Here is a 55,150-nt window from a genome sequence, read left to right as displayed (position 1 = left end):
GACAGAAGCCGGGATTGGAGCTTGTCGGTGGCTGCGGCCGAGGACGGGGTCCGCCTCGAATTCGGCCTGAACGACCTCGACGGCCGGCCTCTGACCGCCATCCTAGATCTCGACCGGGGCGAGGCGCGCAACCTCGCCCGGGCGCTCATGGCCGCCGCCGGCGACGCGATGGAGCGGACCTTCCCGCACCCGCCGAGCGGGGAATAGGACGCTCAGCGCACGCCGACGTCGTGGCGGCCGGGCAGGCGCGGCACCCGGGTGCCGCGGGGCTCGACCGGGCCCGCGCAGGTGTAGGCGAACTCGGTCTGCAGGTCCGTGAAGATGGTCTCGCCGGTGATGCGGCAATCCTCCCGCACGGTCTCGTCGAGGTAGGTGCGGGCCGCGAGGCGGAAGCGCTCGGTGCGGGTCGCTGCGGGGTCGCGCCCGGCGTAGCGGTCGCCGATGCCGCAGCCCGCCACCTCCCGCAGGGCGTTCGAGACGATCAACATCCGGCGTTGCTGGCGCTGGTCGTAGACCTCGTAGGGATCGTTGCAGCCGATCGTGACGACCTGGGGCGTCAGGCTCACATAGGTCTTCGAGATGTAGGAGAAGCCGGTGCAGCCCGCGACCGACAGGCCGAGGGCGAGAACCGGTATGAGCCGCAAGCCTGTCATCGCCATCCCGCACCCGCTTCGCCCGCGCATTGAAGCGGGGCCGTGGGCGCGGTCAAGCGCAGGCCGGCCACACGCCGCACCCGTGCGCACCTATCCCGTGCGCACCGAGCGCACATGCACCTATTCTGCAGCCGCCGCGAGGTAGCGGGCCGGGTCGTAGTTGAGGATCGGCCCGAGCCAGCGCTCGATCTCGGTCACGTCCATCCCCTTGCGGGCGGCGTAATCCTCGACCTGATCGCGCTCGACCTTCGCGACGCCGAAATAATGCGCCTCCGGATGGGCGATGTAGAGGCCCGAGACCGAGGAGCCCGGCCACATGGCGTAGGATTCGGTGAGCTTGACGCCCGCCTGCGCCTCGGCCCGCAGCAACTCGAACAGGGTCACCTTCTCGGTGTGGTCGGGCTGGGCCGGGTAGCCCGGGGCGGGGCGGATGCCGTCGTATTCCTCGCGCACCAGATCGTCGGGCGTGAAGCTCTCCTGCATGGCGTAGCCCCACAGCTCCTTGCGCACGCGTTCGTGCATGCGCTCGGCGAAGGCCTCGGCGATGCGGTCGGCGAGCGCCTTGACGAGGATCGAGCGGTAATCGTCGTTCGCCCGCTCGAAGCGCTCGGCGATGCGCACCTCCTCCAGGCCCGCGGTGACGACGAAGCCGCCGACGTAATCCGCGATGCCCGTCCCGGCGGGCGCCACGAAATCGGACAGGCAGGTATTCGAACGCCCGTCGCGCTTCGACAGCTGCTGGCGCAGGCCGTGGAAGGTGGCGAGTCGCTCCTGCCGGCTCTCGCCGGTGTAGAGTGCGATGTCGTCGCCGACGCTGTTGGCCGGCCAGAAGCCCACCACTGCCTTCGGGTTGAACCAGCGCTCCTCTACGATCTGCTTCAACATCGCCTGCGCGTCCTCGAACAGGGCCCGGGCCGCCGGGCCCTGTTCGGGGTCGTCGAGGATCGCGGGGTAGCGGCCCTTGAACTCGTAGGTCTGGAGGAAGGGCGTCCAGTCGATGTAGGGAACGAGTTCGGAAACCTCGTAGCTGCGGAAGACGCGGGTGCCAGTGAAGCTCGGCTTCCGCGGCTCGTAGCCCGACCAGTCGATCCGGAAGGGGTTGGCGCGGGCCTTCGCGAGCGGCAAGCGCTGCTTCTCGGCCTCGGAGCGGGCGTGCGCGTCGGCGACCTTGCGGTACTCGGCCCGCACCGTCTCGATCGTCGCCGCGCGCGTCTCCTTCGAGATCAGGCTCGATACGACGCCGACGGCGCGGCTCGCATCCGTCACGTAGACGGCCTGGCCGCGCTCGTAGGCCGGGTGGATCTTCACCGCCGTGTGGACGCGGCTCGTGGTGGCGCCGCCGATGAGGAGCGGCACGTCGAAACCCTCGCGCTCCATCTCGCCCGCCACGTGCACCATCTCGTCGAGGGACGGCGTGATGAGACCCGACAGGCCGACGATGTCGACGTTCTCGCGCTTGGCCGTGTCGAGGATCTTGGCGGCCGGCACCATCACGCCGAGATCGATGATCTCGTAATTGTTGCAGGCGAGCACGACGCCGACGATGTTCTTGCCGATGTCGTGGACGTCGCCCTTCACGGTCGCCATCAGCACCTTGCCAGCGGCCCGGCGCACCCCGTCGCCACCGTTCAGCCTCTTCTCCTCCTCCATGAAGGGCTCGAGATAGGCCACCGCCTGCTTCATCACGCGGGCCGATTTCACCACCTGCGGCAGGAACATCTTGCCCGATCCGAACAGGTCGCCGACCACGTTCATGCCGGCCATCAGCGGCCCCTCGATGACGTGGAGCGGTCGCTCGGCCTTTCCGCGGGCCTCCTCGGTGTCGGCCACGATGTACTCGGTGATGCCGTTGACGAGCGCGTGCTCAAGCCGCTTCTCGACGCTCGCCTCGCGCCAGGAGAGGTCGGCGGCCTTGGCCTGCGCGCCCCCGCCGGACTTGAAGCGCTCGGCCGCCTCCAGCAGGCGGTCGGTGGAATCGTCCCGGCGGTTCAGCACCACGTCCTCGCAGAGGTCGCGGAGCTCGGCCGGGATCTCGTCGTAGACCGCGAGCTGGCCGGCATTCACGATGCCCATATCCATGCCGGCATGGATCGCGTGGTAGAGGAAGACCGCGTGCATCGCCTCGCGCACGGGCTCGTTGCCGCGGAAGGCGAAGGAGAGGTTCGAGACGCCGCCGGAGATGTGGGCGTGGGGCAGCGTCTCGCGGATCTGCCGCGTCGCCTCGATGAAGGCCACGCCGTAGGGGTTGTGCTCCTCGATCCCGGTGGCCACCGCGAAGATGTTCGGGTCGAAGATGATGTCCTCAGGGGGAAAGCCGACCTCCTCGGTGAGGATGCGGTAGGCGCGGGTGCAGATCTCGACCTTGCGCTCCAGACTGTCGGCTTGGCCCTGCTCGTCGAAGGCCATCACCACCACCGCCGCGCCGTAGGCGCGGCAGACGCGCGCGTCGTGGATGAACTTCTCCTCGCCCTCCTTCATGGAGATCGAGTTCACGATGGCCTTGCCCTGGAGGCATTTGAGGCCGGCCTCGATCACCTCGAACTTCGAGGAATCGACCATCACCGGCACGCGGGCGATGTCGGGCTCGGCGGCGACGAGGTTCAGGAACTCGACCATCGCCTTCTTCGAGTCGAGCAGGCCCTCGTCCATGTTGACGTCGATCACCTGCGCGCCCGCCGCCACCTGATCGCGGGCGACGTCGAGGGCCGCGGCGTAGTCGCCGTTGGTGACGAGCTTGCGGAACTTGGCCGAGCCCGTGACGTTCGTGCGCTCGCCCACGTTCACGAAGGGAATCTCCTTCGTCAGCGTGAAGGGCTCGAGCCCGGACAGCCGCATCAGCGGCGCAATCTCGGGGACCTTGCGGGGCGCCTTGCCCGCCACCGCCTCCGCGATGGCGCGGATGTGGTCGGGCGTCGTGCCGCAGCAGCCGCCGACCATGTTGACGAGGCCGCTCTCGGCGAACTCGCCGACCAGCGCGCCCATTGCCTCCGGGCTCTCGTCGTAGAGGCCGAACTCGTTCGGCAGGCCGGCATTCGGGTAGGCGCAGACCAGGGTGTCGCAGACGCGGGACAGCTCGCTGATGTGGCCGCGCATCTCGCGGGCACCCAGCGCGCAGTTGAGCCCGAAGGTGAGCGGGCTGGAATGGCGGAGCGCGTGCCAGAAGGCGGTCGGCGTCTGGCCGGACAGGGTGCGGCCGGACAAATCGGTGATCGTGCCCGAGATCTGGATCGGCAGGCGGATGCCGGTCTCCTCGAACACGGCCCAAGCGGCGGCGATCGCGGCCTTGGCGTTCAGCGTGTCGAAGATCGTCTCGATGAGGATGAGTTCGGCCCCGCCCGCGATGAGGCCGCGGACCTGCTCGGCGTAAGCCGCGCGCACCTGATCGAAGGTGACCGCGCGGTAACCCGGGTTGTTCACGTCGGGAGAGATCGAGAGCGTTCGGTTCGTCGGGCCGATGGCGCCGGCCACGAACCGGCGGCGCCCGTCCTGCTGCTCGGCGAGCCGGGCGGCCTCGCGGGCGAGACGCGCGCCCTCCGCATTCAGCTCGTGGATGATCGGCTCCATGCCGTAATCGGCTTGCGCGATCGTGGTGCCGGAGAAGGTGTTCGTCTCGCAGACATCGGCGCCGGCGAGGAAGTAGTCGAGGTGAATCTGCCGGATCGCGTCGGGCTGGGTCAGGATCAAGAGGTCGTTGTTGCCGCGCTGGTCGTGCCCGTGATCCTTGAAGCGCTCGCCCCGGAAGTCCTCTTCCGTGAACTTGAGGCGCTGGATCACGGTGCCCATCGCGCCGTCGAGCACGAGGATCTTCTCCGACGCGCGCTGGCGCAGGGCCTTTTCGATCTCACGGCCGTCGACGGGAGGGAAAGCGCTCATCGGGTCTCTCGGGCTGTCATCTCGTGCGGGTACTCACCTCCCCCTTGCGGGGAGGGTTAGAGGCGCGGGTCGTGCACACGGCACCGCCGCGCCATACGCGGCACCACCCTCACCTCCGGCTCCTCCCCACAAGGGGCGGAACGAATGTTGCGGGCTTTAAGCCGCCGCGCGCTCCGCCGCCACCGGGCGCTCGGCCCGCAGGCCCAGCAGGTGGCAGATGGCGTAGACGAGGTCGGCGCGGTTCATCGAGTAGAAGTGGAAGTCGTGGATGCCGCGGTCCACGAGGTCGAGCACCTGCTCGGCAGCCACCGCGCCCGCGATCAGGCGGCGGGTGTCCACGTCGTCGTCGAGCCCCTCGAAACGGTGGGCGAGCCATTCCGGCACCGAGGCGCCCGTGCGGCGGGCGAAGTTCGCGGCCTGCTTGAAGTTCTGCACCGGCAGGATGCCCGGCACGATCGGGATGTCGATGCCGCGCGCCCGCACCCGGTCGACGTAGCGCAGGTACACGTCGTTCTCGAAGAAGAACTGCGTGATGGCGCGGTCCGCGCCTGCATCGACCTTCGCCTTCAATGCGTCGATGTCGGCATCGAGCGAGGCGGCCTCGGGGTGCTTCTCCGGGTAGCCCGAGACCGAGACCTGGAAGTCGCCGATGCGCTTGATGCCCGCCACGAGGTCGCAGGTGTGCTGGTAGCCGCCGGGATGGGGCGCGTAGGCCGTGCCGACGCCCTCGGCCGGGTCGCCGCGGAGCGCCACGATGTGGCGCACGCCGACATCCCAGTAGGAGCGCACCACCTCGTCCACCTCGTCCTTGGTCGCGTTGACGCAGGTGAGGTGGGCGGCTGGCTTCAGGCTCGTCTCGCGCACCATGCGGGCGACCGTGTTGTGGGTGCGCTCGCGGGTCGAGCCGCCGGCGCCGTAGGTCACCGACACGAAGCTCGGGTGGAGCGGGGCGAGGCGCTCGATCGAGGACCAGAGCGTCCGCTCCATCTCCTCGGTCTTCGGCGGGAAGAACTCGAAGGAGACCCGGATCGGGCGGCAGCCCTCGCGGCTCGCGCGGTAGGTGGAGGCTGGCATGGCAATCCTCTCGTGTTGTCCTGTCGGCCCGCCCTGAGGCGGCGCCCGATCTCTCTTGGGGCGGTCAGGCGACCGCCCGGTCGTCGGCGAGCCCGTCGAGCGCCGCCCGGCGCTCCTCGGCGAGCCAGAGGGTGACGGTGAGTTGGTGCGCGGCCAGCGCGGTCGGGGCGAGGTCGCGGGTCTCGACGGCGTCGAGCCCGGCCTCGGCGAGCCAGCCGGAGACCTGCTCGGCGGCGAAGCCGAGGCGGCGATGGGCCTGCGATTCGCGCAGGAATTCGAGATCGTGGGGCGCGAAATCGACCACCAGGAGGCGCCCCCCCGGCGCGACGAGGCGGGCCGCCTCCCGCAGCGCCCGGGCCGGGTCGTCGAGGTAATGCAACACCTGATGGACGATGACGAGGTCGAAGCTGGCGCGGCCGAACGGCGGCGCGTGGATGTCGCCCTGGCGCAGATCGACCCGCGACAGGCCCGTCCGCTCCAGGTTCGCCCGCGCGACCGAGAGCATGGCGTGGCTCGAGTCGAGGCCGGTGGCGCGGCCCGCCCGCGGGGCGAGGAGGCCGAGCATCCGGCCCGTGCCGGTGCCGAGGTCGATCAGGCTCTGGATCGGGCGCGGGCCCAGCACGTCGAGCACCGCCGCCTCGACGGTGGCCTCCGGCACGTGGAGCGAGCGAAGCTGGTCCCATTTCGGGGCGAGCCGCGCGAAGAAGCTCTGCGCGGCCTCGGCGCGTTGCGCCCGCACCGCCTCGCGGCGGGCCTGATCCTCCGAGAGCGGGGGCGCCTCCCGGTCGAGCCCGGCGATCAGTGGATCGACGAGGCCGGCGGAGGTCTCGCACAGGCGGAAGAAGGCCCAGGCCCCCTCACGGTGCCGCTCGATCAGCCCCGCCTCGACGAGGAGCTTGAGGTGGCGCGAGATGCGCGGCTGCGACTGGCCGAGGATGTCGGTGAGGTCCGAGACCGAGAGTTCGCCCTCGGACAGGAGCGCCAGGATGCGCAGGCGCGTCTCCTCGGCCGCCGCCCGCAGGACGCCGAGGGCGTCCGCGAAGGGGACCGGAGCTGCCGCGATGGTGCGCTCGTTAGACATAAAGATATCTTTATGTGCGCTGAGCAGCGTTGGCAAGGATTAATCGCGAGGCCCGTTTCCGTCGGCTGTCCGCAAGCGCCGTTCCCGATGGCGTCTCGCGAGGCCGGTCACGGCGCGTTCCAGAGCCAGGCCGCGCCCCGCACCCCCGAGGCGTCCCCGTGCAGGCTCGGGTGGATCGGCGTGTCGAAAGCGTCGGAGAAGACGTGCGGCGCGGTCGCCGCCGGCAGGCGGGCGAGCAGTTCCGGCACCCGCGAGAGGCCGCCGCCGATGACGATGATGTCGGGGTCGAGGATGTTGACGACGTGGGCGACCGACCGCCCCAACCGATCGAGATAGGCGGCGAAGGTGGCCTGCGCTCCCGCATCGCCCGCGCGCAACGCCGCGACGACGCCCTCGCCGGTCAGCGCCTCGCCGGTGCGGCGGGCGTGGTCGGCGGCGAGCCCCGGCCCGGACAGGAAGGTCTCGATGCAGCCGTGCCGGCCGCAATAGCAGGCAGGGCCCGGCCGCTCGTCGTCGCGAGGCGCCGGGAGGGGGTTGTGCCCCCATTCCCCGGCGATGCGGTCGCGCCCCGAGAGCACCCGCCCCCGGATCGCGAGGCCGGAGCCGACCCCGGTGCCCAGGATGATGGCCCAGACGACCTCCGCGCCGGCGCCCGCGCCGTCGACCGCCTCCGAGACGGCGAGGCAATTGGCGTCGTTCTCGACCCGGACCGGGCGCCCCAGAGCGGCGACGAGGTCGGCCGCGAAGGGCCGGCCGTTGAGCCAGGTCGAGTTCGCGTTCTTGATGAGACCCGTGCGGGCCGAGACGGCGCCGGGCATGCCGATGCCGATGCTGCAGGGGCCGTCCGCCTCAGTCTCCAGGCGGTGGACGAGGCCCGCGACCGCCCGGACCGTCGCCGCGTAGTCGCCCCGCGGCGCGGGCATCCGGCTCTCGGCTCGCGTCCGACCGGCACGGTCGAGAACGATGCCCGCGATCTTGGTGCCGCCGAGATCGATGCCGAGGCGGAAGGGCTCCGCGCTCATGCGGGCCTACTGCGCGGCGGCGACCTTCGGGGCGTGCTCGCTCGTGTCCATCGGCTCGGGCGACTCGTCGGAGATGTGGGTCCCGATCGAGACCGGATGCGCCATCACCTCCCGGAGCTTGTCGGCGTCGAGTTCGCCCTCCCAGCGGCTGACGACGACGCAGGCGACGCCGTTGCCGATGAGGTTCGTGAGCGCCCGGCACTCCGACATGAACTTGTCGATGCCGAGAACCAGGGTCATCGCGGCGACCGGCACCGGGTTGTTCGGGATCGCTGCCAGCGTCGCGGCGAGCGTGATGAAGCCTGCCCCCGTCACGCCCGAGGCCCCCTTCGAGGTCAGCATCGCCACGACGATGATCGTCGCGTACTGGCCGAACGAGAGGTCCGCGCCGACGGCCTGCGCCAGGAACAGCGTCGCCAGCGTCATGTAGATGTTGGTGCCGTCGAGGTTGAACGAGTAGCCGGTCGGGATGACGAGGCCGACGACGGAATCCGAGCAGCCGAGGCGGCGCATCTTCGTCATCATGTGGGGCAGCACGGTCTCGGAGGACGAGGTGCCGAGCACGATGAGCAACTCGTCCTTGATGTAGGCGAGGAAGCGGAAGATCGAGAAGCCGGCGAACCGCGCGATGCCGCCGAGCACCACGATCACGAAGAGGAGAGCCGTGACGTAGAAGGTGCCGACGAGCCAGGCGAGGTCGACGACCTTCTGGATGCCGTACTCGCCGATGGTGAAGGCCATGGCGCCGAAGGCGCCGAGCGGCGCGAGCTTCACGATCAGGCCGATGATCCGGAAGAAGACCTGGCCGGCCGTGTCGATGGCGTGGGAGATGCCCTCCGCCCGCGCGCCCATGCCGGTGACGACGACGCCGGTGAGGATCGAGATCAGCAGCACCTGCAGCAGGTCGCCGGTAGCGAAGGCGTCGAAGAAGCTCTTCGGGATCAGCGCCATGATGTGGGCGACGGTCGAATCGGCCGCCGCCTTGCTCGCGTAGGTCGCGACCTTGCTGGCGTCGAGCTTCGAGGGGTCGGCATGGAAGTCGGCGCCGGGCCGGATGACCTCGCCGACGAGGACGCCGATCAGGAGCGCGATGGTCGAGACCACCTCGAAGTAGATCAGGGCCTTCAGGCCGACGCGGCCGACCTTCTTCAGGTCTCCGATCGAGGCGATGCCGTGGACGATGGTGCAGAAGATGATCGGCGCGATCATCATCTTGATCAGCGCCACGAAGGCGTCGCCGAGCCACTTCAGCGACTTGCCGAATTCCGGGTAGAAATAGCCCACCGCGATGCCGAGAGCGATCGCGATCAGGACCTGGATGTAGAGGACCTTGTACCAGGGCTCGCCCGCGGTTGCGGGCGCAGCCGTCGTCGGTGCAGCGGAGGTCGTCGCCTGGGCCATGTCCCTCACCCGTGCGCGCCGCGGGCGGCGCCCTTCCTGATCGTTATCGATTTTCCGAGACGCTAGCGAAGTTGCGCTGGGCGCTCAACTCGCACTCGGTAGTCCAGCCCGGTCCGGACGTTACAAAATCTGTCGATCCGGGCGAAGACGATCTTCCCAATGGTCGGGGGACAGTCCCATTCTCGATCGGCGCGGCAGGGATCCGGCCGCCGCGAGCCGACGAGCCGAGCCGTGTCGATCCTGCCAATCCTGCGGAACGCCGCTCTCGCGGCTCTCGTCCTCGTGGGGACGGGCGGGCCGGCGGCTGCCGGGATCGTCGCCCGCATCGATCAGTCGAGCCAGCGTATGCGGGTCTACGTGGACGGGATGCTCGCCTACGACTGGCCGGTCTCGACCGCGCGGCGCGGCTTCGTCACGCCGAACGGGAGCTATCGGGTCGGGCTGATGGCGCCGATGTGGCGCTCGCGCAAGTATCACGGCTCGCCGATGCCGCACGCGATGTTCTTCCGCGGCGGCTACGCCATCCACGGCACCTACGCGGTGGGCCATCTCGGACGCCGCGCAAGCCACGGCTGCGTCCGCCTGAGTCCGGCCAATGCCCGCACGCTCTACCGCCTCACGCAGATCTACGGCGGCGCGCGGGTCCTGGTCCGGAACTGAGCGCCGCCGGTCGCCCGGCGGCGCGAGTCCTCAGTTCTGCTGCTGGGTCCGCCGGGGCCGCACGGTCCAGCGCTCGAAGGCGGAGGCGGAATCGTCCTCGCGGGACGCCTCGTTCTGCGCCTCATGCGGCTGGTGGATCGCCGCGCCGAGAGCGGCCGACAAGCTCTCGATGACGTCGTCGATCCGGGCATCGCCCTGCGCGGTCTCGGGCTCCTCGGACGCCACGGCCTGCGGCTCGGCCTCGGGGGCCGGCTCCGGCTCGCGCGCCTCGGGCGCGGGCGCCACGACGGCGGCTGCGGCGGGCACAACGGCGGCGGGCACGGCGGCGGCGGCCGGAGCGCCGGTGCCGGCGATACGGCGCAGCGCGTTCACCACGCCGTCCTCCTCACCGGACTTTCCCTCGGCGGGGCGGCCCTCCGCGGCCTTCGGGGCGTTGTAGCGGCCGAAGCCGAAGCGGGGCTCGATCAGGTCGAGCACGGCGTCGAGGGCGGCGTTGTTGATGCTGACCTCGCCGGCCTGCGGCGGGCCTTGCAGCGCCACCGTGTGCCGCTCGTAGGCCCCGTCCTGCGAGACCTCCCGGCCGAACCAGACCGGGGCGACGAAGCCGTTGGCCTCGTTCTCGCTGTCGAAGGCGACGCTGATCAGGTCGAGGCTGCCGGGGCTGACGTAGCGGTCGATCCGGACCTCGCGACCGTTCACGTTGAGGGTGGTGCGGTCGTAGGCGGCCTTGCCGGTGCAGACGTCGAGGAGGGCGTCGCCGTGGGCGCGCGGCACATCCGTGCGCTCCTCGCTGGGGGCGCCGTCCTGGCCCGTCGTGACGAGGATCAGGTGGCATTGCTGCCCGTCGACGCGCACGAAGGAGGTGCGGCCGGTCTGGGGGCGAAATAGCCCTCGGTGATGCGGGATCCGCCGCGTTCCTTGCGGATCAGACGCACCAGGGACGGTGCCACGAGAAACCGCCGAACGACACTCATACTCAGCCTCCGCACATTCGCCACCCGCCGGCGACGGGTGGACGCTCGTACCGTCGTGTCCCGGAGGGCCGGGGCTTGGCGCGAAAACTTTCGGTTGCCTCGCCAACAGCTTTGCCGCAGGGTCCGAGGATCTTCGCCCCGCCCCGCCTATTCCTCGGTCTCACGAGACATGTCGGTTTTGGGTTCACCAGGGACTAAGGAAAAAGGCGCCGAAATCAAGACCACGGGCCGACCGACATCTACCGTACGAAACCTTTCCCCATCAAAGGGATGTCGCGCCGCCGGCCGCCGGCTCGAACGTCAGGGCCGCCCCGTTCATGCAGTAGCGCAGGCCCGTGGGGGGCGGTCCGTCGTTGAAGACGTGGCCGAGATGGCCCTTGCAGCGGGCACAGTGAGCCTCGGTGCGCACCATCCAGTGGCTGCGGTCGGTCTGGGTCTCGACCGCGTCGGGCAGCGGCTCGAAGAAGCTCGGCCAGCCGGTGCCGGACTCGAACTTGGTGCCGGTGACGAAGAGCGGCGTGCCGCAGCCTGCGCAGGCGAAGGTGCCGGGCCGCTTCTCGGCGAGCAGGCAGCTCGTGCCGGCGCGCTCGGTGCCGTGCTCGCGCAGCACCCGGTACTGCTCGGGCGTCAGCGCGGCGCGCCACTCGGCCTCGGAGCGGGTCTCGGGAGCGTCCGCGATGGGATCGGCCATGATGTCCTCCTGATGGTCTCGGGGGTCAGGCCCGATATGGTGCGGCCCCGGCCCGGCCGGGAGGCGGCGTCAGGCCGCTGCCCCCACCGAATCCGCCATCCGCGCCTCGCGGGCGCCGAGCGGCAGTTCCGGGCCCGTGGTCGTGTCCCGGACCGTCTGGTGCTCCATCTCGGCGTTGATCTCGCCGCCGAGCAGCACGATCGTCGCCGAGATCCAGATCCAGGTCATGAAGCCGATGACCGCCCCGAGCGACCCGTACGTCTCGTTGTAATTGCCGAAGTTCGTCACGTACCACGAGAAGAGCAGCGAGGCGACGAGCCAGAGGATGCAGGCCACGACGCTGCCGGTGCCGACCCAGCGCCAGCGCGCCTCCTCGCGGCTCGGCCCGTAGCGGTAGAGCACGGAGAGGCCGGCGAGCAGCACGACGAGGAGCGCGGGCCATCGCAGGAGCGCGATGAACCACGCCGCGTCGCTGATCCCGACGAAGGCGAAGATGACCGGCAGGACGACGATCGAGGCCAGCGCGAAGATGATGAACAGGAGCGCGCCGCCCGTGAAGGCCAGCGAGCGCAGGTTCAGCATCACGAAGGAGCGCTTCTCGTCCTCCTCGTAGACGACGTTGAGGGCGTCGAACATCGCCTTCATGGCGGCGTTGGCGCTCCACAGCGAGATCAGGAGGCTGGTGAAGAAGGTCACGCCGAGGGCGCCGCCCCCCTTCGAGGCGATGCGCTTGACCTGATCGCCCACGACCTCGATGGCGCCCTGCGGCAGCACGCCCTGCAGGCTCGCGAGGTGCTCGTTGATCACGCGCACGTCCGCGAACAGCCCGTAGCAGGTGACGAGGGCGGCGATCGCCGGGAACAGGGAGAGCAGCGAGTAGAAGGTGACGCCTGCGGCCACCGACAGGACGCGATCCTTGTTGAACTCGAGGTAGACGCGGACCGCGATGTCATTCCAGCCGGCCCCCGTGATCTCGGTGGGATTGCGGGCCTTGCGGCCGCGCTCGGGTTGGGTCGCGCCGACGAGCTCGGCCGAGCGGCCGGTGTAGGAGCGGGCGCCGCCGTCGCCGGCGCGGACGGGGTCCGGCCCGGACGCCGCGGGAACCCGCCGGCCCTTCGGCGCGGCGGCGAGCGCGATCAGCGCCGTGCCGACGAGGAGCGTCCACAGGATCGATCCGCCCGCGCCGGTCTCGGGCGGGTCGGGCGGGCGGAGCGGCGACGCTGTCATGCGGGGACGGCACTCGAAAGGCTTGCACGGGACCCCGCGCACGGAGCCAAGAACGTCAGCGCAGGTGCGCCGTTCCCCTCAGCATACAGTCCTAACGGCGATCACGGCCGATAAAGCTGTGCATGGGTCTCGCGGAGCACGTTCTTCTGCACCTTGCCCATGGCGTTGCGCGGCAGCTCGTCCGCGAAGAGCACGCGCTTGGGCAGCTTGAACTTGGCGAGCCGCCCCTCGAGCTGGGCGAGCACGGCCGCCTCGTCGGGCGCGCCCTCGCCCGCCACCACGACGGCCGTGACGCCCTCGCCGAAATCGGCGTGGGGCAGGCCGATCACCGCGGATTCGACGATGCCCGGGATCGCGTCGATCTCGGTCTCGATCTCCTTCGGATAGACGTTGAAGCCGCCCGAGATGATGAGGTCCTTGCCGCGGCCGACGATGTGGACGTAGCCGTCCGCATCGACCTTGCCGAGATCGCCCGTGATGAAGAACCCGTCCGCCCGGAACTCGGCGGCGGTCTTCTCGGGCATGCGCCAGTAGCCCTTGAACACGTTCGGGCCCCGGACCTCGATCATGCCGACCTCGCCGTCAGGCAGATGGGCGCCGGTCTCCGGGTCGACCACCCGGAGCGCAACGTCCGGCAGGGGAAAGCCCACCGTGCCGGCGATGCGCCGCCCCTCGTAGGGGTTCGAGGTGCTCATGTTGGTCTCGGTCATGCCGTAGCGCTCGAGGATGGCGTGGCCGGTGCGGGCCTGCCACTCCCGGTGCGTCTCGGCGAGGAGCGGCGCCGAGCCCGAGATGAAGAGGCGCATCGGCGCTGCGACCTCCCGCGTGAGGCCGGGCTCCCTGAGGAGGCGGGTGTAGAAGGTCGGCACGCCCATCATCGCGCTCGCCCGCGGCATCAGCTCCAGGATCCGCTTCGCGTCGAGCCGGGGCAGGAACAGCATGGTGCCGCCGGTGGCGAGCACGATGTTCGTCGCCACGAACAGGCCGTGGGTGTGGAAGACGGGCAGCGCGTGGATCAGCACGTCCTCAGCCGTGAAGCGCCAGAGGTCGACGAGGGTCCGGGTGTTCGAGGCGAGGTTCTCATGGGTCAGCATGGCGCCCTTCGAGCGCCCGGTCGTGCCCGAGGTGTAGAGGATCGCCGCGAGATCGTCGGGGCCGCGCGCCACGTCGGCGAAGTCGGGGGCCGCGGCATCCGCCGCCTCCGCCATGCTGCCGCGCCCATCGCCGCCCAGGGTGCGGAGCGCCGCGACGCCGGCCTTCTCCGCGACGGATTCGAGCGCCTCGCGCTTGCCCGGGTCGCAGACGAACAGAGCCGGCTCGGCATCCGACAGGAAATACGCGATCTCCGCGCCCGTATAGGCGGTGTTGAGCGGCAGGAAGACGGCGCCGGCCCGCACCGCGCCGAGATAGAGGAAGATCACCTCGGGGCTCTTGTCGACCTGCACGGCGACCCGGTCGCCGACCTTCACGCCGAGTTCCGTCAGCGCGTTCGCGTAGGCCGCGGAGCGCGCGAGGAGATCGGCGTAGCTGAGCACCGCGCCGTCCGGCGACTCGATGAAGGTCTTGGCCGCGGGATCGGCGGGCAGGCCCGACCGCACGAGATCGAAGAGGTGGTTCGTCATGCGCGCGTGCCTAGCACATCGCGCGAATTCTTGGGGAGTGCCGACCGGGAAGAAGGTCCCCGCAGGCGCCTCCCCTCCCCCGCGGGGAGGAAAGCCGCCCGCCTCAGGCGTCGGCGAGCGCCACTGCGCGCGGGGGCGGCAGGTTCGCGCGCAATTCCCGGCTCACCGTGCCGGAGGCCGCCACCGTGCCGAGATTGGCGTAGGTCTCGTGGTTCTTCTCGATGGCCGAGAGGTCGTAGAGGTAGTTCACCATCAGCCCGTAGGATTGCTTCACGCCCTTCGGCGAGGTGTCGCCGAGGAAATTGAGCCGCTCCAGCCGCGCCCCGTTGCCGAGATGGAAGCGGGCGACCGGGTCGAGGGGCCGGCCCCGGTCGTTCTTGGCGCGCAGGAAATAGGCGGCGGCCGCGGGCAGCATCGCCTTGCGCACCGCCTCGCAGGTCGCCTTGTCGCTCTGCCAGTCCGACCGTTCGAGGAGGCGCAGGGCCTCGATATCCTCCTTCGTCAGGCCCTGCGACGCGTCGGCGCGCCGCTCCCGGTCGAGCCAGCGGGCGAAGCCCGGCACCGGCGAGAGGGTGACGAAGGTCTTGAGCGAGGGGATCTCGCGGGCGAGGTCCTCCACCACCTGCTTGATCAGGAAATTGCCGAAGGTGACGCCGGCCAGACCCCGCTGGCAGTTCGAGATCGAGTAGAACACCGCCGTCGTGGCCGCGCGCATAGGCAGGAGGTCGCGCTCGTTGGCGAGGATCGGGGCGATCGCGGCGGCGATGCCGCCGGTCAGCGCCACCTCGACGAAGATCAGCGGCTCGTCGACGAGAGCCGGGTGGAAGAAGGCGAAGCAGCGCCGGTCGGAGGGCTCGATCCGGCGGCGCAGGTCGTCCCAGCCCTGGATCTCGTGCACCGCCTCGTAGCGGATGATCTTCTCCAGGATGTGGGCGGGCGTCGTCCAGTCGATGTGGCGCAGCACCAGGAAGCCCCGGTTGAACCAGGAGGCGAACAGGTGCTCGAAATCGCAATCGAGGCTGTCGGCCGCATCGATCAGGTCCGCATCCGCCCCTTCCTCGGCGCGCAGGGCCGCGCGCAGGTCCATCAGGTCCTCGCGCATGCGCACGAGGGCCCGCGTGCCGTCACGGGCGAGGTTGAGGCGGCGGATCAGCTCCTGGCTGCGCGGCTCGGCCGCCTCGTGCAGGCGCCCGAGGCGGGCGCGGGTCGGGTCGGCCCGGTAGGAGGCGATCGCCGCGTCGACCGCGGCGTGGTCCGCATCGAATTCCTGGGCGATGAGGCGCAGGAAGGCGAGGCGCTCGGGCTTCGCGAAGCTCGCGTAGCGGTCGAGGATGAGGCGGGCGAGCGCCACGCCGGACGCCTCGCCGCGGCGGGAGATCAGATCCTCGCAGAGCTTGACGAGTTCGGGGGCGCTCGCCTTCGCGGCGATGTCGCCCCGTCCGAAGCTGATGAGGTCGCGGCCACGGTCGCTGATCGTCTGGAGCAGGTCGCCGAAGAAAGAGGTCGCCGCCATGAAACGCCGTTCGCTCCGTCGCCACCCGCTGTCACGATGTGCGGCCGCCCGGAGGGACCGGCCGCCAGCGGCCTCGTTCTAGGCCGGGTACGCCGAGAGGGCCAGGGGCCGGGACGCGGCCCAGGGCCTCTCCGGCGGCCGGGCTCAGGCGCGTTGCGTTTCGGCCGCAGCGATCTCGCAGCGATCGGCCCGCTCGCGCCAATCCTCGACCCCGTGCTGGCGCGCGAAGCGCAATTCGGCGGCGCGGCGCGCCCGCTCCGGATCGCGCGCCCGGGCGATCTCCACGGAGCCGACGGTGAAGGGCACCCCCAGGATCTGCTTGGCGAAACTGACGCGGTAGTTCGGCATACGGAACTCCCTGTTGTCCGGCGAAAGCCTGTCGTGGGCGCGAATCAGCACATCGTGACCGTCGCACCCGAAATGAGAGCCCGAAACGGTCGCGTTTCCAAGGGCACCCAGCGCGGCAGCAGAGCATAAGTCCTTCTGCCGCAACGATTGTGATATGGTGGTGAAGGGAGCGTGATGGAAGGGCCGGACCCTTCTCACCGTTTCGCGAGTGGCGGGAGGCGATGCCGGCCGGGGCGGTTGCCAGCGGCGGCCCGGCCGGCCTACGGCGTTGGGCCTCCCTGCCCCACACCCCAGACCTGCCCTTGCTGACACCGCATCTCACGACCCGCGCCCGCCTCGGCCTCACCCTGATCGCAGGGGGCGCGGTCGCCAACATCTATTACAACCAGCCCCTCCTCGCCCTCCTCGTCTCGGAATTCGGGGCGCGGGCGGCCATCTGGATCCCGACCGCCTGCCTGGTCGGCTACGGGCTCGGCATCCTCGGGCTCGTGCCGCTGGGCGACAGCCTGCCCCGGCGCAGCCTGATCATGGGTCAGCTCGCGGCGCTGAGCCTCGCCCTGCTGCTCGCCGGCGCGGCACCGAACCTCCCCGTCCTGGCGCTGGCGAGCCTCCTGATCGGCTTCCTCGCATCGGCCGCGCAGCAGGCCGTGCCCTTCGCGGCCGAGCTCGCGCCCGACGCGAGCCGCGGGCGCATCGTCGGGCAGGTGATGACCGGGCTCCTCACCGGCATCCTGCTCGCGCGCACGGCGAGCGGGCTGTTCGGTGCCGAGTTCGGCTGGCGGGCGGTGTTCGTCGCGGCGGCGGGCGTGGCGCTCGCCATGGCGGGAATCGCGGCCGCGACCCTGCCGAGGACGCCGAAGACGAAGCCCCTGCGCTACCGGGCGCTGATGCTCTCGATCCTCTACCTCGTGCGCACCCAGCCGACCCTGCGCACCGCGACCCTGTCGCAGGCGCTGCTCTTCGCGAGCTTCAACGCCTTCTGGGCGACCCTCGCCCTTCTCGTCGAGGCGCCGCCCTTCGACCTGACGGCGGCCGGCGCCGGATTGTTCGGGGTGATCGGCGTCGCGGGCGCGCTCATCGCGCCGATGTCGGGGCGCTTCACGGACCGGCGCGGGGCGCGGCCCGTCGTGGTGGCGGGCAGCGCCTGCGTCCTCGCGGCCTTCGCCGTGCTGTGGCTCTGGGGCGGCAGGTCGCTCGTCGGCGTCGCGGCCGGCGTGCTGCTCATCGATATCGGCCTGAACGGGGCACTGATCGCGAACCAGACCCGGGCCTACGCGCTGGTGCCCGGCGCCGGGGGCGGATCAACACCGTGCTGTTCACCGCGATGTTCGTGTTCGGGGCGCTCGGGGCCTATGCGGGCTCGCGGGCCTTCCTCGCCGCCGGCTGGCCGGGGGTCTGCACGGTGGGGATCGTCCTCGCCGGCCTCGCCCTCCTCGTCGCCGTGCTCGACCGGCACCGGCCGCGGGCTACCTGAGGATCCGCGAGAGCCGGCACCACGCCCCCTTGTCCGGCGGCAAGCCGAAGCGCAGGCGGCTCGGTGCCGCCTCGAACCGGCGCACGTAGATCCCGGCCTCGCCGAGGCGCCGGAACAGGCCGGGGCCGTCCTCGAAATCGGCGGTGCGGAACAGGGCGGTGCCACCGACGACCCGGCCGCCGCCGCGGGCGATCATCCGGTCGAGACGATCCGCGTCCGCCCGGCGCGCCAGGGCCGCCTCCCCCCGCCAGCCGGCATCGGCGAGGGCAACGCGCCCGATGGCCAGCGCCGGCCCGGAGACCGCCCAGGGCCCGAGGGCGGCGGCGATCCGCGCCGCGAAGACGGGCTCCGCGACCGCGAAGCCGAGTCGGATGCCGGCGAGCCCGTAGGTCTTGCCGAACGAGCGCAGCACCACGAGGCCGGGCCCCGCGAAGGGGCAGAGGCTCTCGACGGGCTCCAGGTCGGCGAAGGCTTCATCCGTGACGATGAGGCCGCCCCGCGCGCGCAGGCGCTCCGCCAGCTCCCGCAGCGCGGCCGCGGGGAAGACGCGCCCGTCCGGATTGTTCGGGTTGACGATGACGGCCACCGCCGCCTCGCCGATCGCGGCGAGATCGGGCACGCCCACGACGGCGTGGCCGCCGCGCGCCCAGGCGGCCTCGTGCTCGGCATAGGTCGGCGAGATCACCGCCACCCGCGTCGGCGGCAGGAGCCGCGGCAGGATCTCGATCAGGATCTGCGTGCCGGGCGCCGGCACGATTCCCGCCGGATCGGCGCCGTAGGCCGCGGCGGCGGTCGCCCGCAGCGCCGCGAGGTCGCCGGGCGCGGGCAGGCGCCGGAACAGGCTGGCCTCCAGCGGCGGACAGGGATAGGGGACCGGGTTGATCCCCGTCGAGAGATCGATCCAAGGCTCGGGCGCATCCGGGAACAGCCTGCGCGCGGCGTCGAGGTCGCCGCCGTGGCTCATTACCGGCGCGCCGGCCTTCCCTGCCGAGACCCGATGTCCTGGACCGTCCTCGCCCATCCGCCCGATACGCTCATCATCCTCGCCCTCGCCCTCTTGATCGAGGCCGCGGCCGGCTATCCGGACGCGCTCTACAGGGCGCTCGGCCACCCTGTCACCTGGATCGGCCGACTGATCGCGGCGCTCGACCGGGGGCTGAACCGGGGCGAGCCCGGCACGCGGCGCCTCAAGGGCGTGCTCGCCCTCCTCATTCTCCTTGCCGCAGCGGTCGGCAGCGGGCTCGCCCTGACGGCGCTCGCCGGGCTCGGCGGCCCGGTACTCGGGCTCGTCCTCGCCGCGCTCCTGTGCGCGACGCTTCCGGCGCAGAGAAGCCTCGACCAGCACGTGATCCGCGTCGCCGCCGCGCTCCGGCGGGAGGGGCTGCCCGGCGGGCGCCGCGCCGTCTCGATGATCGTCGGGCGCGACCCCGAGACCCTCGACGAGGCGGCCGTGTGCCGGGCCGCGATCGAGAGCCTCGCCGAGAACTTTTCGGACGGGATCGTGGCGCCGGCCTTCTGGATCGGGCTCGGCGGGCTGCCCGGCGGCCTCCTCTACAAGGCCGCCAACACCGCCGACAGCATGATCGGGCACCGCACGCCCCGCCACGCCGCGTTCGGCTGGGCCGCGGCCCGTTTCGACGACCTGATCAACCTGCCGGCCTCGCGCCTGACCGCGCTCCTCATCGTGGCGGCGGCGCGCCTGACGAAGGGCGCCTCGGCCCGCGGCGCCTGGACGGCCGTGCGGCGCGATGCCGGGCGGCACCGCTCGCCGAACGCCGGCTGGCCGGAAGCCGCGATGGCCGGGGCGCTGGGCCTGCGTCTCGCGGGGCCAAGGGTCTACGGGGGCGAGCGCGTGACGGATTCCTGGATGGGCGACGGCCGCGCCGAGGCGGGACCCGAGGACATCGAGCGGGCGATCCGGATCTACCGCGCGGCCTGCGCCCTGCTGTTCGGGCTGGCGGCCATCCTCGCGACGCTTCTCGCGGGCTGAGGGGCGATCATCCGGCCAGCGCGAGGAGCCGGTCGCAATCCACGTGCGCCTCGATGTGGCGGGCGAGGCCATCGAGCACCGCCTCGATGCCGGCCTCGTACGCCGCGCCGCTCGCCGCGGCGCCGAGGCGCGCGAGCCACGCCGCCCGCTGCCGGTCGTCGGCGAAGAGCCCGTGCACGTAGGTCCCCGCCACGCGCCCATCCGCCGAGACGGCCCCGTCCGTCCTCCCGTCGGCGAGGCGCAGGAGCGGGCGCGCGGCGTCGGGTCCTGCGGTATCGCCGATATGCATCTCGTAGCCGGCGAACGGCACTGCGTCGGACAGGCTCTCGCCCGTCACCGCCTCCAGGCGCTTCAGGGGCGTCATCACCGTCTCGACGTCGAGGAGACCGAGGCCGGGCACGGAGCGCGCCTCGCCCTCGATGCCGTGCGGGTCGCTGATCCTGCGGCCGAGCATCTGGTAGCCGCCGCAGAGGCCGAGCACGCGCCCGCCCCGGCGCAGATGCGCCCGGATGTCGACGTCCCAGCCCTGCGCGCGAAGATCGGCGAGGTCGTCGATCGTCGTCTTCGAGCCCGGCAGCAGCACGAGGTCGGCGTTGCCGGGGATCGCCTCGCCCGGCCGGACCAGCACCACGGCGATTCCGGGCTCGGCGCGGAGCGGGTCGAGATCGTCGAAATTGGCGATCCGGGACAGGACTGGCACCGCGACGACGCGCGCGCCCGGCCCCGCCTCGGATCCCCTCAGGCCGAGCACGTCCTCGGCGGGCAGGCGGGCGGCGTCGGGGAAGTGCGGCACGAGGCCGAGGCTCTCCCAGCCCGTGCGCTCGGCGATGATCCGCATCCCGTCCGCGAACAGGCTGGAGTCGCCGCGGAAGCGGTTGACGAGGAAGCCGCGCACCATCGCGGCGTCGGCCGGGTCGAGCACGGCCTTCGTGCCGACGAGGCTCGCGATGACGCCGCCCCGGTCGATGTCGCCGAGGAGGATCACCGGCGTATCGGTCGCGCGCGCAAAGCCCATATTGGCGATGTCGCCGGCCCGCAGATTCACCTCGGAGGCCGAGCCCGCCCCCTCGACGACGACGAGATCGGCCTCTGCCCGCAGGTGCGCGAAGCTCTCGAGCACCGAGGCGAGAAGGCGCGGCTTCCAGCCCTGGTAGTCGCGCGCCTTGGCGGTGCCGACCATGCGCCCCTGCACCACGACCTGCGAGCCGACCTCGCTCTGGGGCTTCAGGAGGACTGGATTCATGTGGACCGAGGGCGGGACGCCGGCCGCCCGCGCCTGCAGCGCCTGCGCCCGCCCGATCTCGCCGCCATCGGCCGTGACGGCGGCGTTGTTCGACATGTTCTGCGGCTTGAACGGGCGCACGCGCAGGCCCCGCTGCGCGAAGGCGCGGGCGAGCCCGGCCACGATCAGCGACTTGCCGACATCCGAGCCCGTGCCCTGGATCATGATGGCGCGGGTCATGGGCGGATCCGAGCGCCGGGACGAGGCGGGCTCATCAGAACTCGATCCCCTCCTGCGCCTTCACGCCCGCCGAGAAATGGTGCTTCACGTTGCCCATCTCGGTCACGAGGTCGGCCGCCTCGATCAGCGCGGGCTTCGCGTTGCGGCCGGTCACCACCACGTGCAGGTCCGGGCGGCGCGCCCGCAGCACGGCCACCACCGCGTCGATGTCGAGGTAGTCGTAGCGGAGCGCGATGTTCATCTCGTCGAGGACGAGGAGGCGGATCGTCGGATCCGCCATCAGGGACTGCGCCGTCGCCCAGGCCCGCGCGCAGGCGGCGATATCGCGGGCCTTGTCCTGCGTCTCCCAGGTGAAGCCCTCGCCCAGCGCGTGCCAGGCGACCCGGTCGCCGAAAGCCTCCAGCGCCCGCTTCTCGCCCGTGTCCCAGGCCCCCTTGATGAACTGCACCACGCCGACCCGCCAGCCGCGCCCCAGCGCCCGCAGCACGAGCCCGAGCGCGGCCGTCGTCTTGCCCTTGCCGGGGCCGGTGTTGACGATGAGGAGGCCCTTCTCGACGGTCTTCGAGGCGACCTCGGCATCCTGCGCCGCCTTGCGCTTCCGCATCTTCTCGCGGTGGCGCGCGTCCTCGTCGCTCATGCGTGTCCTCCAGCGGGTTTGACGACCATCGGCAGCCCGGCCACCAGGAACACGACCCGGTCGGCCTCCCGCGCGAGGCGCTGGTGGAGCCGTCCGGCCGCGTCGCGGAACGCGCGGGCCAGGGCGTTGTCGGGCACGATGCCGAGCCCGACCTCGTTCGAGACGAGGACGAGCGGGCCGGCCGCATCCGCGCAGGCCGAGGCGAGATCCTCGGACGCGGCCGCGAGATCGGCCCCGCCCAGCATCAGGTTGGTGAGCCAGAGCGTCAGGCAATCGACGAGGACGGGGCCGCGCACCTCCCGGATCGCGGCGGCGAGTTCCGTCGGCACGTCCCGCGTCACCCAGCCCTCTCCCCGGCGGGCGCGGTGGAGGGCGATGCGCTCCCGCATCTCGTCGTCCCAGGCCTGCGCGGTGGCGAGGTAGGTCCAGGGCGCCGGGGAGGTCTCGACCAGCGCCTCCGCGTGGGCGCTCTTGCCCGAGCGCGCGCCGCCGAGCACCAGGGTCATGCGGGGGGCGGCCTGAAGCATCGGGCTCCTTTGCCCCAAGCGCAGCCCTCCGGTCAAAGATCGCCTTCGCCTTCGATCAAAGAATCGCGGGACTCGGGGTGCGGCCCGCGTTGTGCCGGCCCGCGCGACAGGCTAGAAGCCGGTGAGACGGTGCCCCGGCGACGGGGTGAAAAGGGAATGCGGTGAGGGGCTCGGGCTCCGATTCCGCGGCTGCCCCCGCAACTGTGAGCGGCTAGCTCCTGCCACCACGCCACCGGATCTCCGGGAAGGCGGCAGGCGCGAGGATCCGCGAGCCAGGAGACCTGCCGTCCCCCGCTATCCTCGAACGCCGCCGGCGGGGCGGCCGGAGACCTGACCCGATGACGACGAACGTCCAGACCCTCGGCACCACCGGCACCCGCGCGAGCGAGGGCGCCGCCGCCATCGCGATCGCCGCCCTGCTGGGGCTCGGCCTCGTCTTCCTCGCGGGCTTCGCGCCGGCCTCGGCGCTGCACAACGCGGCGCACGATTTCCGGCACACGCAGAACTTCCCCTGCCACTGACCGCTCTGCCGCAGCCCGCAGAGATCCCATGATCATCCGGCTCCTGTCGGCGGCCCTCGTCGCCGGCTTCCTCGCGGCCGTCGTCGCGACGGGCCTGCAGCTCGCCCTCACCTCGCCGCTCATCATCGCGGCCGAGCGCTACGAGACGCACGCCGCCCTCGATGCGGACGAGACTCGCCTGCCCATCGTCCTGGCCCACGCGCCGGCGCAGGGCCAGGCGCCTGCCCAAGGTCACGACCACGGCAACACTGGGCCTGGCGCGGAGTGGCAGCCCGGCCCCGGCCTGCCGCGCATGGCCTTCACTGGCCTCGCGACGCTGATCGGCGGCATCGGCTACGCGCTCCTCCTCGGCGCCGTGATGCTCGCCTGCGGCCGCGCGCCGACGCCGGAGCGGGCGCTCGCCTTCGGGCTCGCGGGCTTCGCCGCGGTCGCGCTCGCCCCCGCCCTCGGCCTGCCGCCGGAGCTGCCGGGCAGCGAGGCGGCGCCCCTCGCCACGCGCCAGGCATGGTGGCTGATGACCGCCGCAGCGACCGCGATGGGCCTCTACCTAATCCTGATCCGGCGGGCGGCCGTCACCATCCTCGGCGGGCTCGTGCTCATCGTGGCGCCGCACCTCGCCGGCGCCCCGGTGCCGCCCGAGGGGAATTCGGCCGTGCCCGCCCTCCTCGCCGCGCAATTTGCCGCCCGCTCGCTGGGCATCGCCTTCGTGTTCTGGGCGGTGATCGGGCTCGCCTTCGGCTGGGCCTGGCAGGTGTTCGGGCGCGCGGCAGAGGCGCCGGCCCATGCCTGAGGGCCAGCCCGAACCTGTGGTGCTCTACGTCTGCACCACCTGCCGCGCCGAGGGGGACGGGGATGGCCCGCGCGCCGGGGCGCGCCTCCTCGCCTCCATCGAGAAGGCGCTCGCCGAGACGCCCGTGCCGGGGCTGCGCGTCGAGCCGGTCGAGTGCCTCTCGGTCTGCAAGCGCCCGTGCACGGTGGCGGTCGCGGGCGCCGACCGCTGGACCTACGTCTACGGCGACCTCGACCCCGAGGCATCCGCGCCCACGATCATCGAGGGCATCCGGCTCTACGCCGGCACCGCCGACGGCCTCGTGCCCTGGCGGGCGCGGCCGGAAGCCTTCCGCAAGGGCGTGATCGCCCGCATCCCGCCCCGCGCCTCCGCCTAAGCGGGCGCCCCGCCATCACGAGTGCCCCCATGAGCATCGTCGAGAAGATTCCCTGCACCATCGTCACCGGCTTCCTCGGCGCCGGCAAGACGACCCTCGTGCGCCACGTGATGGAGCATGCGGGCGGCCGCCGCCTCGCCATCCTCGTCAACGAGTTCGGCGATGTCGGCTTCGACGGTTCGTTCCTCGCCGCCTGCGGCGTCCCCGGCTGCAGCGAGGACGCGATCGTCGAATTGCCGAACGGCTGCATCTGCTGCACCGTCGCCGACGATTTCGTGCCGGCCCTCAATACCCTCCTGGAACGGGCGGACCCGCCGGAGCACATCCTGATCGAGACTTCGGGCCTCGCCCTGCCGAAGCCCCTCGTCCAGGCCTTCCAGTGGCCGGCGATCCGCTCGCGAGTGACGGTCGACGGCGTCGTCGCGGTGGTCGACGGCCCGGCGGTGGCCTCCGGCGCCTTCGCGGAGGATCCGGACGCGCTCGCCGCCCAGCGCGCGGCCGATGCGAGCGTCGAGCACGAGAACCCGCTGGAGGAGGTGTTCGAGGACCAGCTCCTCTGCGCCGACCTCGTGGTGCTGAACAAGGCGGACCTCCTCGGCGAGGCCGAGCGGGCAAGCGTCCGCGCCGAGGTCGAGCGCCAGCTGCCGCGGGCCGTGAAGGTGGTGGAGACCTCGCATGGCGCGATCGACGCGCGGGTGCTCCTCGGCCTCAACGCGGCCGCCGAGGACGACCTCGACGCCCGACCCTCCCACCACGGCGAGGGTGAGGACCACGACCACGACGATTTCGAGACGGTGGCCCTGCCGGTCCGCGCCGCCGCGAGTCCGACCGACCTCGCCGCGCGCGTCGAGCGGGCCGCCGAGACGGCGGGCGTGCTCCGCATCAAGGGCTTCGCCGAGATCGAGGGCAAGCCGATGCGCCTCGTCGTGCAGGGCGTCGGACGGCGCGTCGCGCACCATTTCGACCGGCCCTGGCGCGCGTCCGAATCCCGCGACGGCCGCCTCGTCGTGATCGGCCTCAAGGGGTTCGACCGGGACGCCGTCGCGGCGGCGCTGGCGGGATGATATAAGGCGCCATGCACCTCGTCCGCATCGATACGGTCTCCCTCGACGAGGGCGAGGCGGCGGTCGATCTCGGGCAGGCGCCGGGCGACATCGTCTTCCTCTCCTTCACCGATTCCGACCTCGCGGGCGTCGCGGCCGCCCACGCGGCGGGCGAGCCCGGCCTGCCCTCGCTGCGGCTCGCCAAGCTCGCGCGCCTGCGGCACCCGATGTCGGTGGATCTCTACGTCGACGGCGTGATCGCCCGCGCCAGGATCGTGGTGATCCGCTGCCTCGGCGGCCTCGATTACTGGCGCTACGGCGTGGAGCGGGCCCACGCGGCGGCCCGTGCCCACGGGGTCAAGCTCGCGGTGCTGCCCGGCGACGACCGGCCGGACCCGCGCCTCGATTCCTACTCCACGGTGCCGGGCCTCGCGGCCGAGCTCGACGCCTATTTCCGGGCGGGCGGTCCGCAGAACCTGCGCCGGATGCTCGGGCGGCTCGCGGCCGAGATCGGCGAGCCCGTCGCGGTCGAGCCGCCGGAGCCGTTGCCGCGGGGCTTCGCGTGGTGCCCCGGCTGCGGTCCGGTCTCCGTCGAGACGGCCCTCGCCGCGGCCGGGGCGCCGCTGGCGCTCGTCCTCGTCTACCGCTCCGCCGTGCTCGGCGGCGACACGGCCCCGGTCGCGGCGTTCACGGCAGCGCTCCGGATGCGGGGCATCGGAAGCGCCATCGTCGCTGTGTCGAGCCTCAAGGATCCGGCGGCCCTGGAGCCGCTGCGGGCGCTCGTCGCCGCCCGCCGCCCCGACATCGTGGTGGCGGCCACTGCCTTCTCGGCGCGGGAGGACGCGGCCTTCCCGCTCGATGCGGCCGATTGCCCGGTCCTCCAGGCCGTCACGGTCGGCAGCCCCCGCGCCGCGTGGGCCGCCTCGGCGCGCGGCCTGAACGCGGCCGACCTCGCCATGCAGGTGGCTCTGCCCGAATTCGACGGGCGGCTCTCCGGCTTTCCGATCTCGTTCAAGGAGGAATCGCCCGAGGTCGAGGGCTACGCCGAGCGCCGCGCGATCCCCGATCCGGAGGGCATCGCGGCCTTGGCCGACCGGGCCGCGGCCTGGATCCGCCTCGCGCGAACGCCGCGCCACGCGCGGCGTCTCGCGATGGTGCTCTCGGACTATCCCGCCCGCGGCGGCCGGGCGGGCTTCGCGGTGGGCCTCGATACGGAGGCGAGCGCCCGCGCCATCGCGGCGGATCTGGCGGAGGCCGGCTACGCCCTGGGCCCGATGCCGGAGGGGGACGCCCTGATGCGGGCCCTGACCGAGGGCGACGTCGGGTTCGCGGTGCCGCTCGACGATTACCGGGCGTGGCTCGCGACCCTGCCGGCAGAGGCGCGCGACGTCCTGAACGCCCACTGGGGGCCGCCGGAGAGCGACCCCGCGCTGACAGACGACGCCTTCCGCTTCCGGTCGATCTCCGGTCCCCTCTCCCGTTCGGGAGCGGTCGAGTGCGCGGGACGCGGACCGGGTGAGGAGTGCGACCTATCCGGAGAGACCTGTCCCCCTCACCCCGACCCTCTCCCGGATGGGAGAGGGGGCGCGTCGCGCCGGGCGGCCGGCACCCTCGCGATCTTCCTCCAGCCGGATCGCGGCCGGGGCGAGGACCGCAAGGCCGGCTATCACGACCCCGACGCGCCGCCGACCCACGCCTACCTCGCCTTCCATCTCGGCCTGCGAGCCCGCTTCGACGCGCTGATCCATCTCGGCACGCACGGCACCACCGAGTGGCTGCCCGGCAAGGCCGTCGCGCTCTCGCCCACGTGCTGGCCGGCGCTCGCAATCGGCGCGCTGCCCGTGATCTACCCGTTCATCGTGGACGATCCGGGCGAGGCCGCGCCGCTGAAGCGGCGCCTCGGCGGCATCGCCCTCGGCCACCTGACACCGCGCGTGGAGCGGGCGGAGCTCTCGCCCGAGGCGGCGCGCCTGCGCGAGCTCGTGGAGGAATATTCCTCGGCCAGCGTCCTCGATCCCCGCCGCGCCGCCCTCATCGCGCGGGCGATCCTGGACGACGCCGCGGCGGCGGGCCTCCTTGAGGGGCCGGGATCGCGGCCAACGCGCCGATGGAGGACGCGCTCACCGCCCTCGACGCACATCTCTGCGACCTCGCCGAGACCGCCTTCCGCGACGGGTTCCACGTCTTCGGCCGCGCGCCCGCCGACGCCGATCCGGCGCGCCGCGCCTGTGCGGACGCCGAGCGGGACGGTCTTCTGGCCGCCCTCGACAGCCGCTTCGTACCGCCGGGCCCCGCCGGCTCGCCAGCGCGCGGCCGCACCGACGTGCTGCCGACGGGGCGCAACCTCACCACCCTCGACCCCCGCGCCCTGCCCACCCGGGCCGCCGCGACCCTCGGCGCCAGGGCGGCCGAGGCCGTGGTGCGCCGCTACCTGCAGGACGAAGGCGAGTACCCGGCCCGCATCGTCATGGACCTCTGGGCCTCGCCGACCCTGCGCACCGGCGGCGAGGACGTCGCCCACGCCCTGGCGCTGATGGGCGTCCGCCCGGTCTGGGACAACGCCACCACCCGCGTCACCGGCTTCGAGGTGCTGCCGCTCGCCCTGCTCGACCGGCCGCGCATCGACGTGACGCTGCGCGTCTCCGGCGCCTTCCGCGACACCTTTCCCGAGACGCTGGCGCTCCTCGACCGCGCCGCCCGCGCGGTGGCCGCCCGCGACGAGGAAGAGGATGCGGAGAACCCGCTCGCGGCCGCCCGCCGCCGCGGCGAGGCGCCTTCCCGCGTCTTCGGGGCGGCCCCCGGCCGCTACGGGGCCGGCGCGGCCGGCACCGCCCTCGAAGACGCCTGGGAGACCCGGGCCGATCTCGCCGCCGCCTACCTCGCGGCGTCCTCGCACGCCTACGGCGACGCGGAGGGCGCGGATGCGAGCTTCGCCGAGCGCGTGGCGCGGGCCGACGCCTACGTCCACGCCTTCGACGTCGCCGAGCGCGACCTCCTCGACGGGGACGCGGGCGCGGACGCGATGGGCGGCTTCGCGGCCGCCGCCGAGGCGTCCGGCGCGCGGCCCGCCCTCTACAGCCTCGACGTCGCCGACCCCGAGGCGCCCAAGGCCCGCACCGCCCGCGAGGACGTGGCCCGCCTGATCCGCGGGCGCCTCGCCAATCCGCGCTGGATCGCCGCCCAGCTCCGCCACGGCTACCGGGGCGTGCAGGAACTGGCGCAGGGGATCGACGCCCTGTTCGTGCTCGCGGCCACGACCGACGCGGTGCGCGGCGGCGACCTCGACCATCTCTACGGCGCCTGGATCGCCGACCCCGAGACCTTCGAGCGGATCGCGGCGGCAAACCCCGCGGCGACGCGGGCGATCCTGGAGCGGTTCGAGGAGGCGCGCCGCCGCGGGCTCTGGGTGAGCCGCCGTAACGCGATGCCGCCCGACGCGCTGAGGCCGGAGGCCGCCGAATGAGCGTTGCCCGGCGCGTCCTCCCCGCCCTCCCCTCCCGCCGCGGCTGGTGCCCCGGCCTCGCCCGGCCGATGCCGACCGGGGACGGCCTCCTCGCCCGCATCCACCCGGCGAGCGGTGTCCTGAGCCTCGCGCAGGCGAAAGACCTCGCCGAGGCCGCCCGCCGCTTCGGCAACGGCCATATCGACGTGACGGCCCGCGCGAACCTCCAGGTCCGCGGCGTGACGGAGGAGACCCGCGGCCCCCTCGCGGCCTTCCTCGACGCCGCCGGCCTCGGCGACGCGCGCCACGACGGCGGTCCGCAGCGGCTGACGCTGGCGAGCCCGCTCGCCGGCCTCGACCCGGCGGAGCGCATCGACGTGCCGGCGCTGGCGCGCGCCGTCGAGGCGGCGGGGCTCGCGATCCCCGGCGTGCCGGCCAAGACCCTGGTGAGCCTGTACGGCGGCGGCTGCTTCGGGCCGGGGGAGGCCGAGGCCGACATCGTCCTGCGGGCGGCCGAAGCCGGCCGCGTCGCACTGGCCCTCGCGGCCGAGGACGGGCCGGATCGGATCGGCGAGGTCGCCGAGGCGGAGGTGGCCGGGACGGTCGCGGCTCTCCTCGACGCCTTCGCCCGAACGGGCCGACGCAGGGTGCGCGACCTCGGCCAGGACGAGCGCCACGCCCTCACCCGCGCCGCGGCGCGCCTCACCTCTCCCGAACGGGAGAGGGGGTCCGTCGCGCCGAACGGTGCCTGGGCCGGGCAGCGCGGAATGCCGCCCCCGGCGGGCCTTCACGTCCTGTCCCCTTCTCTCACCATCCTCGCCGTCGAGGCGCCCTTCGGCCGCTGCGATGCGGACGCCCTCGACGCGCTCACGCGGATCGCCGCAACCCTCGGCGCCACCGAGATCCGCCTGTCCTCAACCCGCGGCTTCGTGCTCCCCGCCACCGCCCCCGCCTCCGCCGAATCTGCCCTGGCGGACCTTGCCGCCGCCGGCTTCGTCGTCGCGCCCGAGGATCCGCGCCGGGCGGTCGCCGCCTGCCCCGGCGCACCGGCCTGCGCCTCCGGCTCGACGCCGACGCAGGTCGACGCCGCCCGGCTCGCGGAGGCTTTCCAGCCCTTCGCGGCGCGGGGACTTACCGCCCATGTCTCCGGCTGCGCCAAGGGCTGCGCCCGACCCGCCCCCGCGGACCTCACCCTCGCCGGGCATGACGGCCGCTACGGCGTCGTCCTCGACGGCGGCCCCGGCGATGAGCCGGCGACGCAACTGACTTTCGAGGCGGCGCTCGAACGCGTAAGGAGGGCGGATTCCACAGAAACCCTCCACCGCGCCTTCGACACCCGACCCATAAAGTCCGACCCATAAATTCCGACCGATGAGTTTCGACCGATGAGTTCGCGCCTCGACTACCTGCGCGACGGGCAGGCCATCTACGCCCGCTCCTTCGCGATGATCCGCGCCGAGGCCGACCTCGTCCGCTTTGCCGGCGCGGCCGAGCGCGTCGTCGTGCGCATGATCCACGCCTGCGGCATGACCGACCTGCCCGCCGACGTGGAGATGTCGGCGGATTTCGCGGCCGCCGGCGAGGCAGCGCTCAAGGCCGGCGCCCCGATCCTGTGCGACGTGCGCATGGTCGCCGACGGCGTCACCCGCGCCCGGCTGCCCGCGGGCAACCCGGTGATCTGCACCCTCGGCGACCCGCGCGTGCCGGGCCTCGCCGCGGCGGCCGGCACCACCCGCTCGGCCGCCGCCATGGAATTGTGGCGCGAGCACCTGCCCGGCAGCGTCGTCGCGGTCGGCAACGCGCCGACATCCCTGTTCCGGCTGCTCGAACTGCTCGACGAGGGGGTGGAACCCCCGGCCGCGGTGATCGGCATCCCGGTCGGCTTCGTCGGCGCCGCCGAGTCGAAGGAGGCGCTGGCCCGGGACGGGCGTGTGCCCTTCGTGGTCGTGCATGGCCGCCGCGGCGGCAGCGCCATGACGGCAGCGGCGGTGAACGCCCTCGCCAGCGAGGTCGAGTGATGGACGCGCGCGAGAGCCTGTTCGCCGACGAGCCCGCCCCCGAGGCGCCGGCCGTGGTGACGACCGGCACCCTCTTCGGCGTCGGCATGGGTCCGGGCGACCCGGACTACCTGACGGTGCGCGCCGTGCGCGTGCTGGAGAGGGCGCCCATCCTCGTCCATTTCTGCAAGAAGGGCCGCCGCGGCAACGCCCGCACCATCGCGGACGCGGTGCTGCGCGATCCGGCCCGCGAATTCCCCCTCGTCTACCCCTACACGACGGAGCTCGCCCCCGACGACGCCACCTACGTCTCGGCGCTGGCGGGCTTCTACGACGACGCGGCCGCCCGGCTCGCCGACCATCTTGGCGCAGGCCGCGACGTGGCGATCCTGTCCGAGGGCGACCCGTTCTTCTACGGCTCCTTCATGCACCTGTGGCGGCGCCTGAAGGACCGCTTCCCCGTCGAGGTGGTGCCGGGCGTGACTGGCATGTCCGGCTGCTGGACCCGAGCCGGCACGCCGATCACCTGGGGCGACGACGTGCTCACCGTGCTGCCCGCGACCCTGCCGCACGCGGCGCTGGCCGAGCGCCTGCGCGGCACCGACGCGGCGGTGGTGATGAAGCTCGGCCGCCACCTGCCGAAGGTGCGCGCGGCCCTGTCCGAGGCCGGCCTCCTCGACCGGGCGGTCTATGTCGAGCGCGGCACCATGGCGGGCGAGAAGGTGATCCCCCTCGCGGGGAAGCCCGACGACGAGGCGCCCTACTTCTCGATGGTCCTCGTTCCCGGCGAGGGCCGGCGGCCGTGAGCGGCAGCGTCGCGATCGTCGGCCTCGGACCCGGAGATCGGAGCCTCGTCACCCCTGCCGCCACCGCCGCCCTGGACCGGGCGACGGACCTGATCGGCTACATCCCCTACGTCGCCCGCGTGCCCGAGCGGCCGGGCCTGACCCGCCACCCGAGCGACAACCGCGTCGAGGTGGACCGCGCCCGCCACGCGCTGACGCTGGCCTCGGAAGGGCGGCACGTCGCGATCGTGTCGGGGGGTGATCCCGGCGTCTTCGCGATGGCGGCAGCCGTGTTCGAGGCGGTCGAGCACGGCGACCCGGCCTGGCGGAGCCTCTCCATCACGGTCGAGCCCGGCATCACGGCGATGCTCGCCGCCGCCGCCCGCCTCGGCGCGCCGATGGGCGGGGATTTCTGCGCCCTGTCGCTCTCGGACAACCTGAAGCCCTGGGAGGTCGTGACCGCGCGCCTCGAAGCGGTGCTGCGGGCCGACCTCGTCGTCGCCCTCTACAACCCGATCTCTTCGGCGAGGCCCTGGCAGCTCGGCGCCGCGCTCGGCCTCGCCCTGGAGATCCGCGATGCCACCACGCCCGTCGCCTTCGCCCGCGCGGTGACGCGGCCGGACGAGGCGCTGCGCGTGATGACGCTGGAAGAGGCCCGGCAGGCGCCGGCCGACATGGCGACGCTCGTGATCATCGGCGCCTCGGGCACGCGCCTGATCCCCCGTGGGCCGGGCGAGCGCCCTTTCCTCTACACGCCGCGCAGCGTGCCGGCGGGGCGGTGATGCGATTCCGGCAGGAACCGCGACGCGCGCCCTCTCCCGTTCGAGAGAGGGCTCGGGTGAGGGATGCAGGTCCCTCCGGAGAGGTCGCCCCCCTCACCCGGTCCGCGTGCCGCGGACTCGACCTCTCCCGAGCGGGAGAGGTGAGGCGCGCCTCACGCGTCGCCGAGAAGCGCCGTCAGCGCCGCCTCGGCCTCCGCCACCGCCGGCACGTCGGGCTTGTCCGGGCGGCGGACCATCACCACCGGGATGCCGAGGTCGCGCGCCGCGGCGATCTTGCCGTAGGTGGCGTCCCCGCCCGAATTCTTGCTCACCAGCACGTCGATGCCGGAGCGGCGCAGGAATTCGGCCTCGGCGGATGCGTCGAAGGGCCCGCGCGCGGCGATCGCCGTCAGGTGCGGCACCGGCAGGATGTCGACCACCGGCTCGATCGCGCGGACCACGTAATCGTGCTGGGGCGCCGCCGCGAAGGCGGCGAGTTCCTGGCGACCGACCGTGAGGAAGGCGCGCAGGGGCGCCTCGCCGAGGGCCGCCACCGCCTCGAGCACGCTCTCGACCTCGCGCCAATCGTCGGCCGCCTGCCGCTCCCAGGCCGGACGCCGGATCGCGAGCAGGGGGACCCCGGCCAGCGCCGCGGCCGCCGCGGCGTTGCGGGAGATCCGCGCGGCGAAGGGGTGGGTCGCGTCGACGAGCCGGTCGACGGCGTTCTCCGTCAGGTAGCGGGCGAGCCCCTCCGCGCCGCCGAACCCGCCGGTCCGGGTTGGCACCGGCTCCGGCTTCGGAGCGGCGGTGCGGCCGGCGAGCGACAGGGTGACCGCGTGGCCGGATCCGGCGAGGCCCCGCACCAGGGCGCTCGCCTCGCCGGTGCCACCGAGGATGAGGATGCGCATGGCAGCCTTCTCCGATAGGCCCGGGCCGGAGTCGAGCCGAAAGCCGTGGCTGTCGATCGTCGGGATCGGCGAGGACGGCCGTGCCGGGCTCTCTCCGGCCGCGAGCGCCGCCCTCGATTCGGCTCGCGTGGTCTATGGCGGCCGGCGCCACCTGGCGCTTGCCGCTCCGCTCTCCGCCGAGGCGCAAACCTGGCCGAGCCCCTTCGCGGGGGCCTACGACGCGATCCTGGCGCGGCGGGGCGAGCCGACCTGCATCCTCGCCACCGGCGACCCGTTCCATTTCGGCATCGGCGCCGAGATCGCGCGCCTCGTGCCGCCGGAAGAAATCCGGGCGTTTCCGCAAGCATCCGCCTTCAGCCTCGCCTGCGCCCGCCTCGGCTGGCCGCTCGCCGAATGCGCCTGCCTGACGCTGCACGGCCGCGCCCTGACGCGCATCCTGCCCCACCTCCAGCCGGGGGCGCGCCTCCTCGTCCTGTCCTGGGACGAGACGACGCCGGGCCGCGTCGCGGCCGTGATGGCCGAGCGCGGGCTCGGCGCCTCGCGCCTGACGGTGCTGGAAGCGATGGGCGGCGGGCGCGAGCGGATCCGCAGCGGCGCGGCCGAGGGCTTCGGCCTCGCGGGGATCGACCCGCTCAACACCCTCGCGATCGAGGTGGTGGCGGGCCCGGACGCCCGGCTGCTGCCGCTCGCGACCGGCCTCGACGATGCGCTCTTCGAGAATGACGGGCAGCTCACCAAGGCCGAGATCCGCGCCGTGACGCTCTCGGCGCTCCGGCCCCATCTCGGCGAACGGCTCTGGGATATCGGCGGCGGCGCCGGCTCCGTCGCTATCGAGTGGATGCTGCGCCATCCCGCCATGCGGGCGATCGCCGTCGAGACCCGCCCCGATCGCGCCGCCCGCATCCGCCGCAACGCGGAGGCGCTCGGCGTGCCGGACCTCGCGGTGGTGGAAGGGGCCGCGCCCACCGCCCTCGACGGGTTGCCGGCGCCGGACGCGATCTTCGTCGGCGGCGGCGTCTCGGAGCCGGGCTTGCTGACCCGCGCGGCCGCCGCCCTGCCGCCGGGCGGACGGCTCGTGGCCAACGCCGTGACCCTCGAAGGCGAGGCCGCGCTGCTCGCCGCCTTCGGCGAATGGGGTGGCGCCCTGCGGCGCCTCTCGGTCGCCCGCGCCGACCCGGTCGGCGGGATGCACGGCTGGCGCGCGGCCATGCCGGTCACTCAATGGGTCTGGACGAAGCCGTGAGCGGGCCCCCTCCCCTCGTCGCCGGCATCGGCTTTCGCCGCGGAACGGATTCCGCCGAGATCGTCGCCCTCCTGCGCCGCGCCCTCGACGCGTCCGGGGCGCAGGCACCGCGCCTCGCCGCCATCGCCACCGCCGACGACCGGGCGGGCGAGCCGGCCCTCCGCGAGGCGGCGCGCGCCTTCGCCCTCGCGCCGACGCCGGTGACGCCGGAAGCCCTGGCGGCCGCGGATACCCGGGTGATCACGCGCTCGGCCCGCATCGAACGCGTGCGCGGCGTCGGCTCGCTCGCGGAAGCCGCGGCGCTCGCGGCGGCGGGACCCGCCTCCCGCCTCGTTCTCCCTCGCATTGCCAGCGCCGGGGCCACCTGCGCGCTCGCCGCCCCGAGCCCATCCGCATGACCGTCCGATTCACATGACCGTCCATTTCATCGGCGCCGGCCCCGGCGCCGCCGACCTCATCACGGTGCGCGGGCGCGATCTCATCGCCGCCTGCCCCGTCTGCCTCTACGCGGGCTCGCTCGTCGCGCCCGAAATCCTGCGCTGGTGCCCGCCCGGCGCCCGCATCGTCGACAGCGCCCCCCTCGATCTCGACGCCATCGTCGCCGAGTGCGCCCGCGCCCACGCGGCCGGGCAGGACGTCGCCCGGCTGCATTCCGGCGACCTCTCGATCTGGAGCGCGCTCGCCGAGCAGACGCGCCGCCTCGACGCGGCCGGCATCCCCTACACGGTGACGCCGGGCGTGCCCGCCTTCGCCGCCGCCGCCGCCCTGCTCCGGCGGGAACTCACGGTGCCGGGCCTCGCGCAGTCCGTCGTCCTGACCCGGACCTCAGGCCGCGCCAGCGCCATGCCGGAGCGCGAGACGCTCGCGGCCTTCGCGGCGACGGGGGCGACGCTCGCGCTCCACCTCTCGATCCACGTCACCGAGCAGGTCGTCACCGAGCTGACCCCCTTCTACGGGCCGGATTGCCCCGCCGCGGTGGTGTTCCGCGCCACCTGGCCCGACGAGCGCGTGATCACCGGCCGCCTCGCCACCCTCACCCAGGCGGTCGCCGAGGCGGGGCTGGAGCGCACCGCCCTGATCCTCGTCGGGCCGGCGCTCGCGGCGCGCGATTTCCGCGAGAGCGCCCTCTACGCAAGCGACTACGACCGCCGCTTCCGCCCGACCGGCGCGGGCCGGCCGCCCGCATGAGCGCCCCCGGCCTCCTCGTCGCGGCCCCGCGCTCGGGCTCGGGCAAGACCACGGTCACCCTCGCGCTGATGCGGGCGCTGGCCCGGCGCGGCGTGGCGGTGCGCGGCGCGAAATGCGGGCCGGACTACATCGACCCGGCCTTCCACCAGGCCGCGACCGGCCATCCGAGCTTCAACCTCGACAGCTTCGCGATGGAGGATCGCCTCCTCGACGCGGTCGGGCACCTCGCCACGGCGGGCGCCGACCTCGTGATCGCCGAGGGCTCGATGGGCCTGTTCGACGGGATCGTGGCGGGCGAGGGCCGCACCGGCGCCAACGCCGACATCGCCGCCCGCTACGGCTGGCCCGTCCTCCTCGTCCTCGACGTCTCGGGCGCCGCGCAATCGGCCGCCGCGGTGGCGCTCGGCTGCGCCCGCTACGACGCGCGGGTGCGGGTCGCGGGCGTGGTGCTGAACAAGGTCGCGAGCCCGCGCCACCGCCGCCTCGTCGAGGCGGGCCTCGCCCGGATCGGCATGCCGGTGCTCGGCGCCCTCGCCCGCGACGCGAGCCTCGTCCTGCCCGAGCGCCATCTCGGCCTCGTCCAGGCGCGGGAGACCCAGGATCTCGACGCCCGGCTCGACCGTCTCGCCGACCTCGCGGAAGCCGGGCTCGACCTCGAGGCGATCCGCGCGCTCGCGGGCGGAGCCGGGCCGTCCGGCCGCGCGGGCGCGCTGCCGCGCCCGCCGGGGCAGCGGGTCGCCGTCGCCTCGGACGAGGCCTTCACCTTCCTCTACCCGCACATGGCGGCGGGCTGGCGGGCGATGGGCGCCGAGATCGTGCCCTTCTCGCCGCTCGCCGACGAGGCGCCGCCGGAGCGCTGCGACGCCTGCTGGCTGCCCGGCGGCTACCCGGAGCTCCACGCCGGCCGCCTCGCCGCGGCGACGCGCTTCCGCGACGGCCTGCGCCGGTTCGCGACGGGCAAGCCCGTCCACGGCGAGTGCGGCGGCTACATGGTGCTGGGCGAGAGCCTGGAGGACGCCGCCGGCGAGACCCACGCCATGGCGGGGCTCCTGCCGGTCGCGACCTCCTACCGGGCGCGCCGGCTTCATCTCGGCTACCGGGTGGCGCGCCTGCGCGCGGACGGGATCCTCGGACCGGCCGGGACCTGCCTCGTCGGCCACGAGTTCCACTACGCGAGCGAGCTGACGGAGGCCCCCGACGCGAGCATCGCGCTGGCCGACGTCACCGACGCCGAGGGCAGGCCGCTCGGCTTGGCCGGGCACCGGCTCGGCCACGTCACCGGCAGCTTCTTCCACCTGATCGGGAGCCGCGAGGCGCCCTCTCCCCCGATCGGGTGAGGGCCGCGACCTCGCTGGTCGCGTCCGGGCGGACGGCTCAGGCCGTGCCGTCGACGGGCGGCGTGCCCTGGCCGAGGCGGGAGGCCGTGCGGACGATGGCGAGGATGTCGCGGCGCAGCTGATCGTCCTGGATCGCGGCGTAGGCGCGCAGCACCTCGATCGCGCCGTGGGCGCTCAGGAAGCCGAACACGTCCTCCTGGGGCCGGCCGGCGGCATCGCTTTCCTCGAAGAAGGCGGAGACCGGCACCTCCAGCAGGCGGGCGATCTCGCGCAGGCGGCCCGCACCGACGCGGTTCTGGCCCTTCTCGTATTTCTGGACCTGCTGGAAGGTCACGCCCACCGCGGTGCCCAGCGCCGTCTGGCTCATGCCGCGGGCCTTGCGCAACGCCGTGATGCGGAGACCGACAAGCCGGTCCACGTCGGTGGTCTGCTTAGGCATCATCGTTCAACGCGGTCCTTCTTCCTGATCGCCCGCCCGCCGCCGGACCGCCGGCGGGACGCGCTCGAATCTTGGGGTGGCCTTCCCGGACCCGAGTCCGCGGAATCGCGGCGGCCGCGAGAAACCGGCGACGGTTCACTCTCGGCGCTCGCCGGCCCGTCCTGATCACGGACACGTGACGGTCACGGCGGATCACGGCTCGCACGAAGGTTGCCCCCGCAACAACTTGACCACGAAGCCCGGTCCGAATGCAAGTCGGGGCCCGGCACGGCCAAGCCTTTTCAGGTGCGAGAACTGCTGAGCCGCATGAGTGATGCGGAATTCACGCAGTCGCGGCGATGCGTCGGACTTCGCGAGATCCCGGACAGAGGATAGGGTCCGGCCACCCGGCGGCCGGAGCCCGCGGCCCCATGACGCCGGCAACGAGACGCGCAGACGACAGGAGACCTTCGCATGTTCATCGCCATGAACCGCTTCAAGGTGGTCAAGGACGCGACGCAGGAATTCGAGCAGGTCTGGCTCGGGCGCGACAGCCACCTCGGCGAGATGGCGGGCTTCGTCGAGTTCCAGCTCCTGCGCGGGCCCGAGCACGAGGACCATGTCCTCTACGCCTCGCACACGATCTGGCGCTCGCGGGCCGATTTCGAGGCCTGGACGCGCTCGGAGCAGTTCCGCAAGGCGCACAGCCGGGTCCCGACGACGAAGCCGCTCTATCTCGGGCACCCGCAATTCGAGGGCTTCGAGACGATCCAGACGGTCGCCCGCCCCGGCAAGGCCGACGCCGCCTGAGCGGGCCCGCATCCGAGCCGGGTCACGGGGGACGGGGCCGCGCCCGCGTGTGCATTGCGCGGCGGGCGCGCAACCCGTAAGAGCGATAAAGAGTTGGGCGCAATCGATGCCGCCGGGATGGCGCGAGGTCCGAACGTTGCTCGGATCTCCTCGCGAAACCGGACTGAGCGGAGATCCGTATCGGTCCGGGACAGAGCGTGGCTCAGGACGGAACAGTGCGCCCGATGTTTCAGGATCGCCTTCCCGAGACGTATCAGAGCATCCGCTCGCCCGGCGGACGGCGCCGGAACGTCTGGGCGGCTCTCTTGCCCAAGCGGAGCCGGGCCGCCTTCCGCCTCGGCATCTCGGCCACCGTCGCGGTCGCCGACGTCCTCACGATCTGCGGCCTCGCCCTCGCGATCGAGGCCACCTACTATTACGCCCAGGCGGGCACGCTAATTCCGGGCTCCGAGATCCGCAGCCTGCGCATCGCGGGCCTCGTCGCCCTCATCGTCCTGCTCACCAACCTCGTGCGCGAGGAATACAGCATCGAGACCTCGCTGGCGCGGCGCCCGCACCTGCGCCGCGCCGCGACGCTCTGGCTCGTCGCGTGGTCGGTCGTGCTGGTGTTCGGCTTCGCCACCAAGACCACCACCGACTTCTCCCGCGTCGTCGCCGTCACCCTGTTCGTGCTCGGCCTGCCGGCGATGCTGAGCGTGCGGGCCATGATGATCGCCCTGGTGCGCCGGGGCATCACCCCGGCCTCGGCCTCTGTGAGCCGGGTGCACCTCGTCGGCTTCGAGGAGGACATTGCCCGGTTCTACGCCAGCAACGACGCGGAGGCGCTGGGCCTGCGCGTGATCGGCACGAGCTACCTGCGCCGGGTCGATCCGCACGCGGACGAGGCCGGGCGGCAGGCCCAGCTCTCGGAGGATCTCGACCTCGCCGTCTCGGTGGTGCGCTTCCTGCGGCCCGACGACGTCTTCATCCTCGTGCCCTGGGCCGACAACGCCGAGGTGGAGCGCTGCATCGACGCCTTCCTGCGGGTGCCGGCGGCGCTGCACCTGCGGCCCGGCTCGGTGCTCGACCGCTTCCCCGACCTCGAGATCGCCCGCGTCGGCCGGCTCTCGGGGATCAATATCGGGCGGCGCCCGCTCAATGTCGGCGAGGTGCTGCTGAAGCGCGCCTTCGACCTCGCTCTGTCGCTGACCGCCCTCGTGCTGCTGGCGCCCCTGATGGCGGCGGTCGCGGTGCTGATCAAGCTCGACAGCCCCGGTCCGGTCTTCTTCCGCCAGCGCCGCTACGGCTTCAACCAGCAGCCCTTCGACGTCTTCAAGTTCCGCAGCATGAAGGTGGAGGAGAATGCACGGTTCCGGCAGGCGTCGCGCAACGATTCCCGTATCACCCGCGTCGGCGCCGTGCTGCGCCGCTCGAACATCGACGAATTGCCTCAGCTCTTCAACGTGGTGCTGGGCGAAATGTCCCTCGTCGGGCCCCGCCCGCACGCCCTCGCGCACGACCGCAGCTTCGAGCGGCGGATCGCGCTCTACGCGCGGCGCCACAACGTGAAGCCCGGCATCACGGGCTGGGCGCAGGTCAACGGCCTGCGCGGCGAGACGCTGACCGACCTCGACATGGAGCGGCGCGTCGCGCACGACCTCCACTACATCGACAATTGGTCGATCTGGTTCGACATGCAGATCATCGTCCAGACGGTCATCTCGCCCCGCGCCTACCGGAACGCGTTCTGACCGGCCGAGTGGTCGAAACCTGACGCTTGGTACCCGGTGGCGAGGAACCGCTCCCGAACTGTTGCAGCCATTCCGAACAGAACGGCCGAGCCTTCAGGTGTGACCGTGCTGGTGGTGCAGGTCGGGGTAGTGCGGGTGGGTGTGCCTCAGCGGCTCGTGCCGGTGACGGTGCGAATGCGGCTCCGTCACCGGCCCGTCGTGATGATGTCGATGGTGCTCGTCATGCACATGGACGTGCTCGTGCTCCATGACCTCGTGGACGTGCTCATGCTCGTGCCGCTCCGCGAGATGCAGCCACAGGCCCAGCCCCATCAGCAGACCGGCCACGACAAGCTGCATCGTCACCGGCTCGCGCAGGAGCGCGACGGCGATCACCGCGCCGATGAACGGCGCGAGTGAGAAATAGGCCCCGGTGCGTGCCGCGCCGAGGTGGCGCAGCGCCAGCATGAACAGGACGAGGCTCACCCCGACCCCGAGGAAGCCGACCACGGCCGCCGCCCCGATCGTCGCCGCAGGCGGCACGGCCGCGCCCAGCAGCAGGGCCAGGGCGACGTTGACGCTGCCCGCCGCCAACCCCTTGATCGTGGCTGTGACCACCGGGTCGGCCGAGGACAGCTTGCGCGTCAGGTTGTTGTCGATGCCCCAGGCCAGACAGGCGGCGGCGATCAGGGCTGCGCCCGCATCGAGGCGCACGCCCCCTCCATGCCACGACAGCACGGCCGCGCCTACGAGGATGGCGAACGCGCCGAGGAGCAGTCGCCGGTCGACGTTCTCGCGAAGCACCACCCAGGCGATGAGCATCGTCGCCAGCCCTTCGAGGTTGAGCAGCAGCGACCCGGAGGCGGCGGAGGTGCGCGACAGCCCCAGCATGAGCAGAAGCGGCCCGACCAAGCCGCCGAAGAGCACCACCGCCGCCAGCCACGGCAGATCGTGGCGGCGAAGAGGGGCCTCCGGGGCTGGGATGCGGAGAGCGGCCCGACCGCCATGTACGGCTGCCAGTCCGAGGCCCGCACCGAGGTAGAGCAGCCCGGCGAGGAGTTGCGGCGGCATCGCGCCGAGCAGCAGTTTGGCGAAGGGAGCCGAAGCCCCGAACAGGACGGCAGACACCAGGGCCAGCGGTACGCCCGGCCACAGGTGTGCGTGCAGATGCTTCATGCCCCGAGCCTATCAGGCAGAACCCTGCCTGCCGATCCCAGCGCATTCCGATGTGCATTGGCCGCCGTCCACCGGCAGCGCATCGTCCGTATGGGGACCCCGCGTCGGATCTTGCCCACTAGCGCGAGGCAGGCACGCCCCCGCCCGGGGCCCAGGATTGCCCGCGCGCCTCGTCCCGTGTCCCGGGCTCCTCCGCGACGCTCCGGTAGGAATCGGCCCCCACGATGTGGGTCGGCTGCCCGCCCTGCGGCACCGGGGCGCCGCGCCGGGCAAGCCAGGCCTGCATCTCGGCGATCTCGCGCTGCTGCTCCACGATCACCGCCTCGGCGAGCTGGCGCGTCCAGGGGTCCTTGGCATGGCGCATCGCGACGCGCGCCATGTCGATGGCGCCCTGGTGATGCGGGATCATCTGGATGCGGAAATCCGCATCCGGGTCGCCCGTGTACGGCAGGGCCATGCCGCGCATCATGCCGGCATGGGCGGCCTTGAACTCGGACACCGCCGGCCCGTCCGAGGCGGAGGCGCCGTGCGCGCCGTGGTGCGCGGCGCCCGACCGGCGCCCTCCGGCCGGAGCCGTCTTGGTGGAGACCTGTCTGGCCGAGGCCGGCTTGGCCTGCGGCACCGTCGCGGCGTGCTCCGGGTGGCCGCGATGGCCGCCGTGCCGGGCCGAGGCGTCGCGGAGCGGGATGAGGCTCAATCCGGCCGCAAGGGCCGGAACGAGAAGGCATGGGGACGTGACGATACGCGTCGCGAGGCGACGGCCCGGGATGGGGTGCATGGTTCTCTCCTGAAATGGCGAAGTGCGGCCCCGCTCGCGTGAGCGGGCTGCGCGGCTGCGTCGCAGCCGGCGTTCAGGCCGCTGGCTTCGGGATTCCAGGATCGGGCGCGTCGGCCCGGCCCGACACGGGATGTGCGGCGTCGACGTAGCGGACGGCGCGGAAGCGGACGGCGGCACCGGCCTCCGGCGCGCGCGCCGGCAGCTGCGCGGCCGCGAAGCAGCACGCCGTCTGGCAGCCGTCCCGCGTGTGCACCGGGCTCCGGCTCGCCGGGCCGCCGTGATGGTGGGCGGCCTGTGCGGCCTCGCCCGTCGCGGCGTGATGGTGGTCCGGGCGTTCCTGCGTCGCGCCCGGCACGACGCTGACGACCCGCGCCTGAGCCACGGAGGCCGTCGTCAGCGCGAGCGCGAGAAGGAGGTGGGCCAGGGCGCGAAGGAGCCGCATCGGCCGGAGCCTAATCACGCCGTCCGCCGGCCGCAACCGGGCCGGGGCGCGCCCTGCCCACCCGGGACGGCGAAAGGCCCGCCGGGTTTCCCCGGCGAGCCCCTCCTCTCGGTTCGAGCCGCAGCGATCAGACGAAGGCGATGTGCCCGGTCGGATCCGCACCATCGACGTGGATGTCGTGGTACCCGTCGGCCCCGTGGAAGGACACGGTCCACTCGGAGCCGCTGCCCGTCACGCTGTACTGGCCCACCGCCGCGTTCCCGCCGGCGGCGTAGTCGTAATGGCCTTCCATCTTGATCGTGTCGTTGGACGAGAAGTCGTGGATCGTGTCGGCCTTGCCCTGGTGGGCGTCCCCGGCATCGGTCTTGCCGAAGTAGTAGGTGTCCGACCCGCCACCGCCGTAGAGGTGATCGGCGCCCGAGCCACCCGAGATGACGTCGTTGCCCGACCCGCCCTTGACGGTGTCGTTGCCCGCGCCGCCGTAGAGGTGGTCGCTTCCGCCGTTGCCCTGGATGACGTCGTTCCCGGCGCCGCCGTAGATGGTGTCGTTGCCGTCACCGCCGAACAGCTTGTCATTGCCGGCGCCGCCGTCGATGTAGTCGTTGCCCTTTCCGCCGTGGATCTCGTCGTTGCCGTCGCCGCCGTAGAGCTTGTCGTTGCCGGCGCCGCCGTCGAGGTAATCGTCGCCCTTGCCGCCGGTGAGGGTGTCGTTGCCGTCACCGCCGTACATCTTGTCGTTGCCATTGCCGCCGTCGAGGACGTCGTTGCCCTTGCCGCCGTGCATTTCGTCGTTGCCGTCACCGCCGTTGAGCTTGTCGTTGCCGTCACCGCCGTACATCTTGTCGTTGCCGGGCCCGCCGTTGATCGTGTCGTTGCCGTCCCCGCCGTAGAGCTTGTCGTTTCCGGGTCCGCCGCCGATCAGGTCGTCGCCCTTGCCGCCGTAGACGACGTCGTCGCCGGCCTGGCCGTGCAGGCTGTCGTTGCCGTCACCGCCGCGGATGACGTCGTTGCCGGCGCCGCCGTGGATGGTGTCCTTGCCCGCCCCGCCGTAGAGCGTGTCATTGCCGGCGTCGCCGTTGATCGTGTCGTTGCCGCCTTCGCCGCGGATGGTGTCGTTCCCGGCGCCGCCGTTCAGCACGTCGTTGCCGGCGCCACCCTTGATGACGTCGTTGCCGGCGCCGCCATTGACCGTGTCGTTGCCGCCCTTGGCGTCGATCTGATCGGCGAACTGGGTACCGGTGAGGACCTCAGAAGCATTCGTGCCCGTGATAACAGCCATGGTATGTTTCCTTCGATTGTGTTGGCCCAAAGCCCGGATGATTGAGAACTGGTTCGAGTGCAGATTGAATGCTCAGTGCGCCCGCTGCTTGCTTCAGCTGAACAAACACATTCATTCACCCAGCGATGATGTGTTTAAAGCAGCGCGCGGCCTGAAACTGTGAGCGGCATCACACTCGCTCCCGGGGCTGGCTTGCGGGCTCGGATGCGCCGAGGGGGGAGAGGGCGGATCGCGCGTCTCGCGAGCCTCGACCGGGCGTCGGACGGCTACGGGACGCGGCACGAGCCCGTCAGCGAGGCCGGCGCGCCGGGTTCATCTCAGGGATCGGCCGCGCGCCTGCCTCTCCGCGACCGATCGGATTCCGGGTGCGGACGCGCCTCTCCGGCGAGGCCCCGAACGAAAGGTGGAGATCAGGGGAGCGCGTCGGCGGAGACGGGCTCCGTCCTACGCCATAGCCTCGCGCTGCAGGCAGGCCTCGCACTCGCCCTCGACTTCGAGAATGCGGCTCGCCGGGCGGAAGCCGGCCCGCGCCAGGGTGCGCCCGAGCTGGTCCTCGATCTCGGGCGAGGTGGTCTCGTCGATGCCGCCGCAGCTGCGGCAGATCATGAAGACGAGACCCGCCCCCTCGCCGTGGGTGTGGGCGCAGGGGACGAAGGCGTTGCGGCTCGCGATGCGGTGGACGAGGTCGTGCTCGGTCAGGAAGTCGAGGGCGCGGTAGACCGAGACCGCGGCGACGCGCCGGCCGCCCCCGCTCAGGCGCTCGGCGATGTCGTAGGCGCCGAGCGGGCGCCCGGCCTCGGCCACCGCCTGCAGCACCTCCCGGCGCAGCCGCGTGAATTGCAGGTCGCGCTCGCGGCAGAGGCGCTCGGCCCGCTCCACCACGTCCGCGCCGCCGCAGCAGCCCGACTCGCCGTGCGATCCGCCGTGCCCGGCCCCGTGCTGATGGCTGTGCTCCGTCACGGCGCCCGTCCCGATTGAACTCCGAGGGTGTTACAGTGTATCAGCCGGGACTATAGGGCTCCGGCCCGATCCCGGCAATTCGTCCATCGCGCGAACCGGCGAGCCGGCGAGCGGGACGCCCGCCCCCGGCGCCCGTCGCCGCGCCCCGGAACCGACCCCGACGTGACCCGCACCGACCGGCCCCAACCCCCGTCCCGCTCGGCCTCGTCCCACCTGTCGCTGCCGCGCGCCTCGCTGTTCCGCGCCGGGCTCGGCCTCCGGCTCGCGCTCGCGGCCGCCTGCGCGGGCGGGCTCTGGGGCGTGATCCTGTGGGCGCTCCGGTGAGCGGGCCCGGCGCCGTCGCCTTCGACGGGCTGACCCTCGGCTACGACCGGCACCCGGCCGTGCATCACCTCGACGGCACGATCCCGCGGGGCGACCTCCTCGCCCTCGTCGGGCCGAACGGGGCCGGCAAGTCGACGCTCCTGAAGGGCATCGTCGGCGAGATCGCGAGCCTCGACGGGCGGATCGAGCGCGACCGCGGCGCCATCGCCTACCTGCCGCAGGCGGACGAGATCGACCGCAGCTTCCCCTTGAGCGTCCTCGACCTCGCCAGCATGGGCCTGTGGCGCCGGCTCGGGCCCTGGGCCAGCCTGAAGCGGGCCCGGGGCGAGGTGCGCGCCGCCCTCGCCGCGGTCGGCCTCGACGGTTTCGAGGACCGGGCGATCGGCACGCTGTCGGGCGGGCAGTTCCAGCGGGCCCTGTTCGCCCGCCTCATCCTGCAGGATGCCGGCATCATCCTGCTCGACGAGCCCTTCACCGGCGTCGATGCGCGCACCACCGAGGATCTCGTCGGCCTGATCCGGGGCTGGCACCGCCAGGGGCGGACGATCGTCGCCGCGCTGCACGACCTCGGGCAGGTGCGCGCCCACTTCCCCACGACGCTGCTGCTCGCCCGCGAGCCCGTGGCCTGGGGGCCGACCGCCGCCGTGCTCACGCCCGGAAACCTCGCCCGCGCGACCCGCCTCTCGGAGGCCTGGGACGAGAACGCCGCCATCTGCGCCCGCAGCCATGCGAGCGCGCACGAACACGATCACGCGCATGGTCACGATCACGCGCACGAACACGCGCACGAACACGCGAACGGGCATGATCGCGATCAACGCGGCGATGTCCGCGCCGTGATCGCTCACGACCATCCCGGCGGCGCGCCGGAGCACGATCACGCGCGCCACCGCCACCGGAGCGCCTCGTGATCGACCTCGTCCTCGGCCCGTTCCTCGAGTTCGGCTTCATGCGCCGGGCGCTGGCGGGCTGCCTCGCGCTCTCGCTCTCGGCCCCACCGATCGGCGTCTTCCTGATGCTGCGCCGGATGAGCCTGATGAGCGAGGCGATGAGCCACGCCATCCTGCCGGGCGCCGCGGCCGGCTTCCTCGTCGCCGGCCTGTCGCTGCCGGCGATGACCCTCGGCGGCCTCGCGGCCGGCCTCGCGGTGGCGCTGCTCGCCGGCCTCGTCACACGCTCGACGGTGCTGAAGGAGGATGCGAGCCTCGCCGCCTTCTACCTCATCTCGCTCGCCGCCGGTGTCCTCCTCGTCTCCCTGCGGGGCTCTCAGATCGACCTCCTGCACATCCTGTTCGGCACGGTGCTGGCCCTCGACGACCCGGCCCTGCTCCTCCTCGGCGGCATCGCCACCGTGACGCTCCTGGTGCTCGCCGCCCTCTACCGGCCCCTGGTGATGGAATGCGTCGACCCGCTCTTCCTGCGCACCGTGAGCCGCGCCGGAGGCCCGGTCCACCTCGCCTTCCTCGGCCTCGTGGTGATGAACCTCGTCGGCGGCTTCCAGGCGCTCGGGACGCTGCTCGCGGTCGGCCTGATGCTCCTGCCCGCCGTCACCGCCCGCTTCTGGGCCTCCGACCTCAGCGGCCTGATCCCGGTCTCGATGCTGGTCGCGGTGCTGGCGAGCGTCGTCGGCCTCAGCCTGTCCTACCACGCCGACCTGCCCACCGGCCCCGCCATCGTGCTGGCGGCGGGGGCCCTCTACCTCGTCTCGATGATGGTCGGACCGCGCGGCGGACTCGTCTACCGCCTCGTGCGCCCGCGCCACCTGGAGGCGTAATACCGGTCGACGGTGATAGCGACTCACGAGGTTTCGTATCGGCGGCGGATCTGGTTCGATGAGGCAAACCGGGAGGGTTTGCCATGTCCGCTGCGGTTGCTCTGCGTGAGGATTTCAACGCCGACGATCTTCGACGTCTGGCCAAGGCCAGCCGAGACGCGGGCCAGAGCCGCCGGCTGCTGGCGCTGGCCGAGATCTACGAGGGCGGCAGCCGCACGGATGCGGCTCGGATCGGGGTGGTAGGGTTGCAGACGGTGCGCGATTGGGTGCTCGCCTTCAACGCAGCTGGCCCGGCCGGGCTGATCAACCGCAAGGCCCCGGGCAACCCAGCCAAGTTGAGCGATGCGCAGCGTCAAGCGCTGGCGCAGATCGTCGAGAGCGGGCCGGACCCGGATCGACACGGCGTGGTGCGCTGGCGGCTGAAGGATCTCGCCGCCTGGATCTACGCCAGCTTCGGCGTGAGCCTGGACGAGAGCACGGTGGGCCGCACGGTGAAACAACTCGGCTTCCGCAAGCTGTCGGCACGCCCGCGCCATCATGAGCAGGACCCGGCCGCACTGGCAGCCTTCAAAAAAACTTGCCAGCCGAGGTGAGGGCGATCCGAGCCCGGCTGCCGGCTGGCGCGGCCATCGAGGTGTGGTGGTCAGACGAGGCTCGGGTCGGCCAGAAGAACACGCTGCCCCGCCGCTGGGCGCGCCGCGGCAGCCGGCCCTCGGCGCCCAAGGACCAACGTACGGCCCACGCCTACATCTTCGGAGCGATCTGTCCCGAGAAGGGCAAGGGTGCCGGCCTCATCATGCCGAGATGCGATACCGCGGCGATGAACGAGCACCTCAGGGAGATCAGCTGCAGCGTCGAGGAAGGCGCCCACGCCGTGCTGATCCTCGATGGGGCGGGCTGGCACGTCGCCCACGACCTCGTCGTGCCCGCCAACATCACCCTGCTGCCGCTGCCAGCCTGCGCCCCGGAACTCAACCCGGTCGAGAATGTCTGGCAGTTCCTGCGCGACAACTGGCTCGGCGACCGCGTCTTCTCGTCCTACGAGGACATTGTCGAGCAGTGCTGTCAGGTCTGGAACCGGTTCATCGACCAGCCTTGGAAGATCATGTCCATCGGCCTGCGTGACTGGGCCTATCAGTTATGATCACCACCGATTGGTATAAGACGCCCTTTAGAGGCTGAACAGGCTCATGATGCCGGAGACGATCGCGTAGACGAAGCCGGCATTCAGCGCGACGCCGAGCGTGCCGATGCCGAGCCCGACGAGGACGACGATCCCGTCCCGCTCCACGAGCCCGAGCCCGACGAGGCAGACCGCGAGCCCGAGCGGGATCTGCCCGACCACGGGCGCGGCGACGATCAGCGCCATCGCCAGCGTCAGCAGGATCAGCCCCATCCCGCGCATGCCGATCGCGGTCTCGAACACGGCCATGCGCGGGCGCGACCAGCGCTCCAGCCGCCGCAGCAGGGGCACGGCGCGGTTGACGGCCCGCTCCACGTCGCTGCGCGCGATGGAGCGGCCGAGCAGCGCCCGCGGCAGCCAGGGCGCCGACATGCCGGCGGCGATCTGCACCGCCACGAGGAGCAGCAGCAGACCGCAGATCAGCGGGATCGGCGGCGGCATCGGCAGGCAGTTCGGCAGGCCCAGGATGACGACGAGCAGCGCGAAGGCGCGGTCCCGCAGCACGGCGACGATGTCGCCGACGGTCAGCCTTTCCCCCTCCTGGCTCGCGAGCACGGTGAGGACGTCGGAAGTTCGGGCACCGGAATACAAGGGGTTCGGCCGCTGGCTGCTGTCCCGGGCGCGGCTCTAGCCGAGTTCGGTTCATGCGCCAAGCGCGCCAGCGCACCTGGCGGAACCGCCTCGGCGGTGCCCGCAGAACGTGCGGAAACCCGTGCATCCTCGTCGGAGAACGCGTCGCTGAAGTTATCGACGCCGGAAAAATCCGACTTCAGGTTCTCTTCAATCATGTCGACCGGATGATCTGCCGCCCACTTGAAACAACCAGAAATAATTCCTCGTCCCTGCCCATGAAATGCGTCGCATCTCTGGCGAAATCGAGGCGCGCAAGACTACACTGATCCGAATTCGATCGGTGCGAGTCTCCGGTGACACGGCGTCATCTGTCTGCCGCATACGCCGCCGCGCTTCTCCTCGCCGCCGAGCCCGCGCGCGGCGAGAGCTACCCGCTCGGTACGGTCGTGTTCGGCAGCCTCGACGCGGCGCCCTCCTCCTTCGCGGCGAACGGGGTGAAGGTCAATCTCGACCGGCACGGCGGCTCGGGCGTCGTGATCCTGGCGAGCGGCGGCTTCGGACGCCGATTCGAGACGCTCGTCTGCGCCTGCGGGACGCGGATCTTCGTCGCGCGCCTCGCCCGCTACACCGCCTCGGCCTCGACGCTCGCGGGCTACCAATGGGCGGGCGATCGGGGCATCGTTGCACTCTACTCGGGGCCCGAGGCCGCGCTCGAGGCGCTGATGGACGGAGGCGGCATCGGCCTCCTGCCCGCGCGCTTCGGCCTGCGCCTGCAGGGCGAGATCTGGGCTCACCCAACCGCGGACACCCTCGTCAACGGCACCCTGATCCTCGGCTCGGCCCGGGGCGACCTGTGGAGCCGCCTCGCCGTCGGCTACCGCCTCTGGGGCGCCTTTCTCGGCCCGGAGGCGAGCCTCTACGCGGACCGGTCGGGCTACGGCAAAGCGAATCTCGGCCTCCACGCCACCGACGTTCCGCTCTGGCGCTACAACATGCGGGTCTCGGCCGGTGTGCAGTTCGAGAGCGGGCGGTCGGCCCCGAGCCCCTACCTCTCGCTGACCTTCTGGATGAACCTGCAATAAGCCGGCGCTAGCCGCCGAACCCGAGTTCGAGCTGGCCCTCCGGCGGCGGCGGCTCCGCCGCGAGACCGGACAGGAAGCGGGCGGAATCCGCCGCGATCTCGGCCCGGCGCCGGTCCCCCATCTTCGCCAGCGTCCGGTAGGGCATGGCGAGGCGCGGGTTGCCCGCGAGACGCTCCGCGTTCTCCATCAGGAAGTGCCAGTAGAGGTAGTTGAACGGGCAGGCCCGGGGGCCGGCCTTCCGCTTCACGTCGTAGGCGCAGGGCCCGCAATAATCCGACATCCGGTCGATGTAGGCGCCCGAGGCCGCGTAGGGCTTAGAGCCCATCACGCCCCCGTCCGCCCACAGCACCATGCCGTGGACGTTCGGCAGTTCCACCCACTCGAAGGCGTCGGCGAAGACGATCAGGTACCATTCCTCGACCTGCGCCGGCGCGATCCCGGCGATCAGGGCGAAGTTGCCCGTCACCATCAGGCGCTGGATGTGGTGGGCGTAGGCGTTCGCCCGCGTGTCCCGGACGACCTGCGCGAGGCAGTTCATCGGCGTGTCGCCCGACCAGTAGAACCAGGGCAGGTCGCGCGTGGCGGCAAGCGCGTTGGTGCGGGCGTAGTCCGGCATCCGCGCCCAGTAGAGGCCGCGCACGTATTCCCGCCAGCCGAGGATCTGGCGGATGAACCCCTCCGCGCAGTTCAGCGGCACGTCGCCGGCGCGAAATGCCCGCTCGGCCGCGCGGCAGACCTCCTCGGGCGTGAGGAGGCCGGCATTGAGGGCCGGCGCCAGCAGCGCGTGGTAGAGGAAAGGAGCGCCCGCCTGCATCGCGTCCTGATAGTCGCCGAAGGTCGGCAGGCACTCGGCGACGAAGTGCTTGAGCGCCTGAAGGGCGTCCGACCGCGTCACCGGCCAGGCGAAGCCGTCGAGGTCGCCGAAATGCTCGGGGAAGCGCGCGGCCACGAGGTCGATCACCTCTCGGGTGATCGCGTCCGGCGCGAAGCCGGGGCGGCGCGGCGGGACGTGGCCCTTCGGCAGGCGCCTGCGATTGTCGGCGTCGAAGTTCCACTGGCCCCCGACCGGCTCAGGCCCCTCCATCAGGAGGCCGGTGCGGCGGCGCATGCCCTGGTAAAAGGTCTCCATGCGCAGGCTGCGCCTGTCCCCGGCCCAGGCCGCGAATTCCGCCCGCGGGCAGAGGAATCGGTTGTCGTCGCGGATCTCGACGGGGATGGGAAGATCGTCCCGCCAGCCCCGCATCATTGCGAGGACGCGCCACTCGCCGGGCTCGGTCACCACCACCCGATCGGGCCTGTGGCGGGCGACCGCGCGTTCGAGCTCACCCGTGAAGCTGCCGGTGTTGCCCGCATCGTCGAGGCGGACGTAATCGACCGCGATCCCTTCGGCCGCGAGTTCGGCCGCGAAATGGCGCATCGCCGAGAACAGGAACGCGATCTTCTGCTTGTGGTGGCGAACATAGGTCGCCTCGGCCTCGACCTCGACGATCAGGACCACGTCGCGGTCCGGGTCGAGGTCGGTCAGCGAACTCACCCGCCGGTGGAGCTGGTCGCCGAGGACGAAGCGCAGAATGCGCGGCGCGCGGTGCGCGCTTCCCCCGCCACCGGCTCAGCCCTTGGTGCGCAGCATCGCCCGCCCGCCATCGGCGCCGATGATCTGTCCGGTGATCCAGGCCGCCTCCTCGGAGACGAGGAAGCTCGCCAGTGCCGCGATGTCCTCCGGACGGCCGAGGCGCTGCAGGGCGTGCATCTGGGCAATGCCCTGGGCCAGGGTGTCGTTGCCGGTGATGGCGGCGGCAAGCGGCGTGCGGGTGAGCGAGGGCGCCACCACGTTGACGCGCACCTGCGGCGCGAGCTCGGCCGCGAGGGACAGGGCGAGCCCCTCGACGGCGCCCTTCGCCATCGCGACCGAGGCGTGCGAGGGAAGCCCTGCGCCACGGCAACCGTCGAGAACAGGACGACGCCCGCCCCCGCCTCGCCCGCTCCGGCCTTCAGGGCGGGCGCCGCCGCTTGAAGCGCCAGGAAGGCGCCGAGCGCGTTGATGCGGAAATCGGCCTCGACATCCTCGGCCGTCAGCCGCGCGAGATGGCGGAGGTTGATGGTGCCGACCGCGTAGACGAGGCCGCCGAGGCGGGAGCCCGCCTCGCGCGTCACCTGATCGAAGAAGGCGGGGTCCGCGACGTCGCCCGCCGTGATCGTGGTGTCGCCGAACTCGTCCGCGGCCTCCGCGAGCCGTGCGGCGTCGCGGGCGGCGAGGTGCAGCTGGCAGCCCCGCGCCCGCAGGGCCCGCGCCGTGGCGCGCCCGATGCCGCCCGTGCCCCCGTAGATCACCACCCGTTCCATTGGCCGTCTCCTCGGCAAATCCTCGGGCGCGCCGCAATTTCTCCGGGAGATCGCGACCCAGGCATTATTTGTGATTAGGTATGGCGCGGGACAGCGCCGTGGAGGTCGCGGAGCGCTGCCCCGCCCCATCGCCGATGTCGCAGCCGCGCCAATGCAAGCGGCGTCAGGAGCCTGCATGAAGTTCGCGTTCGCGGGCATCGACTTCCTCGGCGGCGTGTTCGATGCGCTGATCCAGGCCGGCTGGACGCCGATCAAGCTGTTCACCCGCCCCTGCGACGGGATCTACGATCACAACGAGGCGGTCGTGGCGCTCGCGCGCCAGCGCCGGCTGCCCATGCAGCTCTCCCGGATGCGGGTCTCCGATCTCGACGCGCTCAACGCCGCCCACGGCCGCGACTGGGCCCTCGTCGTGGCGGGCTATCCCTGGCTCATCACCGGCTGGCACGGCCGCGCAGCCTACGCGCTGAACTTCCACCCCTCCCCTCTGCCGACGGGGCGCGGCCCCTACCCGCTCTTCCGGGCGATCAGCGAGGGCTACGAGAGCTGGGGTGTCACCGCGCACGTGCTGGCCGAGCAGGGCTTCGACACGGGCGACATCCTGGCCCAGGACATCTTCCCCGTCTCGTCCGGGGAGACGCACGAATCCCTTCTCGCCAAGTGCCAGATGGCGGCGCGCCGGCTCGCCGCCGGCCCGATCGCGCGCGACCTGCCGGCGCGCTGGCGCAGGCCCGAGCCGCAGGGCGACGGCTCGTACTGGGCGCGGGTGAGCGATGCCGACCGCACCCTCGACTTCCGCCAGGAGGTCGAGGCGATTCTGCGCCGGGTGCGGGCCTTCGGATCGATCGAGACGATCGCCCGCCTCGGCGACAGTCGCGTCTTCGTCGCCGCCGCCGAGGGCTGGCGGGAGGCGCACAACACCACGCCCGGCACCATCGTCCACCGCTACCGACGCCAGATCGTGGTGGCGGCCCGGGACGGCTACGTGCTCGTCACCCGCTGGAGCCTCGTGCCGCTCAACGAGGCCGGGCAGATCGGCCGCTGAGATGGCTCGGATGCGCCGCAAGGGCGATCTCCCGTCGAAGCCCTGCGCCCAGTGCGGCAGGCCCTTCGCGTGGCGCAAGAAATGGGAGCGCGTCTGGGAGGAGGTCCGCTACTGCTCGGACCGCTGCCGGGCGGAGGCGAAGCGGGAGCGGACGGAGTGACCGGGCATCCCGTGGCCACCCGGACGGTCAGGTCGTCAGCGCCTCCGGCGTGTCGACATCGAAGCCCGTCCCGGCGGTCCCCGCGACCTCCAGCACGTCGTCGCGCCCGGCCAGCAGCGGACCGGCGCCCCGGTCGCCCGAGAGCGCGGCGAGGGCCGGCCCGAGGCGGCGCAGGTTGAGGAGCACCGGGTTGCCGCGCCGGCCCGCATGGACGGGGACCACGGCGGCCGGGGCCGGATCGGCGTCCGCGAAGGCGTCGGCGAGGCGGTCGAGGTCGGCCCCCGTGATGCGCGGCATGTCGCCGAGTAGGATCACGGCCGCCGCGATCTCTCCGGGCAGGGCAGCGAGCCCGGTCTTCAGGGAAGTCGAGAGACCGTCCGCGTAATCGGGATTCTCCACGCAGGTGAGGTCGAGGTCGCGAAGCGCCGCGCGCATGTCCGCGGCGTGCGCGCCGAGGATTGCCACGACCGGGCGCAGACGCGAGGCGAGCGCGGCCTCCGCCGCGTGACGCACCAGGGGGCGGCCGTCGAGATCGGCGAGAAGCTTGGGCTCGGGCCCGAAGCGGGTGCCGCGCCCGGCCGCGAGGATCAGGGCGGCGATCGCCTCAGCCATCCTCCTCCTCCGCGCTCGCGCCGCCGCCGCGCGGCTGCGGGCGCAAGACGATCTCGGTGAGGAGGCCGCCGACGCCGAAGGCCACGATGTCGGCGCGGGTCACGGCGAGCCCGGCGAGCAGCCGGTGCAGGACCCAGTCGAACCCGTTCTCCTTGGGCGAGCGGGCGCAGCCCGGCGCGCCGATCACCGGCACGTCCCCGCGCGCGCCGACGAGGAGCAGGTTGCCCGGATCGACCGGCATGCCGAGATGATCGACCCGGCCGCCCGCCGCCTCGATGCCGGCCGGGATCACGTCCCGCCGGTCGGCGATGGCCGAGGCGCCGAAGATCACGGCGAGGTCGGCGCCCTCCCGGTCGATCAGTTCCGCCAGTGAAGCGGCGACGGCGGCGGCCGCGTGCGGAACGCGGCGCTCGGCGACGATCCCCGCGCCGGTCGGTGCGAGGCGCTGCGCCAGGATGCGGAGGGTCTTGTCGACGGTCGATGGCTTGAGGCCGGGCAGGAGGGTCGAGACCACGCCGATCCGGGCGAGCCGGTAGGGCGCCACGTCGATCCGGGCGGACGCAGCCGCCGCCCGCGCCCGGTCGAGGAGCGCGCCCGGCACCGCGTAGGGAATGATCTTGACGGTCGCCACCATCTCTCCGGCCGCCACCGGCCTGAAGGGCGGCAGCGTCGCCACCGTGATCGCCTCGTCGACCGCGTTCGCCGCGTCGATCCCGTCCCGGGCGACGCGCAGCACACCGGCCTGCGCCGCGTAAAGATTGCAGCGGCCCGTGAAGGGCTGCCCGGCATCGACCCCGGCACCGGCGAGATCGTGTGCGAGGCGCGACGCCGCCTCGTCCTCGCCGAGATCCCCGGGCTCCAGGCGCGCCGCGACCACCTCGCTCAGCCCGGCGGCTTCGAGCCGGTCGACGATCTCGGGCGAGATCGCGTGCCCCTTGCGCAGGACCGCCTCGTCAGCCCGGACGGAATGCGCCGCGATCAGGCCCGCGGCCTCGTGCAGCGGGACCGGCCCGAACTTCACGCGCTCTCTCCCATCCGGCGCCGCGCCGCGACGATCTCGGCGAGGATCGCGAGCGCGATCTCGGACGGGGTCGCGGCGCCGATATCGAGGCCGATCGGGGCGCGGATCCGGCCGGTCTCGGCCTGCCCGAAGCCGGCCTCCGTCAGGCGCTCGACGCGCCGCGCGTGGGTTTTCCGCGAGCCCAGGGCGCCGACGTAGAAGCAGCCCGCCCGCAGGGCGGAGCGAAGCGCCGGATCATCGATCTTGGGATCGTGCGTCAGGGCCGCCACCGCGCAGTAGCGGTCGAGCGGCGGAACCGGCCCGGCGAACGCCGCCTCCGGCCAGAGCGTCACGAGATCGACGCCCGGGAAGCGTTCGGGCGTCGCGAAGGCGGTGCGCGGATCGATCACCGTCACGGCGAGGTCGAGGAGCCCCGCCATCGGCGCGAGCGCCTGGCTGATATGGACGGCGCCGATCACCACGAGCCGCACCGGCGGCACCTGAACCGTGAGGAAGAGGTCTCGCCCCCCGCCACCACGGTCCCGCTGCGGCCGCCCGCGAGATGCGCGCGCAAGGGTTCGGCGAGCGGGTCGGCGGCGATCTCCGCCTCGCGCACCAGCCGCTGCTCGCCGCTCGCGACGTCGGTGACGAGGATCGTGGCGCGGCGCGCGGCGCGCTCGGCGTTGAGCGCCGCAAGGGTCTCGACGCGCATCAGACGACCCGTTCGAGGAAGACGCGAATGCGGCCGCCGCAGGACAGGCCCGCCCGCCACGCGGTCTCGTCGGCGACGCCGAATTCGAGGATGCGCGGGCGCCCATCCACGATCACGTCGAGCGCTTCGGTGATGACCTCGCCCTCGACGCAG

51 protein-coding genes, 5 pseudogenes and 1 riboswitch (1 of these 57 cut by a window edge) are annotated in these 55,150 nt (G+C 72.5%); of the genes and pseudogenes, 26 read left to right on the top strand and 30 right to left on the bottom strand.

The genetic code is table 11. The features are described 5' to 3' along the window. The first annotated feature begins 27 nt into the window (after nt 1-27). Nucleotides 28-207, top strand: a complete 180-nt coding sequence (locus DK389_RS14640) for a hypothetical protein (protein WP_418292034.1) — start codon at nt 28-30, stop codon at nt 205-207. A 5-nt stretch (nt 208-212) separates the two neighbouring features. Here the strand turns inward: DK389_RS14640 and DK389_RS14635 are convergent, their stop codons facing one another. From DK389_RS14635 to DK389_RS14610, 6 genes are all read right to left on the bottom strand, one after another. Then, a complete protein-coding gene (locus DK389_RS14635) occupies nt 213-659 on the bottom strand; it encodes a hypothetical protein (RefSeq protein WP_109890623.1) in 447 nt (148 codons plus the stop codon). A gap of 114 nt (nt 660-773) precedes the next feature. Then, nucleotides 774-4,526 (bottom strand): methionine synthase, encoded by a 3,753-nt coding sequence (metH, locus tag DK389_RS14630; RefSeq protein ID WP_109890621.1) that lies wholly within the window; start codon nt 4,524-4,526, stop codon nt 774-776. A 156-nt stretch (nt 4,527-4,682) separates the two neighbouring features. Further along, entirely contained in the window at nt 4,683-5,600 is a 918-nt protein-coding gene (gene metF, locus DK389_RS14625; RefSeq protein WP_109890619.1) for a methylenetetrahydrofolate reductase [NAD(P)H], read from the bottom strand. A 64-nt stretch (nt 5,601-5,664) separates the two neighbouring features. Further along, nucleotides 5,665-6,681: an ArsR/SmtB family transcription factor gene (locus tag DK389_RS14620; protein WP_109890617.1), complete on the bottom strand. Its 1,017-nt coding sequence runs from the start codon at nt 6,679-6,681 to the stop codon at nt 5,665-5,667. A gap of 107 nt (nt 6,682-6,788) precedes the next feature. Beyond that, nucleotides 6,789-7,703 (bottom strand): ROK family protein, encoded by a 915-nt coding sequence (locus tag DK389_RS14615; RefSeq protein WP_109890615.1) that lies wholly within the window; start codon nt 7,701-7,703, stop codon nt 6,789-6,791. A gap of 6 nt (nt 7,704-7,709) precedes the next feature. Continuing rightward, a complete protein-coding gene (locus tag DK389_RS14610) occupies nt 7,710-9,104 on the bottom strand; it encodes a dicarboxylate/amino acid:cation symporter (protein WP_109890613.1) in 1,395 nt (464 codons plus the stop codon). A gap of 231 nt (nt 9,105-9,335) precedes the next feature. On the opposite strand from DK389_RS14610, the gene DK389_RS14605 reads away from it, so the two are divergent. Further along, nucleotides 9,336-9,764 carry a L,D-transpeptidase gene (locus DK389_RS14605; RefSeq protein WP_236960878.1) on the top strand — a complete coding sequence of 143 codons (429 nt, stop codon included), beginning with the start codon at nt 9,336-9,338 and terminating at the stop codon, nt 9,762-9,764. Nucleotides 9,765-9,794: 30 nt separating this feature from the next. Here the strand turns inward: DK389_RS14605 and DK389_RS14600 are convergent. The 6 genes and pseudogenes from DK389_RS14600 to DK389_RS14575 all read right to left on the bottom strand — a co-directional run bounded on the left by DK389_RS14600 (nt 9,795) and on the right by DK389_RS14575 (nt 16,139). After that, a pseudogene (locus DK389_RS14600) lies at nt 9,795-10,738 on the bottom strand (hypothetical protein). 262 nt (nt 10,739-11,000) lie between these two features. Continuing rightward, nucleotides 11,001-11,429 (bottom strand): peptide-methionine (R)-S-oxide reductase MsrB, encoded by a 429-nt coding sequence (msrB, locus tag DK389_RS14595; protein ID WP_109890609.1) that lies wholly within the window; start codon nt 11,427-11,429, stop codon nt 11,001-11,003. A 69-nt stretch (nt 11,430-11,498) separates the two neighbouring features. Continuing rightward, nucleotides 11,499-12,656, bottom strand: coding sequence for a YihY/virulence factor BrkB family protein (locus DK389_RS14590; RefSeq protein ID WP_109890607.1), 1,158 nt, complete (start codon nt 12,654-12,656; stop codon nt 11,499-11,501). A gap of 101 nt (nt 12,657-12,757) precedes the next feature. Next, on the bottom strand, nt 12,758-14,278 hold the full coding sequence (locus DK389_RS14585) for a malonate--CoA ligase (RefSeq protein WP_109890605.1): 1,521 nt from the start codon (nt 14,276-14,278) through the stop codon (nt 12,758-12,760). A 103-nt stretch (nt 14,279-14,381) separates the two neighbouring features. Beyond that, nucleotides 14,382-15,791 carry a malonyl-CoA decarboxylase gene (locus tag DK389_RS14580; protein WP_109890603.1) on the bottom strand — a complete coding sequence of 470 codons (1,410 nt, stop codon included), beginning with the start codon at nt 15,789-15,791 and terminating at the stop codon, nt 14,382-14,384. A gap of 144 nt (nt 15,792-15,935) precedes the next feature. Beyond that, entirely contained in the window at nt 15,936-16,139 is a 204-nt protein-coding gene (locus DK389_RS14575) for a hypothetical protein (RefSeq protein ID WP_109890601.1), read from the bottom strand. A 221-nt stretch (nt 16,140-16,360) separates the two neighbouring features. Between DK389_RS14575 and DK389_RS14570 the strand changes: the two are divergent. Then, nucleotides 16,361-17,613 (top strand): annotated as a pseudogene (locus tag DK389_RS14570) (MFS transporter). Here DK389_RS14570 and cobD read toward each other — a convergent pair. Beyond that, nucleotides 17,606-18,634 carry a threonine-phosphate decarboxylase CobD gene (cobD, locus tag DK389_RS14565; protein WP_194075208.1) on the bottom strand — a complete coding sequence of 343 codons (1,029 nt, stop codon included), beginning with the start codon at nt 18,632-18,634 and terminating at the stop codon, nt 17,606-17,608. The pseudogene DK389_RS14570 and the gene cobD sit on opposite strands and share 8 nt — an antisense overlap. Here cobD and cbiB point away from each other — a divergent pair. Next, on the top strand, nt 18,611-19,603 hold the full coding sequence (gene cbiB, locus DK389_RS14560; protein WP_109890597.1) for an adenosylcobinamide-phosphate synthase CbiB: 993 nt from the start codon (nt 18,611-18,613) through the stop codon (nt 19,601-19,603). The two genes, cobD and cbiB, sit on opposite strands and share 24 nt — an antisense overlap. 7 nt (nt 19,604-19,610) lie before the next feature. Here the strand turns inward: cbiB and DK389_RS14555 are convergent, their stop codons facing one another. The 3 genes from DK389_RS14555 to cobU are packed head-to-tail and all read right to left on the bottom strand — an operon-like array spanning nt 19,611 to nt 22,229. Further along, nucleotides 19,611-21,065 carry a cobyric acid synthase gene (locus DK389_RS14555; RefSeq protein WP_194075207.1) on the bottom strand — a complete coding sequence of 485 codons (1,455 nt, stop codon included), beginning with the start codon at nt 21,063-21,065 and terminating at the stop codon, nt 19,611-19,613. A gap of 34 nt (nt 21,066-21,099) precedes the next feature. Next, nucleotides 21,100-21,702 carry a cob(I)yrinic acid a,c-diamide adenosyltransferase gene (cobO, locus tag DK389_RS14550; protein WP_109890595.1) on the bottom strand — a complete coding sequence of 201 codons (603 nt, stop codon included), beginning with the start codon at nt 21,700-21,702 and terminating at the stop codon, nt 21,100-21,102. Further along, nucleotides 21,699-22,229, bottom strand: coding sequence for a bifunctional adenosylcobinamide kinase/adenosylcobinamide-phosphate guanylyltransferase (cobU, locus tag DK389_RS14545; RefSeq protein WP_194075206.1), 531 nt, complete (start codon nt 22,227-22,229; stop codon nt 21,699-21,701). The genes cobO and cobU overlap by 4 nt, the downstream gene beginning before the upstream one ends. A gap of 110 nt (nt 22,230-22,339) precedes the next feature. After that, nucleotides 22,340-22,532, top strand: a riboswitch (cobalamin riboswitch). Nucleotides 22,533-22,567: 35 nt separating this feature from the next. On the opposite strand from cobU, the gene DK389_RS14540 reads away from it, so the two are divergent. From DK389_RS14540 to cobJ, 9 genes and pseudogenes are all read left to right on the top strand, one after another. Beyond that, entirely contained in the window at nt 22,568-22,750 is a 183-nt protein-coding gene (locus DK389_RS14540) for a CbtB domain-containing protein (RefSeq protein ID WP_109890593.1), read from the top strand. 28 nt (nt 22,751-22,778) lie between these two features. After that, entirely contained in the window at nt 22,779-23,540 is a 762-nt protein-coding gene (locus DK389_RS14535) for a CbtA family protein (RefSeq protein ID WP_109890591.1), read from the top strand. Then, the gene (locus tag DK389_RS14530; RefSeq protein WP_109890589.1) at nt 23,533-23,916 is read left to right on the top strand and encodes a DUF1636 family protein; all 384 of its coding nucleotides are present in this window, start codon (nt 23,533-23,535) and stop codon (nt 23,914-23,916) included. The genes DK389_RS14535 and DK389_RS14530 overlap by 8 nt, the downstream gene beginning before the upstream one ends. A 29-nt stretch (nt 23,917-23,945) precedes the next feature. Continuing rightward, complete coding sequence (cobW, locus tag DK389_RS14525) at nt 23,946-24,980, top strand: cobalamin biosynthesis protein CobW (protein WP_109890587.1); 1,035 nt, start codon at nt 23,946-23,948, stop codon at nt 24,978-24,980. Between the two features lie 11 nt (nt 24,981-24,991). Beyond that, nucleotides 24,992-28,422, top strand: a pseudogene (gene cobN / locus DK389_RS14520) (cobaltochelatase subunit CobN). Then, on the top strand, nt 28,419-29,762 hold the full coding sequence (cobG, locus tag DK389_RS14515) for a precorrin-3B synthase (RefSeq protein WP_109890585.1): 1,344 nt from the start codon (nt 28,419-28,421) through the stop codon (nt 29,760-29,762). Before cobN ends, cobG begins: the two are co-directional and overlap by 4 nt. A 24-nt stretch (nt 29,763-29,786) precedes the next feature. Continuing rightward, nucleotides 29,787-30,419, top strand: a complete 633-nt coding sequence (locus DK389_RS14510) for a precorrin-8X methylmutase (RefSeq protein WP_109890583.1) — start codon at nt 29,787-29,789, stop codon at nt 30,417-30,419. Next, on the top strand, nt 30,419-31,204 hold the full coding sequence (locus tag DK389_RS14505; RefSeq protein ID WP_418292033.1) for a precorrin-2 C(20)-methyltransferase: 786 nt from the start codon (nt 30,419-30,421) through the stop codon (nt 31,202-31,204). Before DK389_RS14510 ends, DK389_RS14505 begins: the two co-directional genes overlap by 1 nt. Next, entirely contained in the window at nt 31,201-31,965 is a 765-nt protein-coding gene (gene cobJ / locus DK389_RS14500; protein ID WP_109890581.1) for a precorrin-3B C(17)-methyltransferase, read from the top strand. The genes DK389_RS14505 and cobJ overlap by 4 nt, the downstream gene beginning before the upstream one ends. A gap of 152 nt (nt 31,966-32,117) precedes the next feature. Here the strand turns inward: cobJ and DK389_RS14495 are convergent, their stop codons facing one another. Next, entirely contained in the window at nt 32,118-32,852 is a 735-nt protein-coding gene (locus DK389_RS14495; protein WP_109890579.1) for a cobalt-precorrin-6A reductase, read from the bottom strand. Between DK389_RS14495 and cbiE the strand changes: the two genes are divergently transcribed. From cbiE to DK389_RS14475, 4 genes are read left to right on the top strand one after another with little or no spacing between them, the layout of a single operon-like run. After that, the gene (gene cbiE / locus DK389_RS14490; protein ID WP_109890577.1) at nt 32,851-34,095 is read left to right on the top strand and encodes a precorrin-6y C5,15-methyltransferase (decarboxylating) subunit CbiE; all 1,245 of its coding nucleotides are present in this window, start codon (nt 32,851-32,853) and stop codon (nt 34,093-34,095) included. The genes DK389_RS14495 and cbiE overlap by 2 nt on opposite strands. Beyond that, nucleotides 34,074-34,493, top strand: a complete 420-nt coding sequence (locus DK389_RS14485; RefSeq protein ID WP_109890575.1) for a cobalamin biosynthesis protein — start codon at nt 34,074-34,076, stop codon at nt 34,491-34,493. The genes cbiE and DK389_RS14485 overlap by 22 nt, the downstream gene beginning before the upstream one ends. 13 nt (nt 34,494-34,506) lie before the next feature. Then, on the top strand, nt 34,507-35,283 hold the full coding sequence (cobM, locus tag DK389_RS14480; RefSeq protein WP_109890573.1) for a precorrin-4 C(11)-methyltransferase: 777 nt from the start codon (nt 34,507-34,509) through the stop codon (nt 35,281-35,283). Then, on the top strand, nt 35,280-36,620 hold the full coding sequence (locus tag DK389_RS14475; RefSeq protein WP_109890571.1) for a cobyrinate a,c-diamide synthase: 1,341 nt from the start codon (nt 35,280-35,282) through the stop codon (nt 36,618-36,620). The genes cobM and DK389_RS14475 overlap by 4 nt, the downstream gene beginning before the upstream one ends. 37 nt (nt 36,621-36,657) lie before the next feature. Here DK389_RS14475 and DK389_RS14470 read toward each other — a convergent pair whose 3' ends face one another. Then, on the bottom strand, nt 36,658-37,062 hold the full coding sequence (locus DK389_RS14470; RefSeq protein WP_109890569.1) for a helix-turn-helix domain-containing protein: 405 nt from the start codon (nt 37,060-37,062) through the stop codon (nt 36,658-36,660). 450 nt (nt 37,063-37,512) lie between these two features. Between DK389_RS14470 and hmuQ the strand changes: the two genes are divergently transcribed. Together hmuQ and DK389_RS14460 are read left to right on the top strand one after the other, a co-directional pair. Next, complete coding sequence (gene hmuQ, locus DK389_RS14465; RefSeq protein WP_109890567.1) at nt 37,513-37,848, top strand: heme-degrading protein HmuQ; 336 nt, start codon at nt 37,513-37,515, stop codon at nt 37,846-37,848. A gap of 224 nt (nt 37,849-38,072) precedes the next feature. After that, nucleotides 38,073-39,578, top strand: coding sequence for an undecaprenyl-phosphate glucose phosphotransferase (locus DK389_RS14460; RefSeq protein WP_109890565.1), 1,506 nt, complete (start codon nt 38,073-38,075; stop codon nt 39,576-39,578). Nucleotides 39,579-39,671: 93 nt separating this feature from the next. On the opposite strand, the gene DK389_RS14455 is transcribed toward DK389_RS14460, so the two are convergent. The 5 genes from DK389_RS14455 to DK389_RS14435 all read right to left on the bottom strand — a co-directional run bounded on the left by DK389_RS14455 (nt 39,672) and on the right by DK389_RS14435 (nt 44,192). Next, on the bottom strand, nt 39,672-40,733 hold the full coding sequence (locus DK389_RS14455; protein WP_109890563.1) for a DMT family transporter: 1,062 nt from the start codon (nt 40,731-40,733) through the stop codon (nt 39,672-39,674). A gap of 118 nt (nt 40,734-40,851) precedes the next feature. After that, a complete protein-coding gene (gene copM, locus DK389_RS14450) occupies nt 40,852-41,511 on the bottom strand; it encodes a CopM family metallochaperone (protein WP_109890561.1) in 660 nt (219 codons plus the stop codon). 73 nt (nt 41,512-41,584) lie between these two features. Continuing rightward, complete coding sequence (locus tag DK389_RS14445; protein ID WP_109890559.1) at nt 41,585-41,953, bottom strand: hypothetical protein; 369 nt, start codon at nt 41,951-41,953, stop codon at nt 41,585-41,587. Nucleotides 41,954-42,080: 127 nt separating this feature from the next. Beyond that, nucleotides 42,081-43,232 carry a calcium-binding protein gene (locus DK389_RS14440; protein ID WP_109890557.1) on the bottom strand — a complete coding sequence of 384 codons (1,152 nt, stop codon included), beginning with the start codon at nt 43,230-43,232 and terminating at the stop codon, nt 42,081-42,083. 444 nt (nt 43,233-43,676) lie between these two features. Then, nucleotides 43,677-44,192: a Fur family transcriptional regulator gene (locus tag DK389_RS14435; RefSeq protein ID WP_109890555.1), complete on the bottom strand. Its 516-nt coding sequence runs from the start codon at nt 44,190-44,192 to the stop codon at nt 43,677-43,679. A gap of 162 nt (nt 44,193-44,354) precedes the next feature. Between DK389_RS14435 and DK389_RS32385 the strand changes: the two genes are divergently transcribed. The 4 genes from DK389_RS32385 (at nt 44,355) to DK389_RS14420 (ending at nt 47,434) form a co-directional block, all read left to right on the top strand. Beyond that, entirely contained in the window at nt 44,355-44,516 is a 162-nt protein-coding gene (locus DK389_RS32385; protein ID WP_162560408.1) for a hypothetical protein, read from the top strand. Then, nucleotides 44,501-45,427, top strand: a complete 927-nt coding sequence (locus DK389_RS14430) for a metal ABC transporter ATP-binding protein (protein WP_109890553.1) — start codon at nt 44,501-44,503, stop codon at nt 45,425-45,427. The genes DK389_RS32385 and DK389_RS14430 overlap by 16 nt, the downstream gene beginning before the upstream one ends. A 38-nt stretch (nt 45,428-45,465) precedes the next feature. Continuing rightward, nucleotides 45,466-46,290 carry a metal ABC transporter permease gene (locus DK389_RS14425; protein WP_109896394.1) on the top strand — a complete coding sequence of 275 codons (825 nt, stop codon included), beginning with the start codon at nt 45,466-45,468 and terminating at the stop codon, nt 46,288-46,290. Nucleotides 46,291-46,373: 83 nt separating this feature from the next. Continuing rightward, a protein-coding gene (locus DK389_RS14420; RefSeq protein ID WP_109887384.1) for an IS630 family transposase occupies nt 46,374-47,434 on the top strand; the annotation gives its coding sequence in 2 pieces (ribosomal slippage) (nt 46,374-46,860 and nt 46,860-47,434; 1,062 coding nt in all). A 27-nt stretch (nt 47,435-47,461) separates the two neighbouring features. Here the strand turns inward: DK389_RS14420 and DK389_RS14415 are convergent. Then, nucleotides 47,462-48,028, bottom strand: a complete 567-nt coding sequence (locus tag DK389_RS14415) for an exopolysaccharide biosynthesis protein (RefSeq protein ID WP_109896392.1) — start codon at nt 48,026-48,028, stop codon at nt 47,462-47,464. A 371-nt stretch (nt 48,029-48,399) separates the two neighbouring features. Between DK389_RS14415 and bcsS the strand changes: the two genes are divergently transcribed. Further along, nucleotides 48,400-49,128 carry a cellulose biosynthesis protein BcsS gene (bcsS, locus tag DK389_RS14410; protein ID WP_109890551.1) on the top strand — a complete coding sequence of 243 codons (729 nt, stop codon included), beginning with the start codon at nt 48,400-48,402 and terminating at the stop codon, nt 49,126-49,128. A 7-nt stretch (nt 49,129-49,135) separates the two neighbouring features. Here bcsS and DK389_RS14405 read toward each other — a convergent pair whose 3' ends face one another. Both DK389_RS14405 and DK389_RS14400 read right to left on the bottom strand, forming a co-directional pair. Beyond that, nucleotides 49,136-50,701, bottom strand: a complete 1,566-nt coding sequence (locus tag DK389_RS14405; protein WP_109890549.1) for a cryptochrome/photolyase family protein — start codon at nt 50,699-50,701, stop codon at nt 49,136-49,138. A gap of 36 nt (nt 50,702-50,737) precedes the next feature. Next, a pseudogene (locus DK389_RS14400) lies at nt 50,738-51,471 on the bottom strand (SDR family NAD(P)-dependent oxidoreductase). Between the two features lie 175 nt (nt 51,472-51,646). Here DK389_RS14400 and DK389_RS14395 point away from each other — a divergent pair. Together DK389_RS14395 and DK389_RS14390 are read left to right on the top strand one after the other, a co-directional pair. After that, the gene (locus DK389_RS14395) at nt 51,647-52,513 is read left to right on the top strand and encodes a methionyl-tRNA formyltransferase (protein ID WP_109890547.1); all 867 of its coding nucleotides are present in this window, start codon (nt 51,647-51,649) and stop codon (nt 52,511-52,513) included. A 1-nt stretch (nt 52,514) separates the two neighbouring features. Then, the gene (locus DK389_RS14390) at nt 52,515-52,673 is read left to right on the top strand and encodes a DUF2256 domain-containing protein (RefSeq protein ID WP_194075205.1); all 159 of its coding nucleotides are present in this window, start codon (nt 52,515-52,517) and stop codon (nt 52,671-52,673) included. A 27-nt stretch (nt 52,674-52,700) separates the two neighbouring features. Here DK389_RS14390 and DK389_RS14385 read toward each other — a convergent pair whose 3' ends face one another. The 4 genes and pseudogenes from DK389_RS14385 to DK389_RS14370 form a co-directional block, all read right to left on the bottom strand. Beyond that, entirely contained in the window at nt 52,701-53,285 is a 585-nt protein-coding gene (locus tag DK389_RS14385) for a nucleotidyltransferase family protein (protein WP_109890545.1), read from the bottom strand. Continuing rightward, nucleotides 53,278-54,306 (bottom strand): molybdopterin-binding protein, encoded by a 1,029-nt coding sequence (locus DK389_RS14380; RefSeq protein WP_109890543.1) that lies wholly within the window; start codon nt 54,304-54,306, stop codon nt 53,278-53,280. The genes DK389_RS14385 and DK389_RS14380 overlap by 8 nt, the downstream gene beginning before the upstream one ends. Continuing rightward, nucleotides 54,303-54,997: pseudogene (locus tag DK389_RS14375) on the bottom strand (XdhC family protein). The gene DK389_RS14380 and the pseudogene DK389_RS14375 overlap by 4 nt, the downstream one beginning before the upstream one ends. Beyond that, nucleotides 54,997-55,150: the final stretch of an XdhC family protein gene (locus DK389_RS14370; protein WP_109890541.1), read on the bottom strand. The gene runs 170 nt beyond the window's last position; 154 of the gene's 324 nt are visible here — the last part of the coding sequence; its start codon lies beyond the right edge, outside the window — the gene reads right to left on this strand; the stop codon is at nt 54,997-54,999. The pseudogene DK389_RS14375 and the gene DK389_RS14370 overlap by 1 nt, the downstream one beginning before the upstream one ends.

Source organism: Methylobacterium durans (assembly GCF_003173715.1).
Classification (GTDB): domain Bacteria; phylum Pseudomonadota; class Alphaproteobacteria; order Rhizobiales; family Beijerinckiaceae; genus Methylobacterium; species Methylobacterium durans.
Note: the sequence above shows the minus strand (reverse complement) of the source record. Positions and strands in the feature narration are given on the sequence as shown.

What these genes read in the sequence shown, in the direction of transcription:
- DK389_RS14635 (WP_109890623.1), bottom strand. Translation starts at nt 659, where the DNA reads ATGGCGATGACAGGCTTGCGGCTCATACCGGTTCTCGCCCTCGGCCTG.
- metH (WP_109890621.1), bottom strand. Translation starts at nt 4,526, where the DNA reads ATGAGCGCTTTCCCTCCCGTCGACGGCCGTGAGATCGAAAAGGCCCTG.
- metF (WP_109890619.1), bottom strand. Translation starts at nt 5,600, where the DNA reads ATGCCAGCCTCCACCTACCGCGCGAGCCGCGAGGGCTGCCGCCCGATC.
- DK389_RS14620 (WP_109890617.1), bottom strand. Translation starts at nt 6,681, where the DNA reads ATGTCTAACGAGCGCACCATCGCGGCAGCTCCGGTCCCCTTCGCGGAC.
- DK389_RS14615 (WP_109890615.1), bottom strand. Translation starts at nt 7,703, where the DNA reads ATGAGCGCGGAGCCCTTCCGCCTCGGCATCGATCTCGGCGGCACCAAG.
- DK389_RS14610 (WP_109890613.1), bottom strand. Translation starts at nt 9,104, where the DNA reads ATGGCCCAGGCGACGACCTCCGCTGCACCGACGACGGCTGCGCCCGCA.
- msrB (WP_109890609.1), bottom strand. Translation starts at nt 11,429, where the DNA reads ATGGCCGATCCCATCGCGGACGCTCCCGAGACCCGCTCCGAGGCCGAG.
- DK389_RS14590 (WP_109890607.1), bottom strand. Translation starts at nt 12,656, where the DNA reads ATGACAGCGTCGCCGCTCCGCCCGCCCGACCCGCCCGAGACCGGCGCG.
- DK389_RS14585 (WP_109890605.1), bottom strand. Translation starts at nt 14,278, where the DNA reads ATGACGAACCACCTCTTCGATCTCGTGCGGTCGGGCCTGCCCGCCGAT.
- DK389_RS14580 (WP_109890603.1), bottom strand. Translation starts at nt 15,791, where the DNA reads ATGGCGGCGACCTCTTTCTTCGGCGACCTGCTCCAGACGATCAGCGAC.
- DK389_RS14575 (WP_109890601.1), bottom strand. Translation starts at nt 16,139, where the DNA reads ATGCCGAACTACCGCGTCAGTTTCGCCAAGCAGATCCTGGGGGTGCCC.
- cbiB (WP_109890597.1), top strand. Translation starts at nt 18,611, where the DNA reads ATGTCCTGGACCGTCCTCGCCCATCCGCCCGATACGCTCATCATCCTC.
- cobD (WP_194075208.1), bottom strand. Translation starts at nt 18,634, where the DNA reads ATGGGCGAGGACGGTCCAGGACATCGGGTCTCGGCAGGGAAGGCCGGC.
- DK389_RS14555 (WP_194075207.1), bottom strand. Translation starts at nt 21,065, where the DNA reads ATGACCCGCGCCATCATGATCCAGGGCACGGGCTCGGATGTCGGCAAG.
- cobO (WP_109890595.1), bottom strand. Translation starts at nt 21,702, where the DNA reads ATGAGCGACGAGGACGCGCGCCACCGCGAGAAGATGCGGAAGCGCAAG.
- cobU (WP_194075206.1), bottom strand. Translation starts at nt 22,229, where the DNA reads ATGCTTCAGGCCGCCCCCCGCATGACCCTGGTGCTCGGCGGCGCGCGC.
- DK389_RS14540 (WP_109890593.1), top strand. Translation starts at nt 22,568, where the DNA reads ATGACGACGAACGTCCAGACCCTCGGCACCACCGGCACCCGCGCGAGC.
- DK389_RS14535 (WP_109890591.1), top strand. Translation starts at nt 22,779, where the DNA reads ATGATCATCCGGCTCCTGTCGGCGGCCCTCGTCGCCGGCTTCCTCGCG.
- DK389_RS14530 (WP_109890589.1), top strand. Translation starts at nt 23,533, where the DNA reads ATGCCTGAGGGCCAGCCCGAACCTGTGGTGCTCTACGTCTGCACCACC.
- cobW (WP_109890587.1), top strand. Translation starts at nt 23,946, where the DNA reads ATGAGCATCGTCGAGAAGATTCCCTGCACCATCGTCACCGGCTTCCTC.
- cobG (WP_109890585.1), top strand. Translation starts at nt 28,419, where the DNA reads ATGAGCGTTGCCCGGCGCGTCCTCCCCGCCCTCCCCTCCCGCCGCGGC.
- DK389_RS14510 (WP_109890583.1), top strand. Translation starts at nt 29,787, where the DNA reads ATGAGTTCGCGCCTCGACTACCTGCGCGACGGGCAGGCCATCTACGCC.
- DK389_RS14505 (WP_418292033.1), top strand. Translation starts at nt 30,419, where the DNA reads ATGGACGCGCGCGAGAGCCTGTTCGCCGACGAGCCCGCCCCCGAGGCG.
- cbiE (WP_109890577.1), top strand. Translation starts at nt 32,851, where the DNA reads ATGGCAGCCTTCTCCGATAGGCCCGGGCCGGAGTCGAGCCGAAAGCCG.
- DK389_RS14495 (WP_109890579.1), bottom strand. Translation starts at nt 32,852, where the DNA reads ATGCGCATCCTCATCCTCGGTGGCACCGGCGAGGCGAGCGCCCTGGTG.
- DK389_RS14485 (WP_109890575.1), top strand. Translation starts at nt 34,074, where the DNA reads ATGGGTCTGGACGAAGCCGTGAGCGGGCCCCCTCCCCTCGTCGCCGGC.
- cobM (WP_109890573.1), top strand. Translation starts at nt 34,507, where the DNA reads ATGACCGTCCATTTCATCGGCGCCGGCCCCGGCGCCGCCGACCTCATC.
- DK389_RS14475 (WP_109890571.1), top strand. Translation starts at nt 35,280, where the DNA reads ATGAGCGCCCCCGGCCTCCTCGTCGCGGCCCCGCGCTCGGGCTCGGGC.
- DK389_RS14470 (WP_109890569.1), bottom strand. Translation starts at nt 37,062, where the DNA reads ATGATGCCTAAGCAGACCACCGACGTGGACCGGCTTGTCGGTCTCCGC.
- hmuQ (WP_109890567.1), top strand. Translation starts at nt 37,513, where the DNA reads ATGTTCATCGCCATGAACCGCTTCAAGGTGGTCAAGGACGCGACGCAG.
- DK389_RS14460 (WP_109890565.1), top strand. Translation starts at nt 38,073, where the DNA reads ATGTTTCAGGATCGCCTTCCCGAGACGTATCAGAGCATCCGCTCGCCC.
- DK389_RS14455 (WP_109890563.1), bottom strand. Translation starts at nt 40,733, where the DNA reads ATGAAGCATCTGCACGCACACCTGTGGCCGGGCGTACCGCTGGCCCTG.
- copM (WP_109890561.1), bottom strand. Translation starts at nt 41,511, where the DNA reads ATGCACCCCATCCCGGGCCGTCGCCTCGCGACGCGTATCGTCACGTCC.
- DK389_RS14445 (WP_109890559.1), bottom strand. Translation starts at nt 41,953, where the DNA reads ATGCGGCTCCTTCGCGCCCTGGCCCACCTCCTTCTCGCGCTCGCGCTG.
- DK389_RS14440 (WP_109890557.1), bottom strand. Translation starts at nt 43,232, where the DNA reads ATGGCTGTTATCACGGGCACGAATGCTTCTGAGGTCCTCACCGGTACC.
- DK389_RS14425 (WP_109896394.1), top strand. Translation starts at nt 45,466, where the DNA reads ATGCGCCGGGCGCTGGCGGGCTGCCTCGCGCTCTCGCTCTCGGCCCCA.
- DK389_RS14395 (WP_109890547.1), top strand. Translation starts at nt 51,647, where the DNA reads ATGAAGTTCGCGTTCGCGGGCATCGACTTCCTCGGCGGCGTGTTCGAT.
- DK389_RS14390 (WP_194075205.1), top strand. Translation starts at nt 52,515, where the DNA reads ATGGCTCGGATGCGCCGCAAGGGCGATCTCCCGTCGAAGCCCTGCGCC.
- DK389_RS14385 (WP_109890545.1), bottom strand. Translation starts at nt 53,285, where the DNA reads ATGGCTGAGGCGATCGCCGCCCTGATCCTCGCGGCCGGGCGCGGCACC.